This is a genomic window from Agrobacterium burrii, assembly GCF_017313405.1.
Lineage (GTDB): Bacteria > Pseudomonadota > Alphaproteobacteria > Rhizobiales > Rhizobiaceae > Agrobacterium > Agrobacterium burrii.
Map to the genome: position 1 here is coordinate 1 of NZ_JAFLNA010000008.1, position 56,992 is coordinate 56,992.

Genomic DNA, 56,992 nt, shown 5'->3' on the forward strand with positions numbered 1-56,992 from the left:
TATCAAATATCAAATATCAAATAAAAATACATGAAAATATATTTATATAAAAACTATAAAATACTCAATAAAAATCCATCATACCAATTATTAAATCCAGATTTATTGAATATACAAACCGCCATAAAAATATCCTCCGGAAATGCGGCTTCGCGTCTTAACCAACGGCTGCGGTTTGCATTGCAAGCCGCTGGTTTGGCTGTATGCATGGCCTGCCAGAACAAGGCAAAGGGGGATATCATGACATCGAAATGGGTAACGGCAGTATTTTTCGGCGCAGCGATGACGGTTGCGGCCGGTGCGGCGCAGGCGGAAGACCTGGTCTTCACGCTGAAGAACGGCACGGGCTCCGTTCTCAACGCCTTCTACACCTCACCGGTGGGCGTTAATGACTGGGAAGACGACGTGTTTGGAAAGAAGGCGCTCGGCCCCGGCGAAGAGATGGAAATCACCATCGCCGATGGCCGCAGCGTCTGCAAATATGACATGCGCTTCGAATTCCAGGGCGATGCGCTGGAGGATCTTGAGGATACGCAGAACCTCTGCGAGCTCGGTGAATATACCATCACCGAATAACACAACGGCGATGGCGGCCCTGCCCGGCAAAGGCGGGGCCGCAGCGACAGACGGTTCTGAAACCCGTCCGCCGCCCTACAGCGGCAAAGCTCCGGAAAAACTGCCACAACGGTAATTATAGGCATTACCGCGTCGCCCTTTTCCCCAAAGCTGTCTCAATCATCCTTATGATTGGCACCATGAGATTGATCATCAACATATTGCTGTTCGTCCTCGGCGCGGTCGGGAGCGGAATATGTGCGTTTTTATTGTCGGCAGCGCTTGCCGATTCCGGGCTGCTCGGCTCCTGTTTTGAGGGAAATTGCGCTTATGCGGCGCTGTTTATGGTGCTTCCGGTCGCATGGTTCATACTTTTCGCGCTTTACGTCATGGCTCTGCTCGTCTGGAGACGAAAACCGTTCCGGAATGGACGGCTCTGAAAAAGCGCGTCGCAGCGTCATCGCTACCGCGCGTTCGTTGACAGCGATCAGCACTTACCGTTAACTCCGCCTGCTGGGGGATTCGCTGCCAGTGATATGTGGACCCGACGGGTATTCCCTATATCACCGGCCTCTGAATGTGCATGTTCCGATTTGCGTTTTGCGTTTGCTGGGCATGACGGAAAACAGGGAGACCAAAGGATGCGGGCCGCAATCAATTCCCCGTCGCTTTCGATCGACACAATGGACTACCAGGCCGAGTGCCAGTTCGCGCTGGAACCCTCCATCCAGGGCCTTATTGAAAAAGCGGAAAGCGCCGGCTGGAACCGCCAGCAGGCTGCGCTTGCTATCGTAGCACTCGCCAGCGAACATCTCACCGAGCTATTGTCTGCCGGTGGCCCCGCACTGTTGGATCAACGTTCCCTCTCTTGATCTCATCTGAAGCCGGGCGGAAGCAGCGCCCGCGTCATCCAGATATCATCACGACAATCGACCCTTTACGCCCGGAGTGTCCTCACCGACGCTGCCGGAACCTTTGGTCGCATGGTGAGCGCAATCACTCAGGCGAAGCCAGTCTCGCGCACCAATATTGCCGCAAGACCGCCCGCCGCATTCCGGGTCAGCCAATTCCGCAGAGCGCATCGATTGCCGGCCAGCGAGCGCGCCATAGTGTTGACACAAGCGACCAATAATGAGAACATAAAGTGAACATTATGGAGGTCAGCGATGAACACTGCAGACGCAACCATAGAGAATGCCCTCTCCGTCGTCGCCCGCTCCCGCGATATGCGCGAGCGTGCGCTGGAACGGCGTCGCGAGTTGCAGCGGCGAACGGAAGTCATCATCACCCGGCCGCTTTACGTGCTGAAAAAGAACGAGGGACCGAAGCAGCTCTCGCTGAAACTCGACAGCTGATCAAGTCTGCGAACGTTAACGGCACTGCTCACAGGCAAAGACATGGTCCGGGACGTACCGAAGCGGCGGCAAACGGCTTACTTGCATGGAGCCGCAACCGAGTGGCTCGCCTGTTCCAAAAGCAAATCCCGTGCGGATTACCTCACGCACGGGATTTCCAGAATGAAGAGGTTATCGTTTTGTCTTATTGCATGCGCTGCATTGCGGCTTCGGGCTCGCCGGTCGTCGCAACCGTTGCCGCTGGAAGGCGGTCGGTCTTTTTCAGGATGACAACGGGCTTGTCCACCGGTTCCGTCGGCGGAACGATGCTTGCGGTTTTAAATTCACGGTCGACGGCAGGAACGGAAGCGTTGATCTTTTCATGACCTGCGCATTCCGCAAGCGCTGCACTGGCGGAAAAACCAAAGACAGCGGCGATAATGAGAACTGATTTCATGTCATTCTCCCTTCGCTTTCGTGGCGATCTCCAGTCTAGGTGGAGACGACCCGGATTGAAAATCACACTTTAGAGACATCTAAAGCACTAGATCATTTCGGCAGTCGTCATCATTGATGTGCATGGGAGCGATGGTGATTGTATCGCCCTTATTTTTTCCGCACATCCAGCGGACTTCGGCAAAGCGGCCGGCGAAATATCATCGCCACATAACTTCCCTTGAGGGAAATGAGACTGGGCGTGTAAGTCGAAACCTTTGCCGTGTTGGCGGCCTTGATCGTTCTTCCATCAGAGGAATTCTGCTGCATGGCGCGCCTCCTTCCATGAGCGATAACGAAAAAACACAGTTCTTGTTCCGCATCGCAATTTCTTTGCCGCCGAGAGAGGGCAAGACGCCGCCACGTGTTTCTTCTCCCCGCCGGGGAGAAGGTGGCCAGAAGGGTCGGATGAGGGGGCAAGCTCTCCGTATATCTCTACCCTCGTCCCCTCATCCCGCTGCCGCGACCTTCTCCCCGGCGGGGAGAAGAAACAAGCGGCGCACTCCCGATCCCATCCATCCCCCCATCGCTTGAAAATTTCGCCCAAAACCTCTATATGCCTCACCGCGAGGACGACCTCGGCCATCATGGCGACAGCATGCGGGACGGCCCGGTCACATACCGGAGAATAAATTGCGCTCCCTGCAAGATCGTATTCGCCACGCGCTCAGCTTCGAAATCATCGGCCTTTTGCTCGTCGTGCCACTTGGCGCACTCGTCTTTGGCATGCCCATGGAAGATATCGGCATTGTCGGTCTCGTCAGCGCCACACTCGCCACCGTCTGGAACTACGTCTACAATCTCGGCTTCGACCATGCCATGCAGCGGCTGAAAGGCACGACGCTGAAGACGCCCGCCATCCGCGTCGCACACGCCCTGCTGTTCGAACTCGGCCTGCTGATTGTGTTGATGCCCTTCATCGCCTGGTATCTCGGCATCAGCCTTGCCCATGCGCTGGTGATGGATATTTCGTTTGCGCTGTTTTACGTGGTCTATGCTTTTGTCTTCAACTGGAGCTATGACCGGATTTTCCCACTGCCGGAATGGCAATCGCAGGACGCCGTCTGATCGACGGCGCCCCGGCGCGGAAGGGTAAGATTTCAGCGCAGCGATGCCTTGAAAAAGCTAACGACATCGGCGTTGAAACTGCGATGAAACTCTGCCCGGTCAAAACCGGGCGCATCGCTGCAAATCTGCGGCAGGGCTTTTGCCATTTCGGCGGGACAAGGCGCGATGAACGAAAAATGCCCCGCATCCTTCACCGTCCGATAGTCCGGTTTGCCCGGCAGTTCGTCGCGCAATCTCGCTATATCCTGCGGCACAATGCCATCACCGCCCTCTTCCGAGCTCCACAGCTGGACAGGAATACCGATATTCTTCAGATTTTCAGCGTCGGGAAAGGCATTGAGCGGGTCCGCAACAACCGCGGCCCTCACCCGCTTATCGTGAACCCGGTCTTTCGCAACAGCGCTTTTGTCCCGCATCTGCGCGCATATCGCCGCCTGCTCGTCCGGGCATGGCAATCTGCTGTTTAAAAAATCCGGTACACCGCCGGCAAGCACCAGCGCCGTATAACCACCGCGCGAAAATCCGAAGACACCGATCCGCCCGGCATCGATAAAGCCGGCCTCTTTCCAGTTTGTCAGCATATGATCAAGCAGGCGGACAATATCCGCCGGCCGGTCAGTCAGCGCGGAAAGCTCGCCTGCCCGCTTCATATCGAGCGCATTATCGCCGGGATGATTGAGCGCCGCGACGATGAAACCGGCATCCGCCAGCGCCGCCGCCATATCGCGGTGGCTGAAATAGGTACCTGCGAAACCATGGGAAATGACGATAAGCGGATATTGCCCTTCAACGATCGGGCAATCGCGCACCGCAGGCAGTACGAAGGGACCGATACGTGTTTCCACCGGCGTTGCCGACAGGGCGACCAGACAGCCGCCCTGATGGGAGCTTTGCCGTCAACCGATGCAACCTCGATCAACCGCAGGCCAGCGGCCATGGCAATGCTTGTCCCGGAAAGAACGGAAAGCAGAAGAAGGCATAAAACCACCAAAAATCGCATCAAAAACTCGCGGATCAGAAACATTAAGCGCAAGGCCGGTCATCAACCGGCCCGCCCCGACCATAGAGCAATTTCTTATAGCACTGATGACCGCCGCGAAGGCTTAGAGCGACTTCAGCGTCCAGGCCACGATCTCCCGCGTGGCTGAGGCAAACGCCTGATCCAGCGCCTTCACGAAATTGGCGTTGCCGGAACCACTGACACGGGCGCTGGCACGGAACACTTCCTGCGCCTTCACCGTGCCGTTACGGTCGTTCAAAAGCTTCACCGACATTTCGATATTGGCAATGTTTCTCGCCGTATCCACCTCGAAGGCGCGGATATCGGTCACGACCTGATAGTCGATCGCCAGCCCCTGCCCCGGACGGCCGACGCCGCCGAGCTTGCCGGTGTCTTCGAAAGCTTCCACGAGCTTGGATTGCACCATGCGCGGCAGGCGGTCGCTCCATTGCGAATTGCCGAGATATTGCACTTCCGAACCGGAGAGACGCACCACGATGTTTTCGCTGTCCAGCGCCTTGAGCGCGGTCGGGTCGGCAATCAGCAATTGCCGGCCTTTCAGCGAAGGCCCCTGCGTTACCGTCGCCGAAGACACGGAAAGATCGAACGTGTCGTTCTTTGGCGCACCGGCACAGCCGGCCAAGAGTGCGGCAAGCAGCGGAGCCAGAATAAGGGCGCGGCGTTTATGGCCGGTCATCGATCGTGTCATTGGCCCATACCCCTCTTAGCGCCTTGTTCTGCCGTCATATTGTTTCACGGTTTCGCCGCCGAAAATCAACCGCTGCGGATCGCGGTCGATATTGGTGATGGCATTGTTGAGATTGTCGACGGTCACCCGCGTGCTGCCAATCAGCGCCTGGAAATCCTTGAGGCCGGAGCTGGAGAAGCGGGTCAGATTGTCGGCAATCGGCCCGATGCGGGCATTGAGATTGTCGGCCACGGCCTTGAACGAAGTAAGTGTCTCGCGCGCCTTGGCAAACAGCGAATTGGCGTCATCGGTGCCCAGCATGCCGTCCACCTTGGCGAGAATGCCATCGACGCGGTTGGAGGCAAGGTTCAGCTTTCGCCCCATGTCGGTGAAGTCGGAAACCGCCTGGTCGATATCGGCGCGGCGGGCACCGACATCATCGGCAATCCGCTTGAAATTCGCCACCGCATCACGCGCATCGGCGGTCGCCGCCGAAACATCGCCAACCACGGTGCTGACCTTGGCCGGATCAACGGACGCCAAGAGCTCATCCGCGCGCTTCACCACGGTCTGCACTTCCGTGCTCGCCGCCTCGAAATTACGCGCCGTACTCTGCACCGTCTCCATGATGCCCTGAATATCGCTGGAAGCCGAAGCCACATCCTTCGTCACCTTGTCGACATTCGACAGGATGGAATCGATCTTGCCGGCATCCACCGCCTTCACCAGATCCTCAACAGCGGTCAGCGTGCCGTCGAGGCGCACCGAGACAGACTGCACGGTGGTGGAAAGCGAGCTGAGGCTCGAAATGAAATTCTTGATGCCGTCGGAATTGGCCGCCAGCGCATCGGAGAACTTCTCGGCGTTGCGCACCGTCTGCGTCAGTGGACCACGGGCATCCTGCACGAAACCCTGCAATTCGCCGATAGCGCCATCGGCGCGTTTCAGGATCTTATCGGCGGTGGCGAGCAGGTTGGTGACGCTGGAAAGATCGGCCGTCAATTCGGCGGGCACGCCGCTTTCGACGGCTTTCTGCAGAATGCGTTCGTCAGCCTTGTTGCCGCCGGAAAGCTCGATATAGGCAGCCCCCGTCAGGCCCTGGATTTCAAGCACGGCGCGTGTGGAAGGGAACACCGGCGCATCCGCCTGTACCTCGGTAAAGGCGATGGAATAAGCAGGGTCGTCGCGGTCGATGGCAAGCCCGCGCACCGTACCGACAGGAATGCCGTTGAAACGCACTGGCGAGCCGACCGAAAGACCGTTGGCGGAGCCGGGAATGCGCACGACAAGCTGCGCCGTCGGGCCGCCACGGCCGAATTCCGCCATCCAGTAAACGAAGCCGAATGCGGCGGCGATCACGATCAGCGTGAAAATTCCGACTATGGTGTAGTTCGCCTTGGTTTCCATGCTTCTGTTACTCCACCGGATTTTCGTGTTTGCCGTCCGGAAGAACGACAGAGCGCGCCCGTTTGCCGCGGAAATAGGACTGCACCCACGGGTCGTCGCAGGCAAACATGTCCTGCAATGTCCCTTCCACCAGAACCCGCTTGTCGCCCAGAACCGCAATGCGGTCACAGACGGAGAACAGGCTGTCGAGGTCGTGCGTCACCATATAAACGGTCAGGCCGAGCGAATCACGCAGGCGCGCGATCAGCATATCAAATTCCGCCGCCCCGATGGGATCGAGGCCGGAGGTCGGTTCATCGAGGAAAACGAGGTCGGGATCGAGCGACAGCGCCCGGGCAAGGGCTGCGCGCTTGATCATTCCGCCTGACAGCTCCGACGGGTACTTGTCGCCAGCATCTGGCTTCAGGCCCACCATCTCGATCTTCAGATAGGCAAGTTCATCCATCAGCTTTTTCGGCAGGTCCAGATATTCCCGCATCGGCAGCTGGATGTTTTCCTTCACCGTCAGGCCGGAAAACAATGCGCCTTGCTGGAACAGCACGCCAAGCCGCTGGTCGAGCATCATCCGCTCGTCCTCGCTTGCCTTGTCGTAATCGGTGCCGAGAATGCGGATCGCGCCCGCCTGTCGTGGCAGCAGCCGCAAAATCGCCCGCATCAACACGGATTTACCCGCACCTGACGGGCCGATGAAGCCCAGAATTTCGCCGCGATAAACATCGAGATTGAGGTTTTCCAGCACGTTCCGGCCGTTGAAACCGACAGTCACGCCCTCGACGGAAAGCACCGCTTCGCGGCCGTCTTTTGCGGTTTTGATGTCTTGTGGTTTCTGGTCCAGAGTTTCCAACGCGCCCTCCCTAAAAATCGATGGCTGCGTAGAAGATGGCGAAAACACCATCCACCAGAATGACGACGAAGATGGACTTCACCACCGACGAGGTAACGTGCTTGCCGAGCGATTCCGCCGAACCGCCCACCTTCATGCCCTCCACCGCCGCAACGATGCCGATGATCAGTGCCATGAACGGCGCCTTGATCATGCCGGCGGCAATGGTCGATTCCTCCACCGCGCCATGCAGGCGCGAAAGGAACACCTCGAAAGTGATGCCGGAATAAAGCAGCGTGACGATGGCCGCGCCGAAAAGGGCGGCAAAATTGGCAAGGATGGTCAGAAGCGGCAGCGCGATGGTCAGCGCCACGAGACGCGGAAACACCAGCACGCCAACGGGGTTGAGGCCGATCACTTTCAGCGCGTCGATCTCCTCGCGCATCTTCATCGAGCCGATTTCCGCCGTGATCGCGCTGCCGGAACGGCCGGCGATCATGATCGCGGTCAGCAGAACGCCGATTTCACGCAATTGCAGAATACCGACCAGATCGACGACGAAGACCTCAGCGCCGAAATAACGCAGCTGGAACGCGCCCTGCTGGGCGATGATCGCGCCAATCAGGAACGACATCAGCATGATGATCGGCACGGCGCGTACGCCCATATGGTCGATCTGGTTAACGATCGCCGCCGGCGATACACCACGCCCGCGCCCAAGCTTCATCTGCGCCCCGCGCACGGCGGAACCGAGAATATACATGCCCGCCAGGAAATCCGCGCCGTTCTGAACCACGGCCTGACCGATCGGCGCGAAGATGCGCTCCACCCATCCTGTCTTGGCGACGGGCTCGCCCTGCATCTCCGCCTTATCGGGCAATTGACCGATGACGTCCTCGATCCGGTCGTTGCCGGTGAGCGTGACAGTCGCGCCGTTCGCCTCGAGATCCTTGCGCAGGCGCTGGATGATCCACGCACCCGTCGTGTCGATGGCTTCGACAGCGGAAAGATCGATCTCGACGGAGCCGCCGGATTTGCTCTTTTCGATCCTGTCGAGGCTTTCGAAAATTCCAGAGAGATTGCTGTTGCGCCAGGAACCGCTCATGACATAACGCAAGCCGCCGCCGGAGACGGAACCGTCTTCGGAGATTGCGGCCGGGTTCGCCTGTTGCCGTGTGTCCTGTTCTTGCATAATGCTCCGAGCGAGTGCAGCCGTCACGAGATTCTTAAAGGTTTCATAACGTTTCGGTCTCCGGCAAGCCACAGTGGCAGCCGACAATTCGTGATAAATTTGGCGTCATGTGTCTTTTGCCGCCCAATCGGAAGTGAAAAAACATGCCCCGTTACCTGCAAGCCACAACAGAACGCTTCCCCGTCGCCGGCAGCTTCACGATCTCACGCGGCACCCGCACGCATGCGGATGTCGTAACGTGCATCATCCGCGATGGTTCCTTCGCCGGCAGAGGCGAATGTGTGCCATACCCGCGTTACGGCGAAAGCATCGAGGGTGTCGTTGCCGATATCGAGGCGATGGCGGAGCAGATCGCCGCCGGCCTGACACGACAGGAATTGCAGCAGGTGATGAAACCGGGTGCGGCCCGCAATGCGGTCGATTGCGCGCTCTGGGACCTTGAGGCCAAGATCAGCGGCAAAAGCGCCGCCGAACAGGTTCTTGGACAGGCGGCAAAGCCGCTCGTCACCGCTTATACGATTTCGCTTTCCGACCCGGAAACAATGGCCGCGAAGACCGCGGAGAATGCAGGCCGTCCGCTGCTGAAGATCAAGACCGGCACCACTGACGACGAAGCCCGCCTGCGCGCCGTGCGCGCCGCAGCGCCCGAAGCGCGCATCATCATCGACGCCAATGAGGGCTGGAACGATGATAATATCGAATATTATCTGCGGCTTGCAGCGGAACTGAAGATATCGCTGATCGAGCAGCCCCTGCCCGCCGGCAAGGACGCCATCCTGTCCCGTATCGACCACCCGGTGCTGATCTGCGCCGATGAAAGCGTGCATTCCACCAAAGACCTCGCCGGCCTGCGCGACCGTTACGACGCGATCAACATCAAGCTCGACAAGACCGGCGGACTGACGGAAGCGCTCGTCATGAAGGCGGAGGCCGAACGGCTCGGCTTCACCATCATGGTCGGCTGCATGCTCGGCACCTCGCTCGGCATGGCCCCTGCCGTGCTGGCCGCCCAGGGCACGGCCTTTGCCGATCTCGATGGGCCGCTGTTGCTGGCGCTGGATCGTGATCCGGGGCTGGTTTATGAAGGTTCGCTGGTTTATCCGGCGCAGCCGGAATTGTGGGGGTAAGCCGCTAATATTGAAGGCAGTGAGCCGAAACGTCACCCCTTGCTTCTTCCCGCCGGGGAGAAGGTGGCCCGAAGGGTCGGATGAGGGGGAAAGGTTGCCGGATTTCGGAGAACCCCCTCATCCCGCTGCCGCGACCTTCTCCCCGCCGGGGAGAAGAAGCACGCGGCGACCGCTCGTTCCCTATGAGACCGCCGATCTCAAGTGTCCGACGATAATTTGCGTTAAAGCCAAACGCCCAATCAGGCCGCGTGCTTGCCGATGAGCCCCGGAATATTCACCGGTTCCATTTCATCCGATGCATGTTCAGCGGTGACATCGCTTGTCTGCATCCAGGTGATCAACTCGAAAGTACCATCGGCATTTTCGGCGATCGCCGTGCAGCTTTCTACCCAGTCGCCGGTATTGATGTAGCGAATGCCGTCCATGTCTTCCATGACAGCATGGTGAATGTGCCCACAGATGACGCCGTCGACATTGTTGCGCCGTGCCTCTTCAGCCACCACGCGCTGGAACTCGCCAATGAAGTTGACGGCGTGTTTGACCTGCTGCTTGGCCCAGGCCGAGAACGACCAGTAAGGCAGGCCGATGCGGCGGCGCACGGCGGCGATGGCGATGTTGAGCGCGATCGCCGCGTCATAGGCCCAGTCGCCGAGATAGGCGAGCAGGCGGGCATTGCGCACCACCACGTCGAACTCGTCGCCATGGATGACCAGATATTTCTTGCCGTCGGCCGCCTCGTGGATCATGCGCTCGGCCACTTCGATGCCGCCGAAATGCATGCCCGGGAATTCCCGCAGGAATTCATCGTGATTGCCGGGAATATAGATGATACGGGTGCCCTTGCGGGCCTTGCGCAAAAGCTTCTGCACCACGTCGTTGCAGCCCTGCGGCCAGTACCAGCTGCGGCGCAGCCGCCAGCCGTCGACGATGTCGCCGACCATGATGATCGTCTCGGCTTCGTGATGTCTAAGGAAGTCGAGCAGATAATCCGTCTTGGCCGCCTTGGAGCCAAGATGAACGTCCGAAATGAAAAGCGTTCTGAACTGTCTGGTTTCAATTTGACCGGCCACGGATTTCATCCCCCTGTTCGGTTGCGTCCCTGCGGCTTTCTTCCCTCTCAGAACCAGACTCGTGTTGCAGCAACATGACAGAGGCCGGTTTTTGTATGGAATATGACGGATGGCTTCACGAAAACGCGAATAGACCATGCGCGCATTTGCATAAGTGCGGGGCAAATAACGGCTGTACCGCGGGGAAGTTTGTTGTATTCAGGGCCACCAGACGAAATTAAATATGACGGTGGAAGACATGACCTCTCACGATAAGAACAACACGCCCGCCAACACGGCAAAGGCCGACATCGAGGAACAGGCGCTCTTTTTCCACCGCTATCCGCGCCCCGGCAAGCTGGAGATCCAGGCAACCAAGCCGCTCGGCAACCAGCGCGATCTGGCGCTCGCCTATTCGCCGGGTGTTGCCGCCCCCTGCCTCGCCATCCATGAAAATCCGGAGATGGCAGCGGAATACACCGCCCGCGCCAATCTCGTTGCCGTCATCTCCAACGGCACGGCGGTGCTGGGGCTTGGCAATATCGGCCCGCTCGCTTCCAAACCCGTCATGGAAGGCAAGGCCGTCCTTTTCAAGAAATTCGCCGGCATCGACGTCTTCGACATCGAGATCGACGCGCCCGGCATCAATGACATGGTCTCGACCATCGCGGCACTTGAACCCACCTTCGGCGGCATCAACCTTGAGGATATCAAGGCGCCGGAATGTTTCGAGGTGGAGCGCCAGCTGCGCGAGAAGATGAACATTCCCGTTTTCCACGACGACCAGCACGGCACCGCGATCATCGTCGCCGCCGCCGTCACCAATGCGCTGGAACTGGCTGGAAAGTCTCTGTCGAGCGTCAAGATCGTCGCTTCCGGCGCAGGGGCTGCTGCCCTTGCCTGCCTCAACCTGCTGGTCGCCATGGGCGCCAACAAGGAAAACATCTGGGTCCACGATATCGAGGGTCTCGTCTATGACGGCCGTAACACGCTGATGGACGAGTGGAAGGAAGTTTACGCCCAGAAAACCGACAAGCGTGTGCTGGCCGACTCGATCGACGGTGCGGATGTCTTCCTCGGTCTTTCGGCGGCAGGCGTGCTGAAGCCGGAACTTCTGGAGCGCATGGCGGAAAACCCGCTGATCCTGGCGCTTGCCAACCCCAATCCGGAAATCATGCCGGAGGCCGCCCGTGCCGCCCGCCCGGATGCGATGATCTGCACCGGCCGTTCGGATTTCCCGAACCAGGTCAACAACGTGCTGTGTTTCCCCTATATCTTCCGCGGCGCGCTGGATTGCGGCGCAACGACCATCAACGAAGAAATGAAGATGGCCGCCGTGCAGGCCATCGCCGAGCTTGCCCGTGAGGAAGTTTCCGAAGTGGCCGCAAGGGCCTATAGCGGCGAAACGCCGATCTTTGGGCCGAACTATCTCATCCCCTCGCCGTTCGATCCGCGCCTCATCCTGCGCATCGCACCCGCCGTTGCCCGCGCCGCCGCCGCAAGCGGTGTCGCCGCCCGGCCGATCACCGATTTCGAAGCCTATTTCGACCAGTTGAACCGTTTCGTCTGGCGCTCCGGCTTTATCATGAAGCCGGTCTTCAACGCCGCGAAAGCCGCCGAAAAGAAGCGCATCATCTTTGCCGAAGGCGAAGACGAGCGCGTGCTGCGCGCCGCCCAGGTTCTGCTGGAGGAAGGCACCGGCATCCCGATCCTCATTGGCCGTCCGCAGATCATCGAAACGCGCCTGAAGCGTTTCGGCCTGCGCATCCGCCCGAATACGGATTTCGCCGTGGTCAATCCGGAAGACGATCCGCGTTACCGTGATTACGTCGATGACTATTTCGCGCTGGTCGGCCGCGCCGGCATCAACCCGGAAGCCGCCCGCACCATCGTTCGCACCAACTCCACGGTCATCGGCGCGCTGTCGGTCAAGCGCGGCGAAGCGGATGCGCTGATCTGCGGTCTGGAAGGCCGTTATGACCGGCATCTGCGTGACGTGAACCAGATCATCGGCAAGCAGGAGAACGTGCGCTCCTTTGCGGGCCTCAGCCTGCTCATCACCCAGCAGGGCGCGCTGTTCCTCACCGATACCTTTGTGAACAACGATCCGACGTCAGAGGAAGTGGCGGAAATGGCCATTCTCGCGGCCAGGGAAATTCGTCGTTTCGGCATCACGCCGAAGATCGCGCTTGCCAGCCACTCCAATTTCGGCTCGCGTGACTCGGAAAGCGCCCGCAAGATGCGCCGCGCGCTGAAGATCATCCAGCAGGCCGCACCCGAACTGGAAGTGGACGGCGAAATGCAGGGCGGCTCCGCACTGTCGGAAACGCTGCGCAAGCGCGCCATGCCCAACAGCGTTTTGACCGGCGAGGCGAACCTTCTGGTTTTCCCCAACCTCGATGCCGCCAACATCACGCTCGGCGTCACCCGCACCCTGACGGAAGGCCTGCATGTCGGCCCGATCCTGCTCGGCACGGCGCTTCCCGCCCATATCCTGTCGCCCAGCGTCACCTCGCGTGGCGTCGTCAACATGGCGGCCTTTGCCGTGGTGCAGGCGTCGCACCCTTCGGTGTGAGGGCGCATTAACGCAATTTTGAACAAGCTGTTGCCGCATTGCGGCGACAGCTTATGTTATCTTCCTGAAACACGGATTTCGTGAAGTATAACGCCCCTGCCACCGGCCGGGGACATCGAACGGATCTAACAATTGACCCGGCGCAGCCGCATCATCGGCCTCCTGCTTCCCCTTGTTTTCCTCGCCCCGGCCGCCGCTGTCGCGGATCAGGTCTGCGATACGCTTTATGCGCAATTGCGCGAGCCACCCCGCATCATCGGCAACACGGCAGAGGTGCGGCGTTACGCCAACGCGCTCGCCCGCCAGAACATCGTCGTGCGCAAAATCAGGAACGATCTGCGCAGCTATGGCTGTTCGTCGGGCAGCGTCATTGTCTACGGCAACCCCAATGCCGGCCTCTGCGCCGAGATCGGTGATGCACTGGTGGATGCCGAAGCCGAACGTGACGCCATCATTCGTGACCGTGACGATGCGATGGCGGCTCAGCGCAGCGATGATGGCGGCATCAGGCGCCAGCGCATTCTCGCCGCACTCGACGCCAATGGCTGCAGCGCAATGCCGGAAACGGACACGCAATCGCCGCAAGTGCCCGATGTGACCCGTTACCCCGATGCGTTCCGCCAGCAGGATAATCAGCCGGGACAGGCAGGCCTGTCGCCTTACCCCAATACCACCGCCGAGGGCGGACTTCGCACCCTTTGCGTGCGTACCTGCGACGGCTCGTTTTTCCCGATCGCCTCCAATGCCTCGCCGCTTGATTTCCGCGCCCAGGCCGAGCAGTGCCAGAAAATGTGCCCGGGCACGCAGACGGAACTCTATTTCCACTCCATGACGGATCAGGAGACCTCCGACATGGTCTCGGCCGAAACCGGCAAACCCTACAGGGACCTGCCGACCGCCTTCGCCTATCGCAACGCGTCTACGAAAGCGCCCGGCTGCGCCTGTAACATGGCCGCTTATCACGAAGACATGCAAAAACAGGAAGAGGCCGCCCGGCCGCAGCCCGAAAAGCCCTATTCCGGCATCACCACCATTCCATCACCACAGGGTGACAAGCCTCAGAAACCCACAGAACAGCAACAGGCCGCAAAGCCGCCGGAGCAACCGGTTCCCGAACGCGACTACGATCCGAACGACGCAAAAGTGCGCGTCATCGGCCCGAAATTCCTGCCGGACCAGACAGGCCGCATCGACCTGAAAAACCCGGCGCTGAAGGGCATCCAGCCGCAGCAATGACCCCTGTTATTTGCCCGTAATAGAGCAAGCGGATGCCACTTGTTTCTTCTCCCCGCCGGGGAGAAGTCCGCGGCAGCGGGATGAGGGGGCAAGCGTAGAGATATCCGGAGAGCTAGCCCCCTCATCCGACCCTTCGGGCCACCTTCTCCCCGTCGGGGAGAAGAAACGAGAGGCGACGCTATGCGCATCTCATCCCTTACCGCCCACCCCAGCGGTTGCGAAACACCAGCTCTTCCAGCGGCACGCGCTGCCGCCAGCCCTTCACCGCCAGTTCCGGTTCCGTGTAAAGCGCATCGACGCGGCCGAGACATAGCCAGGCGACGATTTCGATATGGTCGGGGATATCAAGAATGGTGCGAATGTCGCTGTCATGAAAGATGCTGACCCAGCCGACGCCGATGCCTTCGGCGCGGGCGGCAAGCCAGAGGTTCTGGATGGCGCAAACGGTGGAATAGACATCCGTGCGCGGATTGTGGGTCCGGCCCAGCACCACCTTGCCGCCGCGCGTAGGGTCGCAGGTGACGCAGATGCTCAGCGGTGCCTTGCGGATGCCCTCAAGCTTGAGACTGCGATAAAGCGCCTGTTGCTCGCCCGCAAACATCGCCGCCGCTTCTTCATTGGCGCGGCTGAAGGCCACAAAGGCCGCTTGCCGCACGGCACCATCAGTGACGAGCGTGAAATTCCACGGCTGCATGAAGCCCACCGAGGGCGCGGAATGCGCCGCCTTCAAGAGACGCTCCACCAGCACGTCCGGCAACGGATCAGGCAGGAACTGGTCGCGCACATCGCGGCGCGTCTCAATGGCGCGGTAGATCGCCTCGCGCTCCGCACCCGAAAACGGGCGGGCGGGCGAAAGCGCATGATCGAATGGATCGGCTTGCAATGAATTACCAGCGGACGGATCGGTCGGCATCGTTTAACCCCAACAATGCGGGCGCGCCGGTGCCGAAACCATACCGGCTCCCGCATGCACGACGCGCATCTTCAGCAACCTGCCGCCGTCCGCGCGGTTCGGTCTATCCTGCCAGGCCGGTCTTCTGACTCGGCTTCATCCGCCCTTTTCGCCTTCCCGAATAACTTCAGTGGCTTATGAAAAGGGCATCCGCCTCACAGCGCTGGGCACGTTCCGGTTTCTCACCGGATTCCCGATTCTCCCGCCGCAAGGGCGGGCACCTGACTGAGGAAGCTATGGGCAAGAATGCTTGCGAATGCAAGGGTCTTGCAAGCCCGTGCGGCAATCTGCCCATAGCGTCCCTCCCCTGCGTCATGCCGGCCGCGAGCCGGGATGACGGTAACAGGCTTCCCGATTGCATCAGGCTACGGGGAAATAACGCACATAAGCGAACTCGTCCCCGTCAGGTGACCAGTTGGGAGAATTCATCGTGCCCTGCCCGCCGAAAAGCTCGAACAGCGTTTCGACATTGCCGCCATCCATATCCATCAACCGCACCCGCACATCGAGATCGCGCGGATGGTCGAAGACATCGGCGTCGTAAGAAACGAACACCACCTTGTCACCCCCAGGAGACGGATGCGGGAACCAGTCGCCATAGGAACTGTCGGTGATGCGCTCCACAGTGGAGCCATCCACCCGCACCCGCCAGATCTGCATCTGCCCGGTACGGCTGGAATTGAAATAGATCCACGCACCATCCGGCGAATAATCCGGCCCGTCATTGCGGCCTTCGCCATGCGTCAGCCGCGTTTCGACGCCGTTCTCAATATCCATGGAATAGATGTCGAAGACCTGATCGCGAATACCGCAATAGGCGAAACCTTTGCCGTCCGGCGACCAGCCGTGCCAGTAGGAGGGGAGGTTTTTCGTCATCAGCTTTGGCGCACCGCCCGCCGATGGCAGAAGATAGATCGCACTCTTGTCGAACTCGACCTTGTCGGAAATGGCATAAAGCGATCCATCCGGCGAAATGCCGTGGTCGCTATTGCACTGCGTGGCAAAACCGGTATCGACCTTCTCCGGCGAAGCATCACCGGATGGGGACAGGCGGTAGAGCAACCCTTCGCTGTTCAGCAACAGATATTTGCCATCCGGCGACCAGTTCGGCGCTTCGAACAGTTCCGGCGTCTGCCACACCACCCGCATCTGCCGGGTGCGTATATTAAAGATTTCGATCGAACTGCGCATGCTGCCTCCCTGGGCTGTCGATAGTCTGGATCAGACCTTTGGCGGACGCAGACATTCCGTTTGCTTTCGCCACCATGGTGATTATGATCCTATGGCCGCAGGCACCGTCCTGCAAATTCAAATCGGAAAAAACGCCAGCGTTCCGGCACCGCCCGTAACCCTCCCCGTTTCTCCCAGATCCGAGGTTCCGCGATGAATACCATCGCCGATCACGGCATCCGCTTCGGGCGGATCGCCGCAATGCTTCCTGTCAGGAATATCGAAAAGGCCCATGATTTTTATGTCGGCGTGCTGGGCTTCACAAAAACCTTCGAAAACGGCAATCCCGTCGGCTTCATGATCCTCAAACAGGGCAATGCCGAACTGCACCTGACGTTGCAGCCCACCCATAAGGCAGCGCCCTTCAATGTGGCGCATATGATGGTAAGCGATGTCGATGCGTTGCATGCGGTTTGCAAGAACCATGGGTTGCGCATCATCAAGGCCCTGCAGGACAAGGATTATGGCCTGCGGGCCTTTGTCTTTGAAGACCCTGATGGCAACCGCATCGATGTGGGGCAGGTTATTTGAGGTGAGTGAAGAGTGGCGCGGGGTTTCTCCGCGCCGTTCGTGCATCCCTCACTTTGGATCGAGCGCATGCCACTTGTTTCTTCTCCCCGCCGGGGAGAAGTCCGCGGCAGCGGGATGAGGGGGCAAGCTTCGCGATATACGGAGAGGTTGCCCCCTCATCCGACCCTTCGGGCCACCTTCTCCCCGGCGGGGAGAAGAAACCAGCCGCAGCGCCGGGCGAAACAATCAGCCTCGCAAGGGAAGGGATCGCCGCCTCACCTGAGAGCGCAGCCCCTACCCGCTTCATCCATCACCGATCCCGGAACCGGTTGGTGATCGGATAACGCCGGTCACGCCCAAAATTCTTCTTGGTGATCTTCACACCCGGAGCCGATTGCCGGCGTTTGTATTCGGCGAGATAGAGCAGATGCTCAACCCGGTGCACCGTTGCCGCGTCATGACCTCGCGCCAGAATTTCCTCGACCGACATTTCCTTCTCGACAAGGCACTCCAGAATATCGTCCAGCACCGGATAGGGCGGCAGCGAATCCTGGTCGGTCTGGTTGGGGCGTAATTCGGCGGACGGCGCTTTGGCGATGATATTGGCGGGAATGACCTCGCCGGAAGGGCCAAGCGCACCCGGCGGCACATGGGTGTTGCGCCAGGCGGAAATGGCGTAGACCTGCATCTTGTAGAGGTCCTTGATGGGGTTGAAACCGCCATTCATGTCGCCGTAGAGGGTGGCATAACCCACCGACATTTCCGACTTGTTGCCTGTTGTCACCACCATCGAGCCGAACTTGTTGGACACGGCCATCAAAATGGTGCCGCGCGTGCGGCTCTGCAGGTTTTCTTCGGTAATGCCCTCTTCCGTACCTTCGAAGAGATCTGACAGTGCCGAGAGGAAACCTTCCACCGGCTCAACGATCGGCACGATGTCGTAACGGCAGCCCAGCGCTTTCGCGCAATCGGCGGCGTCCTTCAGCGATTCTTCCGATGTATAACGGTAGGGCAGCATGATGCAGCGCACCCGCTCCTCGCCCAGCGCATCGACGGCAAGGGCGGCGCAAATCGCCGAATCGATGCCGCCGGAAAGGCCGAGAACCACGCTCTTGAAACCGTTCTTGTTCACGTAGTCGCGAAAGCCCAGCATGCAGGCGCGGTAATCCGCCTCCTCGCCCTCTGGTATTTTCGAGAATGGTCCGCTTTCGCAATGCCAGCCTTCCGCCGTGCGTTTCCAGTCGGTGACGGCAAGTGTGGCCTCGAACTGGCTCATCTGGAAAGCAAGCGTCTTGTCGGCATTGAAGCCGAAACTTGCGCCATCGAATACCAGCTCGTCCTGCCCACCCAGCTGGTTGGCGAAAACCAGCGGCAGACCGCTCTCGATCACCTGTTTCAGTGCCACCTGATGGCGCACATCCAGCTTGCCGCGATAATAGGGCGAACCGTTCGGCACCAGCAGGATTTCCGCCCCGCTTTCGGCCAGCGTCTCGCACACGCCCATCTCGTTCCAGATTTCCTCGCAGATCGGAATGCCGATCCGGACCCCGCGGAAATTATACGGACCGGAAATCGAACCCTCGGCGAAAACACGCTTCTCGTCGAACTCGCCGTAATTCGGCAGGTCGATCTTGTCGCGCAGCGCAACGATCTTGCCGCCATCCAGCAGCGCCACCGAATTGTGCCGACCTGTCTCGCCCTGGCGCGGGAAACCGATAACGACACCCGGTCCGCCATCGGCGGTTTCGGCCGCCAGTTCTTCCACCGCCCTCAGGCAGGCCTTCAGGAAAGCCGGCTTCAGCACCAGATCCTCAGGCGGATAGCCTGAAATGAACAGCTCGGTCAAAAGCAGGAGATCGGCGCCCTGCGTTGCCGCATCGGCCCTTGCCTCACGCGCCCTGGCGAGATTGCCCGCCACGTCGCCAACGATCGGATTGAACTGCCCGACGGCAATCCGGAGATGGTTCTGGATATCGTGTCTGTCGCTCATGCCATTTCAATACCGCGCCCGTGTCCGCTCCGCAACGCGGCAATTGCATGCGGCAGCACCCTGCCCTTACCTAACGGAATAACGCTCACGCTAAGGTTATCGCCCTGCCCGCCAGTTTCGCCAAAGTTCATGTCGCGTTCATCGCGCTTATGTGACAGTTACATGACACTTTTGCGACGCCCGATTCACCTCCCCGGATTGGGCGGCTGCCTGAAATACCGGAGTATGAGTTTGAGAGATTCGGCGCCAAAAACAACGGCTTCCGAAAAGGCTGGTTTCGTCTTTTCGCCTGCATGGACAAGGAGCCTTTCGAAGCTTTCTGGCACGGCCTATACGCTTGCCAATCTGACGGTCGCATCCATCGTGCTGGTCGTTGCGCTGGAGTGGATCGCCCGCGGTTCGCTCCATGATGTCGGTGCTTTCCTCACCTCGTCGGCCCGTCCGGGCATGACCACCATCGCCGCTGTGCTCACCGTGCTCGTAGCGCTGGATGCGATCCTTGGCCGGCGTTACCTGTCCCTCATCGCCGTTGCGCCGCTCTGCGCTCTCACGGGCCTGATTTCGGCGCAGAAACAGACCTATCTCTCCGATCCGCTTTATCCCTCCGACCTGCTGTTCGGCCGCCAGATTTTCGAGCTTCTGCCAACCATGCTGAAGGCGCAACCGCTGACGGCAGTGCTGGTCGGCCTCGGCATCTGCGCAGCCATTACGGCTCTCGTGACGCTCTGGCTGCTGGCGCGCCGCCATTCCCCGTCACTGAGCTGGCGTGAACGCGCTGGGGGGCTCACACTGGCGCTGCCGCTTCTTGCCGGCCTTGCCTCGCTGATGGACTATTCGCATTATTCATGGCTGCGTGATCGCCTCAACATCATACCCATGATGTGGGATCAGCAGGAAAACTACCGCCATAACGGCTTCCTGATGGCCTTCGCCTTCAACATTCCCATGGCCAATGTCTCGGCACCGCAGGGATATAGTGAAAACAGCATCGCCGATCTAACCTCGGAGCCAGCCGCCTTCGCCGCCAACAAGGGCGATTACCCTGATGTCATCATGCTGATGAGCGAATCGCTGTGGGATCCGACCCGCCTTGAAAACGTGAAGCTCTCGGCCGATCCGATGCCGATCATCCGCGCCAAACAATCCGGCAACGTCTTTTCACCTGAGTTCGGCGGCATGACGGCGAATGTGGAATTCGAGGCGCTGACCGGCTTTTCCAACGCCTTCCTCCCCTATGGCAGCATTCCGTACCAGCAATATATCCGCCGCCCGGTGCCTTCGCTCGCCAGCTTCTTCCGCGGCGAAGGTTATTCCGCCATCGCCATGCACCCGTTTCAGGAATGGTTCTGGAACCGCAAGGAGGTCTACAAAAATTTCGGCTTCGAGGAATTCCGCTCGGAAGAAACTTTGCCGCCCATGGAAAAGCGCGGCAACTTCGCCTCCGACGATGCATTGATGGACGAAATCATGGCGGCGGCCGACGGCGCGCGCAACCCGCTGTTCCTCTTCGCCGTCACCCTGCAGGGACACGGCCCCTACGAGGCGGGCCGTTACGCTGTCGATACCATCGGCGTCGAGGGCGATCTTTCGCCTTCCGCATCGCAGGCGCTGGCTACCTATTCGCAGGGCGTGGCCGAGGCTGACGATGCGCTTCTGAAACTGATGCGCTGGGCCAAGAAGCGCGACCGCGAAACCATCATCGTCCTCTTCGGCGATCACCTGCCGCCGCTCGGCCAGACCTATGTGGAAAGCGGCTATATGCCGGGCATGGTGGCCAGCCGCCGCGCACCGCTGGAAGTGATGAAAAAGGAGCATGAAACGCCGCTCGTCGTCTGGTCCTCCAAGAAGGGGGTGCGCAAGAATATCGGCACCATCAGCCCGGCGCTTCTGCCCTATCATGTGGTGAAAGCCGCCGGTTTCTCCGACCCGTTCTACACGGGAACGCTCGGCGAGGTTCAGCAGGCCTTTTCCGTCATCGACCGGCATATGCTGGTGGCAACCGACGGCAAGGCCCTGCCCGACTGGTCGATCGCCCCGAATTCCATTCCCGACGTGGTGCGCGATTATCGCCTGCTGCAATTCGACATGATGTTCGGCGAGCAATATGGCCGCGAGCGCTTCTTCCCCGGCTTCAACTGGCTACACCAGGGCACGCCGGCCGTCTGATGGTTTTTAGCGGGAACGGCTGAACCGCATGGCGGTGGAAATCGTTTGAATTCCGCCGCCATGCGGGTTTATCTCGCACAGAGCGCAAGCACCTCATCAGCAACCGGAGACACACCGTGTCAGACATCTCCGACTACATCACTTCGCATTTCAAACGCTCCTCCCGCGAGATCGGCGACGTGGAGCGACGCATTCTGGAACTGTCGCACCAGAAAAAACTGATCTCGCGCGACACCAATGCGGAATTTTCCGCCGGCGCAAGCCTTGGCGACAGGTTCGCCGACAACATCGCCAAGATCGGCGGCTCCTGGGGTTTCATCCTCAGTTTCTGCTTTTTCCTGGTGGTCTGGGCCATCATCAACACCATTGTGCTGACGACAGGCGCCTTTGATCCCTACCCCTTCATCTTCCTCAACCTGCTGCTCTCCATGCTGGCCGCCATTCAGGCGCCGATCATCATGATGTCACAGAACCGCCAGGCCGCCCGCGACCGTTTCGAGGCCGCCAAGGATTACGAGGTGAACCTGAAGTCGGAACTGGAAGTGCTGTCGCTGCATGAAAAGATCGACGTGAAGGTGCTGGCCGAACTGGCGGCGCTGCGACAGGACCTCGCCGCGCTCCACCACCACGTCACCCGCAAGGGCGACTGACGTCAGGCAAATTCATCCCCGCTTTTCCCCGCCCTGCCATGCACTGTTATCGTGTGGCCAGTCCTGCCGGGTGGATGCCAGACGTGGCAAAAACCGAGGGACGGTTCTGATGGGGACGGTGGCGCGTTCGTGACGACAGGACCATTTCGCAGGGAGCGGTGCACGGCCCTTTGCGAGATACGGCAGACTGGCAAGAGGCCCGGTTGCGCAACGCATCCGATCCACACCAACCTCAATGAAAGCGCAGCCGGGCAATTGCCCATGTCTATCTATCCCCGCTCGGCAGCGCCGTGCGGGATGAAGCTGTTGGGTTTTTGGAGCATTTCCATTGACAGCGGGCAGAAGAGCGTGGGGCTCACCCCCCTCTGCCCTGCCGGGCATCTCCCCCACAAGGGGGGAGATCGATCAGCGGCGAGGTTTCGCCCATCTCGACGAAGAGTATAAATGGTGAGAGAACGTCTTGCCGATCTCCCTCCTTGTGGGGGAGATGCCCGGCAGGGCAGAGGGGGGAAAGCCCCAACCACCTTGGTTCCGCTTAAAATTCCCCACAGTTACGAATCCGTCAGATTATTACGCTACAGATTGACGCAGGCGTTTGTTGCATTGCACTCTTGGCGGGGTAAGGCTGACGGGGGAATCACTCCTCCTCGTCAAAATGGCATCACAACCATTTCGCGACGACGCCACGCCGGATGCGACATCCGGTTATCGCAATGCATTCTATTCCGGGGTTTTTCATGCACCAGTTCGATCTGATTGTTGTCGGCAGCGGTCCGGCGGGAAGACGGGCCGCCATTCAGGCCGCCAAGCTCGAAAAGAAGGTTCTGGTCATCGAGAAAGGCAGCCGCGTCGGCGGCGTTTCCGTGCACACCGGCACCATTCCTTCCAAAACCCTGCGCGAAACCGCGCTCAACCTGACCGGTTGGCGCGAGCGCGGCTTTTACGGCCGCTCCTACCGCGTCAAGCAGGAGATCGACGCCGACGACCTGCGCCGCCGCCTGCTGATCACGCTGGACCACGAGGTCGAGGTGCTGGAGCACCAGTTTGCCCGCAACCGCGTGCAGCACATTCGCGGCACGGCAAGCTTCGTCGACGCCAACACCATGAAAGTGGTGAAGAACGACGGCGAGATCATGAATGTCACCGGCACTTCCATCCTGCTGACCATCGGCACCCGCCCCTACCGGCCGCCGCATATCCCCTTCGATGGCCAGGCGGTGCTCGATTCGGATGAGATTCTCGAAATCAAGGAACTGCCGCGCTCCATGGTCGTGGTCGGCGCGGGCGTCATCGGCATCGAATATGCGACGATCTTCAGCGCACTCGACACGCAGGTGACGGTGATAGAGCCGCGCGAGACCATGCTGGAATTCATCGACAAGGAAATCGTCGAGGATTTCACCTACCAGCTGCGCGACCGCAACATGAAGCTGATCTTCGGCCAGAAGGCGGAAAAGGTGGAGCGCGATGAGAACGGCAAATGCCTCGTTTCGCTCGGCAATGGCCGCGTTCTCAAAACGGAGACGGTGCTGTTTGCCGCCGGCCGTGTCGGCGCCACCGATACGCTCAACCTGTCCGCCTGCGGGCTGGAAGCCGACAGCCGCGGCCGCCTGAAGGTCGATCCGGAAACCTTCCAGACCTCGGTGCCGAACATCTATGCCGCCGGCGACATCATCGGTTTCCCGAGCCTTGCCTCCACCTCCATGGAACAGGGCCGCATCGCCGCCCGCCATGCCGTCGGCGCACCCGCCGGCGAACCGCCGCAATTCTTCCCCTATGGCATCTATGCCGTGCCGGAAATCTCCACCTGCGGCCTGACGGAAGAAGAAGTCATCGAACGCAACATTCCCTATGAATGCGGCATCGCCCATTTCCGCGAGACCTCCCGCGGCCACATCATGGGTCTCGACAGCGGCTTATTGAAAATGATCTTCTCGCTGAAAACCCGCCGCCTGCTCGGCGTCCACATCGTCGGCGAAGGCGCAACCGAACTGGTGCATATCGGCCAGGCGGTGCTGAACCTCAAAGGCACGGTGGAATATTTCGTCGAGAATACGTTCAACTATCCGACGCTGGCTGAGGCCTACAAGATCGCCGGTCTGGATGCATGGAACCGCATGGGTGAGATGAAGAAGGATTGAGCGGCGCTGACAGGCACTTCGACGTTATCCTCGGGCCTGTCCCGAGGGTCTTCTAACGTATTGATTTTATTCGACGTGGTTAGATCCTCGGCACAAGGCCGAGAATGACGTTGAGTGAATGCTCACCCTTCACCACCGACTTCAAGGGGAATGCAGCCTGCACGGAAATTCAAACCGGACTTCAATGGGACAAGCCCAAGGATGAAGTCGCGTGCGGAAGTGCTTGTCATCACGTTGAGAATATTCATGCGACGGGACCGGTGACGCACACCCTCACCACCGAATACTATACCGCGCACTAAACCCCGGCCGAAAATGATCGGCATAGCCCTGATCCAGCGTGCCGCGCACCGTCAGATTATCGCCGATCTTCTGCTCCACCGCCACGCCGCTGCTGAATTCGTTGAAACTGTTGCGGCTCGCCCCCGTCAGCACGAAAGCAGTGCCGGTCTCGGAGCGGGAGAGCCGCAGCGATTGCGACACATCCAGGCCGTTCCACTGCTGCGCCGTGCCGTCATAACGAACGGTGAAATTGCGGTTGGCCTCGATATCCAGTTCCGGCGTGACGATGCGCTTCTGCTGCGAGGTCATGGAAACGCTGCTCGACCCCGTCAGCGCGTTAAAGAGGACGCCGACATCCCGGGCAAGCGAAACGCCGGGCAACTGTTCGGCAAGCAAGGTGACATTGCCCCACACCCGCACCGGCGTATCCACCACCTGCCCGGTCTTCGAGGCATTCATGCCCATTTCCAACCCCGCACGGATGGGCGTATCGACCGGCAGCTTCGCGCCGATGCGCGCCGTATAGGACTGATCGGAATTTTTCACCGGCTTCCAGATCAACCCGGCATCATCGGCATGGGCGGCGCTTGCAAGCACGGTGAACAGCAAAAGGGCAAAGCCCGTTCGTGGCGACATATTTTGTCCCCTGGCAAATTAAGGGCGTGCCGGAAGAACCCGGCAGGCACGGTAAAAGCTTAAGGCCAATGGTTTTGGCAGCGATGATGACCGCACACTGGCGGCACATGATGCTCGGACGACCACCGGAGGCGATCGAGGCAAATCATGCTTCGCAGGGTGCCAGATGAATGGGAGATGAACAAGAGCAGATGCAGCAAAAAATCATGCTGCACTGCATTGTGATCGCGAAGCTTCACCTGACCGGTACCACAGCCGCTTGACGAATCGGCGTTTCCCCATCGATATTTGTCACGGCGTAGCCTGCGCCTAACCTCCCCGACCTTCCCCAGCATGGTCTTCAACGGAGGCAAAGGGACTGTTGTCTCAGGCCACTATCTTGGTCCGATCGTTTCGGACGGGTTGCTGGGGAACTGCGTCCGGGATGTGAAAGGCCTGACAATGACGCAAAATAGCAATCTGAAACGTCGTGTAAGAGCTCGCGCAGCCAAAACCGGCGAATCTTATACAGCTGCTCTTCAGCATATTCGAAAAATGCCGGATGCCCCTGTAAGCAGCTCAATCCGAATGGCTGTCGCGCAGACATCGCTGTTCAACGATCCTCGTGACGTTTCCGCATTGAAGACAGGCGGACAGGAAATGCGCCGCCTCATGATTGATGCCCATAAAGCAGGCGCTCGTCTCATCCATTTTCCTGAAGGGGCAACATGCTGGCCAGGTAAACGGATCATGTCGGCGATCGGTCCAAGGGAAATCGGCCCTTCCGACTGGACACGCTTTGCATGGGAAACTCTGCGCGAAGAACTGGAGGCGACCAGAAAGCTGGCGCAGAAGCTAAAACTTTGGGTGGTTTTTGGTGCCGTCCACCAACTGACACCGCCGCACCGGCCATATAACAGTCTGTATGTCGTCTCCGATCGTGGGAAGCTTGTAACACGCTACGATGAGCGTCTGCTATCGAACACCAAAATCTCTTTCATGTACTCGCCGGGAAGTGTCCCGGTGACGTTTGAAGTCGATGGCTTCCGCTTCGGTTGCGCACTTGGCATGGAAGTGCACTATCCGGAAATATTCATGGAATATGAGAAGCTGAACGTCGAGTGCATGCTGTTTTCGACGGCGGGCGATGGCCCTTCCAATGCTTCGGCATCTGCCGCGGAAATATTGGGGCATGCATCGAGCAACGCCTATTGGGCGAGCTATTCAACACTTGCACCTCAAAGCCACGCCGCTCCCTCGGGTATAGTCACACCAGATGGTCAATGGGCGGTACAGTGCCCGATGAATGGTTTACCGGCTATTTCGGTCACGGACATCATCATCGATCAGGAAAATCCTGCGCGACCCTGGCGTCGAAAAGCTCGTGGCGATCTTTATATATCGCATCACGTGAACAACGATCCGAGAAGCGATAGCAGGAACAAGTTCTAACGGTGAAAGGCGGCCAGTGGCGTTGATTTGCGCCGCTGGCACACCGCGCAACCTAAGAGCAGATTGCGCTTCCAAACAAAAAAAGGCCGCAGCTTTCGCCACGGCCCTTCCATTCAATCAGCTTCAATCGAAAAAGATTATTCAGCGTCGGCCTCAGTGGCCTTCTTCTTGGCCGGAGCCTTCTTCTTCGGAGCGGCTTCTTCGCCTTCAGCGGCGTCGTCAGCCTTGGCAGCAGCCTTTTTCTTGGCCGGAGCCTTCTTCTTGGTTTCCGTTTCTTCTTCGCCGTCGTCAGCCAGCAGCTCTTCCTTGGAAACGGTCTTGTCCGTTACCGAGATTTCGGTGAGCAGCTTGTCGATGACCTTCTCTTCGAAGATCGGAGCGCGCAGCGAAGCGGAAGCGCCGGGCGTGTTGCGGAAGAAATCGAGGATTTCCTTCTGCTGGCCGGGGAACTGCTGCAGCTGCTGGAACAGCGCGCGCTGCATTTCTTCTTCGGTCACTTCGACGCCGGCCTTTTCGCCGATTTCAGAGAGAACGAGGCCGAGGCGGACGCGGCGCTCAGCAAGCTTGCGATATTCTTCGCGGGCTTCTTCTTCGGTCGTGTCTTCGTCAGCAAAGGTCTTGCCGGACTGGGCGAGATCGGTGTTGATCTGGCGCCAGATGTTGTCGAACTCGGCATCGACGAGGCCAGCCGGGGTGTCGAACTTGTACATCTCGTCCAGCTGGTCAAGAATCTGACGCTTGACCTTCTGGCGGGTAATGTTGCCGTACTGGCTTTCGATCTGACCCTTGACGATTTCCTTCAGCTTTTCAGCCGATTCGAGACCGAGCTTTTCAGCCAGTTCGTCGTTGATTTCAACGGCGGCAGCGGCAGCAACTTCCTTGACGGTAACGTCGAAGGTGGCGTCCTTGCCGGCCAGGTTCGCAGCCGGGTAATCGGCCGGGAACGTCACGGTGATGGTCTTTTCGTCGCCAGCCTTGACGCCGACGAGCTGGTCTTCGAAGCCGGGGATGAAGCGGCCGGAACCGAGAACCAGTTCGGCATCTTCAGCAGCGCCGCCGTCGAAGGCAACGCCATCAACCTTGCCGAGGTAGTTCATGGTGACGCGGTCGCCATCGGCGGCCTTGCCCTTCTTGGCTTCAAAGGTGCGGGCGCTTTCGGCGATCTTGAGGATCTGCTCGTTGATTTCGTCTTCGGAGACTTCAACAACTTCGCGGGTAACCTTGATGCCGTCATTGGCCTTCAGTTCGATGGCAGGAATGATTTCGTAAGCAACGGTGAATTCGAAATCCGATTCGGCGGACAGGATCTTTTCAGCTTCCTGCTCGTCTTCGGTCATGGAGATCGCCGGCTGCGTTGCAGACTTCTCGCCGCGGCTGGAGAGGATTTCGGTCGGCTTTTCACGAACCAGCTCGTTGACGAGGTCGGCCATGATGGACTTGCCGTACATCTTCTTCAGATGACCCATCGGCACCTTGCCGGGGCGGAAACCGTTGATGCGAACCTTGTCCTTGGCGTCAACCAGGCGCTCGTCCAGACGGGCCTTCATGTCGGCAGCCGGGATAACGATCTTGAGTTCGCGCTTCAGCCCTTCAGCGAGCGTTTCGATAACCTGCATTTTTCAAACCTTCACATCATGGCGGCGGTGCTCAGACAGCCGTTGGTTTACTTTCGAGCACTGCGCCGGAAACATCGCTGCCCGGCCGTGGCTTCCATTATTTCTTCACACAAAGCGCCTGCCCGGACGAAATACGCCCGCACCGGAGACGAAGAGCAACCAGGGGCAAATAGCCCCTAAGCCCCCTGCACCATTGAAGGTGCACTCTGGCGCAAGCGTGGCACAGCCATGCTTTGCTTGTGGTGCGGGTAGAGAGACTCGAACTCCCACGCCGAAGCGTTGGTACCTAAAACCAATGCGTCTACCAATTCCGCCATACCCGCACGTTGGGCGGCGGTATGTCACAATGTTCAGAAAGGGTCAAGCACGCCGTTCCCCTGCCTTTGGTTTCGCCCGGACTTTTCTTGGCCCCGATCCGATAGTGAGGGAGACCGCGCCTCTTTGGCTGTTTGCCACCCACAACAGGGGATGATGCTATGGCAGCCAAGACAGAGGCGATCCTCAACCGAAAACGGCTGGCCCGCGCTTATGTCTCCCGCCTCAGCCAACCCGCCCAGCCCTGCGCATCCGCACGGAACACTGCCGGCAAAAGCGCACGTCATTTATGCGGCTACATTGACATTATATATAGCACGACCCGCAAGCTACATAGCCGGATTGCCATCGACCGATCAGGTTCACCGTTCGGGCTTTCACCCCTGCCCGCCGCCGCACCCGGCCGAGCCGCACGGCTGCCCAACCTTCAACCATCTGGCGTCACCAAAAGCACATAAATTGGTCACAAATTATGCACGAACCGCCGCAATCAGGCTCATTTACCGGATTGCCGTGCATTGTATGCATAGGTGACATCTTGCTTTGTCTGTTTTTGTTTTGATTAAACCGATTATATTCATGGTCATACAGAGATCAGTTCAGCCCCGGACCCAAAGCCTCCCAAGACTGGCCGCGTGGACTGAACAGCACGAAGAGGAAAATGACCATGAACATCACCCGCTCGCTGACCAACTGGCGCAAGTATCGTCAGACCGTAACCGAACTCGGCCGTATGACCGACCGCGAACTGAGCGACCTCGGCATTGGCCGTCAGGACATCCGTCGCGTCGCCCGCACCGCCGTCGGCATCTAATACGCTTCGCCGCTTCATTGCGGCGGATGCGAGACGACCTACCCAAAAAGGCCTGAGGCTCCCGCCTCTGGCCTTTTTTTCGTTTGGGGGTTCTGACGGCGTCACCATCGGTTCCCGCACATCCGCAGGCCGCAAGAGATGAAAAAAGCATCTCTCTTCCGCCCGCCCGCGCGACGTTTGAGCAAGGCCAACGCCCTTCCCACCCTTCAACACCCCAAAAAGTCGCTCCAATCGTCACCAAAGACCATGAAAGCCGTCAGGAACGCCCGAAAGGCAGGCATTTCCGCTCATATTTTGCTCATGCAGTACTCAAAGCCGTAAAATTAGCCGACATAGTGCACAAATGCATGGCAGTAGCCTAAATTCTGCACTGCACAACATGGCTTAATGTCTATATATAAACCTCAACAGCCGAGAGCACAGAGAAACGCTGAGCCGGCAGACGAATTCACAAAGAAAGATTGAGGAAACGACCATGAACCCTATCCGTATCGCAAAGAACTGGATCTCCTACCGCCGCACGATCAACGAACTTGGCAGCCTGTCCAACCAGGCCCTGAGCGACATCGGCCTGACACGTTACGACATCCGTAACGTTGCTTCCCGTTCGTTCCGCTAAGGCGTAAACGATCGTCCCGCTGCCCGACCTCCAGGGCGCGACGATCGAGCGACGGTTCTTAAAAAAAACGGCGCCTTGTGCGCCGTTTTTGATTCTGGCAGTCGGCTGAGCGCTCGGCACCTCTGCGAACATATCAGCGGTTCGTCCCCTGCCCTGCGTGCCGCCTGCAAAAGCGTGTCCAGCAACGTGCGGTGCAATCTGACAGGCAATGCGGTGCCGCTCGTTTCTTCTCCCCGAGGGGGAGAAGGTGGCCCGAAGGGTCGGATGAGGGGGCAAGCTCTCCGAATATCTCCACCCTCGCCCACTCATCCCGCTGCCGCGACCTTCTCCCCGGCGGGGAGAGGAAACAATCGGCACCCGCTCGTTTCACCATGCCCCGCGTCTCTTCCTCGCCCGGCCCATCCCAAAAACATTTGGCTGCCCCCGCCATGCATGGTAGTGCATCCGCAAACAATGCCGCGTCCTTTTAGGACCCGCGCGGAACACTCACTCGAAAGACAGCCGCCAGACGGAAGCCTTTGGCAGCCGCGCGGCTCATGGATGCCAGCATGCAAGATAAGACCATTTCTCCCATTCACGTCGTGGGCGGCGGACTGGCCGGTTCGGAAGCCGCCTGGCAGATCGCACAGAGCGGCGTTCCCGTCATTCTGCATGAAATGCGCGGCGTGCGCGGCACGGATGCCCATAAGGGCGATACGCTGGCCGAACTGGTCTGTTCCAACTCATTTCGCTCCGACGATGCGACCGCCAATGCGGTCGGCGTCATCCATGCCGAAATGCGGCTTGCCGGCTCGCTGATCATCGCCTGCGCCGACAAACATCAGGTGCCGGCCGGCGGAGCGCTTGCCGTCGATCGCGACGGGTTTTCGCTCGCCGTCACCGAAATGCTGGAAAGTCACCCACTGGTGACGATCGTGCGTGAAGAGGTTTCCGGCCTGCCGCCGAAGGAGTGGGGCAGTACCATCATCGCCACCGGCCCGCTCACCTCGCCGGATCTGGCGGCGGCGGTTCAGGCAGAGACGGGTGAGGATGCCCTGGCCTTTTTCGACGCCATCGCCCCCATCCTGCACCGCGACAGCATCAATATGGATATCTGCTGGTATCAGTCGCGTTACGACAAGGTCGGCCCCGGCGGCACGGGCAAGGATTACATCAACTGCCCGATGGACGAGGAACAATATAACGCCTTCATCGACGCGCTGATCGCCGGCGACACGGTGGGTTTCAAGGAATGGGAAGGCACGCCCTATTTCGACGGCTGCCTGCCGATCGAGATCATGGCCGAGCGCGGCCGCCAGACGCTGCGCCACGGCCCGATGAAGCCGATGGGGCTAACCAATGCCCACAATCCCACCGTCAAGGCCTATGCCGTGGTCCAGCTGCGCCAAGACAATGCGCTCGGCACGCTTTACAACATGGTCGGTTTCCAGACCAAACTGAAATACGGCGTGCAGGCGGATGTGTTCCGCATGATTCCCGGCCTTGAAAATGCGGAATTCGCCCGCCTCGGCGGCCTGCACCGCAACACCTATATCGATTCCCCCATCCTGCTCGATCCGACGCTAAGGCTGAAATCGCGGCCCGACCTGCGTTTTGCCGGCCAGATCACCGGTTGCGAAGGTTATGTGGAAAGCGCCTCCGTCGGGCTTCTGGCCGGCCGCTTCGCCGCAGCAGAACGGAAAGGCGAGAGCCCTAGCCTGCCGCCGGCCACCACGGCGCTCGGTTCGCTGCTCAACCACATCACCGGCGGCCACCTTTCCTCAAACGATGAGCCGGGCAAACGTTCCTTCCAGCCGATGAACATCAATTTCGGCCTGTTCCCTGAACTTGAGCCGGGTTCCATCGTCAAGCCGGAAGGTGTGAAGCGCTTTCGCGGCAAGGACAAGACGGTCATGAAGCGCCAGCTGGTTGCAGCGCGGGCGCTGAAGGATTGTGCGGCGTGGCTGGAGATGGATGAAACGAAGACAGAAGCCGGCGTCGTGCAGGATCATTGATGCCGAAATATTGGCTACGGAGCTTCCGTAGCCAAGCCGTCAACGAACATTCCAGAAGGACCAGTCCGACTTGCCCTTCTGATATTTGTAGTGCCGCGAGAAATACGGATTGACCGTCGCGACATATTCGAACTCGATGGTGGTGGGGCGCAGGAACGAGAATAACGGACTATATTTATAGCGCCCCGAAATCACGATGACAGCCTCTTCGTCCTTGAAGTTTCCCGCCTTCAGCATCTTGTCCCAGGTAACGGCTTCTGCGGATCCGAAGAAGTTGTAAGGCGCAAATTCGACAGTTGCGACGCCGCCCACCAGCTTGGCGCTCCGCAAGGTCAGATCGAGTTCCTCCGGGTTGAGAGGCTGCCCGGCTTCGATGACAAAGGTTTTCACCCCTGTCCTCACCCGTTCTTCGAATTCCGGGAAGCGGGCGGACCAGCGGGCTGTATTGTCGACGACCGTGACGAAACGGTCGTAACTCAGCCAGCCACGACCGGTCTCGATCATCACCGCCAGAAAGATGATGAGCATTGGCAATAGCAGGGAGAATTCCACCGCGGCCACGCCGGAGCGCGACCGCACCATGGCGGCAAGGACGGGTTTCAGCCGAAACACCATCATTCCGTCACCCGAACGGCGGTGATCGCCAGAGACACATTCTGTAATTGCGGCTGCGTGCCGCCGCCACTCGGGATCAGCAAACGCGTCGTGGGCATAATGAATTGCCAATTGTAACCAAGCGCCAGAAGATATTGCCCGGCTTTTTTATCCGGCGCCTGAAACTTGTTCTCGACCGGAAATGTCAGCGGCACGGCGGTGAAATCCGCATCCGGGATCGGGACGAGCGTTATCTTCATGTCGCTTTCGGTCGTACCGAGCACGAAATTCGAGTCGATGACACGTCTGAATTCGATTTCGGTAACCACCGTCTGACTTGCCGCCGCCTTGCGCAGCAATTCCGCGCCGGCATTGGCCGCGGTTGCCAGATTGAGAGTGAGCAGCAGCGCCAGACCGACTTCAAAAATACCGAAGACCAGCAGAAAATAGACCGGCATGAGCAGGCCGAATTCGACGGCGGTGGCTGCCCGGATGTCGAGCGTATAAAAGCTGAAACGACCGCAGCAACGGCGAAAGAGCCCATTATTTAGGTGAGTCGACATACTTCACCTCAAAAGCCGTGATGATGCCGCCAAGACTGTCGCTTTTCCCGCCTGCGGCAATCGTCAGCTTGTAGACGGAATAGGTATCGACCGTGATCGAGTAACTGCGGCGCTCCCAGAAGACCTTGCCCTTCTGCGCCATTTCGATGATCTTCTTTTCGGGACCTAATTGCGGACGCTGGAGCTGCAGGAAGATGTCGATGTCGTTGGTGCCGCCATAGGCGTCGTTGCGGCCATTATACCAGACCGAAACCTCATATTTTCCGGGGTGCATTTCCACAATCTTGAAAATCGAACTGTTGGCATCTTTTCTATTCTGCCCATCCCAATGGCTGTCCAGTTCCACCACATATTTGGTCGGCGGTATCCCGCCATTTTCGGCTTTCAACAGGGAAGGTTTTTCCAATTCGTCCGATTCGGGTGGACATGGCTTGGCTGCTGAGGATTGCGACGCGTCCTTATCGAGCTCTTTCAGTTTGTTGTTGTTTTTCGGATCTTTTTCGTCAGTCGGTGCGACGTCCTGTTGCGAGACGCTGGCGCAAACAGGTCCGGCATCCTTCTTCGGCTCCTCATAACCCTGCCAGCCGAATTTCTTACGGCACTCCGCATTGCTCCAGTCCTGAAGCTCGATGCCCGGACCTGTGCCACCGTTCCATCCAAGCTCCTCATAGCTGACGACACCCCAGCAACCATTCATGGTGTTGGGGCCTTTACCGTTTTTGAGAATGCGGTCTTTACCGTTCAGCCGGTCGAATGTGTTGTTGACGATCACCTCGCCGTCATACGGATAGGGAGGAATACCGTCGCAACGGTAAGTCAGCGCGTAATCCATTTTTTCGACATTGAACATGCCGCCCAACACCGTCTTATAGGTGAATTTCGCGTCTATATCGGTGGTCAGCCAGTCGATTTTCACATCCCGGCTCACCACCTCCTGTTTGGTGGAAGTGATGAGCGCGTCGAAGGTATCAAGCACATTTTTGCGTCGCACTTCATCGATAGGCACATTCGTCCGGGTCGGTTTCGTCGAGCGCTCGCAGGCCTGCGCGATCACCCGCTTTGACTGGCTGTAATAGGCCAGCGCGCGGCCGCCTTCGAACAGCAGTCCGAAAGTGAAAAGAAAAACCGGCATCAGCAATGCCGTGATAATCGCAAAATTTGCCCGCCGATCCCTGAGAAGCAGGTGGAAATGACGCGCCAACGCGTTCAACATTCTTTCAATATGAAACATCTGCAATAATCGCTTTTCGTCCAACCGCCACGGATCGTCCCGGCTCTCCTCCCCAGCCGGACACACAAAGACTGCAGCCGGGCGAAAGCCCCGGGCCACAGGATACAAACTCAGCAAAACCGCTGATGCTCGCCGCGATCATGGCGGCGCGACACAATTGGCGAGGGCCAGTTGCACTCGCGAGATAAAGGTATTTTCCGGAACCACCGATTGATGACAGCCCAATTTCATTCGTCATTCTATATGGCGGATTAAACACCAGATTCGTAAATTAAAGATCACCCGAATATCAAAAATAGTATGTAAAATCATATATTTAAATCAGATATTCATAATTTATTATAGTCGAAATATTAAATTGAATACGCCAATTGGATACTCGATTGCGGATACAATTTTCCCGATGCTCGCTCTTCCTGTCCAACACGGAGACGGCTTCATTTTTTGGTCGCAACTGAGACGCCAAGGTCGCTTTTGCCCCTTGTCCCTGCCGCCAAGCTCGGGCAAAACAGCCCTATCCAATCATGAGACAACGCCAGGAGATCGAAAATGGACGTACGCGCCGCTGTTGCCATTCAGGCAGGAAAACCGCTTGAGGTCATGACCGTCCAGCTTGAAGGTCCCCGCGCCGGCGAAGTGCTTGTTGAGGTCAAGGCGACCGGCATCTGCCATACCGACGATTTCACCCTGTCAGGTGCCGATCCGGAAGGCCTGTTTCCGGCCATTCTCGGCCATGAGGGTGCTGGCATCGTCGTTGATGTCGGCCCCGGTGTCACCTCTGTCAAGAAAGGCGATCATGTCATTCCGCTCTACACGCCGGAATGCCGCGAATGTTATTCCTGCACCTCGCGCAAGACCAATCTGTGCACCTCCATCCGCGCCACCCAGGGACAGGGCGTGATGCCGGACGGCACCTCGCGCTTCTCGATCGGCAAGGACAAGATCCATCATTATATGGGCTGCTCGACCTTCTCGAACTTCACCGTCCTGCCGGAAATCGCGCTGGCCAAGATCAATCCCGACGCTCCCTTCGACAAGGTCTGCTACATCGGCTGCGGCGTGACGACCGGCATCGGCGCGGTCATCAACACCGCCAAGGTCGAGATTGGCGCCACCGCCATCGTCTTCGGTCTCGGCGGCATCGGTTTGAACGTGCTGCAGGGCCTGCGCCTTGCAGGGGCCGACATGATCATCGGTGTGGACATCAACAACGACCGCAAGGCCTGGGGCGAAAAATTCGGCATGACCCACTTCGTCAACCCGAAAGAAGTCGGCGACGACATCGTGCCTTATCTCGTCAACATGACGAAGCGTAACGGCGACCTGATCGGCGGCGCGGATTATACCTTTGACTGCACGGGCAACACCAAGGTCATGCGTCAGGCGCTGGAAGCCTCGCATCGCGGCTGGGGCAAGTCGGTCATCATCGGCGTTGCCGGCGCCGGTCAGGAAATCTCGACACGTCCGTTCCAGCTGGTCACCGGCCGCAACTGGATGGGTACCGCTTTTGGCGGCGCGCGCGGCCGCACCGATGTGCCGAAGATCGTCGACTGGTACATGGAGGGCAAGATCCAGATCGATCCGATGATCACCCATACGATGCCGCTGGAAGACATCAACAAGGGCTTCGAGTTGATGCACAGGGGCGAGAGCATTCGCGGCGTCGTGGTCTATTGATCGGCCGATGACAGGAGGCGGGCGCGTTCGGCGCGCCTGCCTTTCATGCAAACGTGATCGGCTCCGCCGCCTTGCAGCCCTGGCGATTAACGGGACAGTAAATCTATCATCGTAAGCCAATACTACGCGGCGAAGTTGAAAAATCTCTTTCCCCGGCCAGTTAACGCCAGACAGCGGAGAGCGCCCGTGAAAATCGTACCGATCGACAACGGAAACCGCGCCGCCGCCGTTGCCCTTTTGGCGAAAGGTTTCCCCGAAAAAAGCAAGGCCTTCTGGTCCCGCGGGCTGTCGCTCATCAGCGATCATCATGAGCGGCGGGAGCTTGGTCCGATCGGGCAATTGCTGATGAAGGGTGAGAACGCGGCGGGCGTTCTGTTGACGATCAAAAGCCGTCTGCCTGAAACCGGCAGGATCGTTGTCAACCTGTCCAGCTGGTATGTCGAGCCTTCGTGCCGGTGGTTTGCACCACGTATGCTGCAAATCGCCTCCTCATCCGAGGAAGAACTGTTCACCGACCTTACCCCGTCTCCCGAAGCCTGCAGGCTGAATGAGAGGCTGGGTTTTCAGATGGTGACGGATCGCACGCTTTTCTATCCCCTGCCGCTCAAGGCGCTGCGTCCTTCCGGCACGCGGCTCAATCCGCTTGCCGCCGTGCCGCCGGATACCCTGTCGGCCGCCATGCGCGAGATGCTGGAAGATCACCTGCGGCTCGGTTGCATCGTCGCCATAATGCAGGCGGATGGCCGTCACTATCCGCTGGTGTTCTTGAAAACCACGACCAAGAAGCTGCCGTCCGCCCGCTTGATCTATTGCGAAGACAGAGAACTCGCGCAAAGGCATATTTCTGCAATCGCCCGCCATCTTCTAGGCCGGGGCAGGCTTGCCCTGACCATGGCGGCACTTGACGGTGAGCACAATGGCGGTGGGTTTGCGGCACATAAATTCGCGCCTATACAAGTAAAAGGCGCATGGAACCCACATTTTATTAACGAAACATACTCAGAGTTGGTGTTATTGCCACCCTACGTATTTTAGTGAATCCTGGTGGACCTGACAGAATCTCGACCTTTACAGATAAAGTGTCATTCCGGGGCGGGTTTTACGGGAAACAGACGGGACATCGGAGAACAAGCATGCTTGCGGCGAAGAAAAGCGAAACCAACGTTGCTGATACTATCTACGCCTATCTCTCGGACCGCTTTCCCGCCTACGCGCCTTTTACCAACGATACATTGCTTCTAGAAGGCGGCGCGATCGATTCGCTCGGCTTCCTGGAATTGATGGTCTTCCTCAGCGAGAGTTTTGGCATCGTGCTTGATGACGAACATTTCACGCCGGAAAATCTCGGCACGCCCGCCGATCTCATCGCCTTCGTCCTCAGGGAACGGAAATGACACCCCATTTCCTGCTGCATCACCTGCTCACTGCTCGCGCGGCAAGCGACGATCAGGCGCTTGTCCACAAAGATATAGCTTTGAGCTACCGGGAATTCGCGCAAGCGGCGAACCGTTGCGCAGCGGCCCTGCAGCAGGCCGGCGCAGAACGCGGCGACCGCGTCGTCATTTTCCTGCCGCGCGGCATCGAGGAATGCTGGTCAATCTTCGGGGTGAGCATGGCCGGCGGCGTTTTCGTGCCGGTCAATGCGCTGCTGAAATCACAGCAGATCCGCCATATCATCAGGGATTGCGGCGCGAAAATCGTCATCAGCAGCGCGGTGATGATGGATGAGCTGAAGGCGGCGCTGGAAGACCTTCCCCATGTCACGGTGATGCTGGCGGAAGAAATCGCGACACGCGTAGCGCCTGCCCGCCCTTCGGCGGCAATCGGCGAGGACCTCGCGGCGATCCTCTATACATCGGGCTCCACCGGCTCACCCAAGGGCGTCATGCTGTCGCACCGCAATCTTCTGGCCGGCGCGCGCATCGTGCGCACCTATCTGGAGATTACGGCGAGCGACCGCATTCTTTCCCTCCTGCCCTTCAGCTTCGATTACGGCCTGAACCAACTGCTGACGGCGGTGGAACAGGGCGCGACCACAATCATCTCCACCTTCAGGCTGGGCGACGATATCGTCCGCGATTTGCGCAATCATGCCGTAACCGGTCTCGCCGGCGTGCCGACCGTCTGGGCGATCCTGACGAGAGCGGCCCCGTCGCTCGCAAAGACGTCGCTGCCGCATCTGCGCTACATCACCAATTCCGGCGGGCGCGTGCCGCAGGAAACCGTAAAAGCGCTGCGCGAAAAACTGCCGGACACCAAGATTTACCTGATGTATGGCCTGACCGAGGCCTTCCGCTCCACCTTCCTGCCACCGGAAGAGATCGACCACCGCCCGACTTCCATCGGCAAGGCCATTCCGGAATGCGAAATCTTCATCGTCACCGATAAGGGACAGCGGGCAAAACCGGGCGAGCCAGGCATTCTCGTCCACCGCGGCCCGACGGTATCGCTCGGTTACTGGAACCGGCCGGACGACACGGCAAAAGTTCTGCGGCCTCATCCCTTCATTCCGGCGGCACTGGGCGGAGAAACCGTCTGTTATTCCGGTGACTTGGCCGTGGAAGACGAAGACGGTTTCTTCAGCTTCGTTGCCCGCAACGATGCGATGATCAAATCGTCAGGCTATCGCATCAGCCCGACAGAGGTGGAGGAAAGCCTGATGTCGACGGGTCTGTTCCAGCAGGTTGCCGTCATCGGCTTGCCGGACGCCTTCGCCGGTGAAAAGGTGCATGCGGTGGCAACCGCCGCCAACGAAAATATCGACATTTCGGCAGCACTCAGGAAAGCCGCCGAAATGCTCGCTCCCTTCATGATCCCGCGCGCCATCGAACTGGTCGACCGGCTTCCGGTCACCGCCAATGGCAAGGTGGATTACCGCGCGCTGGTGCGCGAACGGACGGACAATGTCGCCCACGGATAAAACCCAGAGCCACGGCCCAGCGCTTGCGGCTGCGCAATTTACGGTCACTGACAATGATCTTGTCATCGGCGGACTTGCGGTGGGCGATATCGTCGCCCAAACCGGAACGCCGTGCTTCCTCTATGATGCAAGCGCCATGCGCCGCGCCTATCAGAACCTTGAAACGGCGCTATCGGGCTTTGCCAATATCTATTATTCGGTGAAGGCCAATCCCCTGCCCGCCAGTATCGCGCTTTTCCGGCAGCAAGGTGCCGGCGCTGAAATCGCCTCCGTCGGCGAATATCGCGCCGCCATCAAGGCGGGTGTCGCACCTGAGAACATCATCTTCGCCGGCCCCGGCAAGGGCATGGTCGAATTGCGTGAGGTGATCGACAGCGGAATCGGCGAAATCCACATCGAAAGCGCTGAGGAAATCGCCCGTATCGAAGAGATCGGCAGGCCGGTCAAAGCCTCCATCCGCATCAACCCGGTGCCGGATGCGCAGGCGGGCGCCATGCGCATGGGCGGCAAGGCCACCGCCTTCGGTTTTGATGAAGAGGAACTGGAAAACGTCCTGCCGCTCTTCAAGGACGCCAGACATATCGATCTCGTCGGCGTGCACATCTATGGCGGCACGCAGATTCTCGACGCCGATATGCTTGTCTCCCAATGGCGACACGCCATTTCCCTTGCGGCGCGCATGGCGGAAATGCTGGGCAGGCCGCTCGAGACCATCGATCTCGGCGGCGGCCTCGGCATTCCCTATTTCGCCGGGGAAACGCCGCTCGACCTTGCAACGGTCAGCGCCGCCATTCCCGACCTCAAGGCGCTTGTGAAAGCGCATCCCTTGATAACCGACGCCCATATCATCGTCGAACCCGGCCGCTTCCTCGCCGGCCCTGGCGGCATCTATGTGGCGGAAGTCAATTCGGTAAAAACCTCGCGCGGCACCACTTTCGTGGTGACGGATGGCGGCATGCACCACCACCTTGCCGCCTCAGGCAATCTCGGCCAGATCGTCAAACGCAATTACCCCATCGTCGCGCCGGCCCTGATGCAGGCGGACCATGACGAGACCGCCACCATCGTCGGCCCGCTCTGCACCCCGCTAGACACGCTTGCCCGCAATGCCGTGCTGCCGAAACTGAAGGCCGGCGATCTCGTCGCCATCCTGCAATCGGGCGCTTATGGCGCAAGCGCCAGTCCTTCGGGTTTTCTCAGCCACACGGCGGCGAAAGAAGTGCTGGTGGAGGATGGAACGTTCGAGGTGATCGGGCGGTGATCACCGCCGCAACAACCTGTCTCCCACCGCGAATTTCGATTTCAGCAGACACTCATCATATTCGGCTTTTGCATCGGAATCGAAGACGATGCCGCCGCCAACATTGAAGACGGCGCGGCCGTCGTCAAACAGGCTGAGCGTGCGGATCGCCACTGAGAACCGCATATCACCACAGGGAGACATGAAGCCGATTGCGCCGCAATAGGCGTCGCGTGGGCCAGCTTCCAGCTCCCGCAGGATTTTCATCGCCCACATTTTTGGTGCGCCCGTCACAGAACCGCAGGGAAACAGCGCGGCGAAGATGTCTTCCACCGTCACGTCAGGCAGAAGCTTCGCCCGCACATGGCTGACCATCTGGTGCACGGTCGGATAGGTTTCGATATCGAACAGTCGCGGCACATGAAGGCTGCCGACCTCGGTGATACGGGAAATATCGTTGCGCAGCAGATCGACGATCATGCGATTTTCGGCCAGCGTCTTTTCATCCGCCAGCATCGCCGTAATGATTGCCCTGTCCTCCTCCGCATCCGCCCCGCGCGGTGTGGTGCCCTTCATTGGATGGGTTTCGATGAACCCCTCGCCATCGACCGAGAAAAACAGTTCCGGCGAGCGCGACAGGATGACCGGGCCGCCAAGATCGACCAGCGCGCCGTATTTAACCGGCTGCCGTTCGATCAGCGACCAGAAGGCGGTGAGCGGATCGCCGCTCCAGCGGGCTTGAACGGGCATGGTCAGATTGCCCTGATAACAGTCGCCACGACGCAGATGGTCGTGCAGTCGCGCAAAGCGCTGCTGGTATTCTTGGAGTGTCCATGCCGGCACGGGATCGGAAAGAAACGCATCCGCATCCGGCATATCGTCGGGACGCGCGAACCGGCCCGCATCCGGCTGCGGTCCGGAAAAGACGCCAAAGCGCAGAAACGGCACATTGCGGGGCTCTTCGGCAAATGGCGCAAGCTTCGGTTCGAACAGGAAACCCGCCTCGTAGGACATGTAGCCGGCAAGGTATTTCCCGGCGCGGCGCAACTCTTCCATGCGTTGGAGTGCCGCAAAAAAAGCTTCCGGCTCATCCGCCACGATAATCTCTTCCGGCTCGGTGAAGGCTGTCACCGTGCCGGTCGTATCATCCCGGAAAAGAACGTAAGGCGCATGTGCCACGGAAAGCGTCCGAAACAGGAGAAGGGTCGGGAAATATCAGATCGGGTCTATGTCGCCCTTTGCCCACATCTCTATGGTTTCCGCATAAAAATCGGCGAAACGGCCTTCCTCGATCGACTTGCGGATACCCTGCATCAGCTCCTGATAATAGGCAAGATTATGCCAGGAGAGCAGCATGCCGCCCAGCGCCTCGTTGGAGCGGGTGAGATGATGCAAATAGGCGCGGGAATAATCGCGCGAGGCCGGGCAGTTGGACTGCTCGTCCAGCGGGCGCATATCCTCGGCGTGGCGGGCATTGCGGATATTGACCCTGCCGCGACGGGTAAAGGCCAGCCCGTGACGGCCCGAGCGGGTCGGCATCACGCAGTCGAACATGTCGATGCCGCGCGCCACGGATTTCAGGATATCGTCAGGCGTGCCGACGCCCATCAGGTAACGCGGCTTTTCCGTGGGCAGGACCGGCAGGGTGATATCGAGCATGCCGAGCATCACATCCTGCGGCTCGCCGACGGCAAGACCGCCGACCGCATAGCCCTTCAGATCGAGCTGCTTCAGCCCTTCGGCGGAACGAATGCGCAGATCCGGCTGGTCGCCGCCCTGCACGATGCCGAACATGGCCTTGCCGGGCTGCTCGCCAAAGGCGACGCGGCAGCGCTCGGCCCAGCGCAGCGACATTTCCATGGCGCGCTCGATTTCCTTGCGCTCGGCCGGCAGCGCGATGCATTCATCGAGCTGCATCTGGATATCGGAATCGAGCATGCCCTGAATTTCAATCGAGCGTTCCGGCGACATGTGGTGCAGCGAACCGTCCACATGGCTCTTGAAGGTCACGCCCTTCTCGTCGAGCTTGCGCAGGCCGGAAAGCGACATGACCTGAAAACCGCCGCTGTCGGTGAGGATCGGATGCGGCCAGCGGATCAGCTCATGCAGACCACCGAGGCGCGCCACACGCTCCGGGCCGGGCCGCAGCATCAGGTGGTAGGTATTGCCGAGAATGATATCGGCCCCCAATTCACGCACCTGATCGAGATACATGGCCTTGACGGTGCCGACGGTGCCAACCGGCATGAAGGCAGGCGTGCGGATGACGCCGCGCGGCATGGCGACTTCGCCGAGGCGCGCGCCACCGCTCGTGGCTTTCAGGGTGAAGGTGAATGTGTCGTGCATCAGTTCTTCCGGAACAACAGGCTGGAATCGCCATAGGAATAAAAACGGTATCCGGTTTCGATAGCGTGCTTATAAGCGGCACGCATCGTTTCGAGACCGCAGAAAGCCGAAACCAGCATGAACAGCGTCGATTTCGGCAGGTGGAAATTGGTCATCAGCATATCGACCGCGCGGAAACGGTATCCGGGCGTGATGAAGATGCCGGTCGCATCTGACCATGGGTGGATGGTGCCATCTTCGGTGGCCGCACTCTCGATCAGCCGCAGCGAAGTGGTGCCGACGCAGATGATGCGCCCGCCCCGCGCCTTCACCGCATTAAGCTTTGCGGCTGTTTCCTGCGAAACATGGCCGATCTCGAAATGCATCTTGTGATCGTCGGTATCGTCGGACTTTACCGGCAGGAAAGTGCCTGCCCCAACGTGAAGCGTCACGAAATGCCGCTCGATACCGGCCTTGTCCAGCGCCGCAAACAGGTCAGGCGTGAAATGCAGCCCGGCGGTGGGGGCAGCGACAGCGCCCTTTTCGCGGGCATAAATGGTCTGATAGTCCGTCTGGTCCTGCGCATCTTCCGGCCGCTTGGCGGCGATGTAAGGCGGCAGTGGAATATGGCCAACCGACGCAATCGCCTCGTCCAGCACCGGGCCGGAAACGTCGAACAGCAGCGTTATCTCGCCATCCTCGCCCTTTTCCTCGACGGTGGCTTCCAGATGGGCAAGGCCGCAGGCATTGTCGCGTTCATAACCGAAACGGATGCGGTCGCCCTCTTTGATGCGCTTGCCGGGCCGTGCGAATGCCTTCCAGCGCGACTGGTCGGCACGCATGTGCAGCGTTGCCGAGACCGCCGTCTCCGGCGCGCCTTCGCGCAATCTCACGCCTTCAAGCTGGGCCGGAATGACGCGGGTGTCGTTGAAGACAAGCGCATCGCCGGGCCGCAGGAAAGACGGCAGGTCAAAGACGTGATGGTCTTCCATGCGGTCCGCATTCGGATCGACCACCAGCAGGCGCGCGCTGTCGCGCGGGTTCGCCGGGCGAAGCGCGATATTCTCCTCGGGCAGATCGAAATCGAACAGGTCTACACGCATTGCAAGGGCTCTCGAAAATATCAAAACCCGCCCTGCATTGCGTGGGGCGGGTGGAAGGTGGTGACAAGGCTTCCTAGTACACTCAACGTCATCCTCGGGCTTGTCCCGAGGATCTAACGATCCACAACGTCAACGTGATCAGATCCTCGGGACAAGCCCGAGGATGACGACGGAGAAACTGGCACCCTCGTCATCAATGTGAAACCGCCCCGCAGTCGCCTGCGGAGCGGGTGAACGCTTTATACGCTACCTTCAAGCTGCCGAAGCAAGCTTGATGGACACGATCGAATCGGGATCCTTCACAGGCTCGCCGCGCTTGACCTTGTCGATGGCTTCCATGCCTTCGATGACCTGGCCCCAGACGGTGTACTGCTTGTTCAGCCACGGAGAGTCCGTGAAGCAGATGAAGAACTGCGAGTTGGCGGAGTTCGGGCTCTGCGAACGGGCCATGGAGCAGGTGCCGCGCACGTGCGGAATGGCGGAGAATTCGGCCTTCAGGTCTTCCTTTTCAGAACCGCCCATGCCGGCGCGAGCCGGGTTGAAGCTTTCCGAACCCTTCTTGCCGAACTTCACGTCGCCGGTCTGGGCCATGAAGTCCTGGATGACGCGGTGGAACACGACGCCGTCATAGGCGCCTTCCGATACCAGTTCCTTGATGCGGGCAACGTGGCCCGGAGCAACTTCCGGAAGCAGCTGGATGACGACCTTGCCGGTCGTCGTTTCCATGATGATGGTGTTTTCCGGATCCTTGATCTCAGCCATGATTATTCTCCTCTGTTCGGGCTCTATTGCCCTACCTTACTTCTTGCCGACGGTGACCTTGATCATCCGGTCGGGGTTGGAAACTTCGCCATTGCCGCCGGCGCCGCGCTTGATCTTGTCCACGGCTTCCATGCCGGACACGACCTTGCCGACCACGGTATATTGGCCGTTCAGGAACGGGCCGTCGGCAAACATGATGAAGAACTGCGAATTGGCGGAATTCGGATCCTGCGAGCGGGCCATGCCGACCACGCCGCGCGTGAACGGCGTCTTGGAGAATTCAGCAGGGATATCCGGCAGGTCGGAGCCGCCCGTGCCCGCACGCTGGGCGTTGAAGCTCTTTTCCATGTTGCCATACTGCACGTCGCCGGTCTGCGCCATGAAACCGTCGATGACGCGGTGGAAGGCGACATTGTCATAAGCGCCCTTCTTGGCCAGCGCCTCGATCTGCGCCACGTGCTTGGGCGCGACTTCCGGCATCAGCTCGATGACGACAGGGCCGTCCTTCAGCTGCACGGTAAGCAGTTCGGCGGCCGAAGCAATGGTGCTGGCGGCAAGCGCGCCCGCAAACAGGGCGCCGGCAAAGGCAAATCGAACGAGTTTCATCGGATTGGCTCCAGAATGTGGGGCTGAAGTCAGCGCTTCAGCTTGGCGTTGAGGGCTTCAAGCACGGCTTTCGGCACGAAGGCGTCGACATTGCCGCCCATGGCGGCGATCTGCCGGACCAATGTGGCTGTAATGGGTCGCGACGACGTTCCGGCGGGCAGGAACACGGTCTGAATGTCCGGCGCCATCTGGCGGTTCATGCCGGCCATCTGCATTTCATAATCGAGATCGGTGCCATCACGCAGGCCCCGCAACAAAAGATGTGCGCCGTGCTGGCGGGCGGCATCCACCACCAGATTGTCGAAGGAGACAACCTCCATGCGCGCCGCCTCGGTGGGCAGCTGTTCGGCAAGCGCCTGCTTTATCAGCGCCGCCCGCTCGTCGAAGCTGAACAGCGGCGCTTTTCCGGGATGAATGCCGACGGCAACGATGACTTTCGACGCCACGTTCAGCGCCTGGATAAGCACATCCAGATGTCCGTTGGTCATCGGATCGAATGATCCTGGATAAAAGGCAATCGTCATATCGCTCTCAGATGGTGGGCGCGCTTCGATGCTTTCCGCATATGTGCCGCCTTTTGTCATGGAGAGGCGCTCGGCGCAAGACTTTTACCACCCACGCATGCGGCCCGAGCGGCCTGAACCCCGGATGAATGGGCCGTTCAGTGCGGTTTCAGGGCTATTTTCTATAAATGCACACCATCGGGAAACCGAAACGCCTTTCACCCGTTAAGCATCCGGAGAATTGAAAATGCTGGCCTTCATGATCGTCCTTTCGGTCATCGCATCATTCGCTGCCGAGTATCTTTTTCTCGAATGACGCCCTTAGCCAGTTTCCTGAACGCCAGATGAACGAGCCATTCAAGGAAGTTTCACCGGCGCGATGCTAATCGATTTTTAAGGTTGACGCGGAACATGATCAGACATGGTGCGTTATAACCAAACCAAAGGAACAGACAGATGTTTGTAAGAGAAAAACAGTCTACTTCTGCGAAAATCAGCGTCATCAGCACTGCCTGGACAGTACTGGTTATCGCAATGGTAGCAACGACGTTTAGCCTTTATGAGCAAAAGCCTGAAGCCCAGGGACCGGACTATCCGCAGCTGACCGCCCGTTATCAGTATATGAACTACTATTGATAGCGGGGAGAATTTCCTCGAAACTCCCGGAGACGACATCATGTTTACATTTCTGACAATGCTTCTTGCCCTGATCAGCGTAATGTTCGTGACATCGATGATCTCCGTCATCGCCGAGATGCGGCGTGAAGACGAGGAATTCAAGGCGACGATACGGCGCGACCGCGCCTTCTGAGCGCGACAGACCGGCCTACCGCCGCCTTAAAAACGATTCTTTGCAACCGCCTGGACGCTCCGGGCGGTTTTATTTTGCCGCCTCACAAGGGCAATGCAGCGAAGATCCGGGTGGAAAAACAGCCCCCCAATCACACAAGCGTTTTCAAAACCCCGTTTTTCCAAGGCAAATTCCCTTCAATTTCCGTTTGGATTGATTTAAGGAACGCCAATACGTTGCGGGCCGGACGGCTGGCTACCGCGATGACGTTCCTGTGAGGTTTGCATAACGATGCTCGATTCCCTGAGAAATGCTTCTCGAACCATGGCAGCCAAGCTGCTGCTTCTCCTGCTTGTTGTTTCGTTTGGCGTCTGGGGCGTCTCCGCATCGCTGGTCACCGCCAATTCGCATGCCGTCATGACGGTGGGCGATCAGACGGTCAGCCCGCAGGAATTCCGGCTCGCCTATCAGCGCCAGGTTTCCGATCTCAGCCGCCAGTTCGGCACCCGGCTGACGACCGAGCAGGCCAAGGCCTTCGGCATCGACCGCCAGGTATTCAGCCAGCTTGCGGCAGGAGCATCTCTGGACGAGCTGGCCTCGAAGATGAATCTCGGCCTTTCGGAAGATCGCCTTGCCAAGCTCATTGCCGAAGACCCGGCCTTCAAGTCGGTCAACGGGCAGTTCGACCGCAATCTGTTCAGCGAGCGTCTGCGCAATTCCGGCTTCCGCGAGGATGACTATATCAAGGAACGCAGCAAGGTCGCGGTCAGAAGCCAGATCGTCGAAGCCGTCTCGGATGGTTTTGCCGCACCGCAGGTGCTGGTGGACGCGTTGAAGCAATATCGCAACGAGCAACGCTCGGTCGATTACGTCATCCTGTCCAACGCCGTCATCCCGCCGGTCAAGGCGCCGGGCGACGACGTGCTTGCGCCGTGGTTCGAAACCAACAAGACGAAATACCGCGCCCCGGAATTCCGCAAATTCACCTATGTGAAGCTGGAACCCTCCGACATTGCCGATCAGGCTTCGGTAACGGACGCGCAGATCGCCGATTATTACAACAGCCGCAAGGACAATTTCCGCACCGCCGGCCGCCGCACGGTGGAACAGCTGACCTTCCCGGACAAGGAAATGGCCGCAGCCGCAGCCGAGCAGATCCGGCTTGGCAACACCACCTATGATCAGGTGGTGAAGGATCAGGGCAAGACCGCGTCGGACGTAACGCTCGGCGAATTCACCAAGGACACCATGCCCGACCCGTCGATTGCCGATGCGGCCTTCGGCATCCAGAAGGATGGCGGCGTGTCTGCGGTCGTCGAAGGCTCGTTCGGCCCGGTCATCCTGCGCGTCACCGGCATCAAACCGGAAACCACCCGCACGCTCGATGAAGCCAAGGAAGATATCCGCAAGGATCTCGCCACCGCTGCGGCGGCTGAAGAAGTCACCAATGTGCATGACCGTTACGAAGATCTGCGCGCCGGCGGTTCCTCGCTTGCCGATGCGGCCAAGCAGTTGAACCTCAAGCCCGTCACCATCGCCGCCATTGATGCCGCCGGCCTCGATGAAAAGGGCGACGCCATTGAGGGCCTGCCCTCCCCGCAACTGGCGCAGGAAGTCTTCAAGACCGAACCCGGCACGGAAGCCCTGCCGATCAATCTCGGCCGCGAAGGTTACATCTGGTTCGATGTCGAGCAGATCATCGCCGCCCGCGACCGCACGCTTGCCGAAGTGCGCGACGATGTCGTGGCCGACTGGACGGCCGACCAGCAGCGTACCGCACTTGCCGCCAAGGCTGACGAGTTGAAGGCCCGCGTTGAAAAGGGCGAGACGCTTGAGGCTGTTGCCGGCGAACTCAGCCTCGCCGTCGAGCAGAAATCCGGCCTGCGCCGCACCAGCGAAGACGCGATTTTCGGTCGCCAGACAATCGCGGCGGTGTTCTCCGGCGCTGAAGGCGTGGTTGGCACGGCGGCAGATGCCGAAGGTTCCAGCCGCATCCTCTTCAAGGTTACTTCGGTCGATACCAATGCGCCCGCCGACGCGCTTGCCAATGACGACCAGCAGTTCACCGCCATTGCCCGCGCGGCTGGCGACGACATGCTCGATCAGATGGTCGACCGTCTGCAGAATGATTATGGTGTGACCATCAATCAGCCCCTCGCCGATCAGGCGATGGTCGGCTTCTAACCGGGGGGCGGGAACGATGGCCGAACTGAAGCCGTTGATCGCCAAGGTCGCGAACGGAGAAAGCCTGAACCGCGAAGATGCGCGGGCGGCTTTCGACATTCTGATGTCGGGCGAAGCCACCCCGTCGCAGATCGGCGGTTTCCTGATGGCGCTGCGCGTGCGCGGGGAAACGGTGGACGAAATCGTCGGCGCCGTCTCTTCCATGCGCGCCCGCATGCTGCCCGTTTCGGCCCCCGCCAATGCCATCGACATCGTCGGAACCGGCGGTGACGGTATCGGCACCTATAATATCTCGACGCTCGCCTCGATCATCGTCGCCGGCACGGGCCTGCCGGTCGCCAAGCATGGCAACCGGGCACTGAGTTCCAAATCCGGCACGGCGGACGCCTTGTCCGCGCTGGGTGTGAAGCTCGATATCGGCCCGGACCTCATCTCCCGCTGCATCACGGAAGCCGGTCTCGGTTTCATGTTCGCGCAGCTGCACCATTCTGCCATGCGCCATGTCGGCCCCAGCCGCGTCGAACTCGGCACACGGACGATCTTCAACCTACTCGGCCCGCTCTCCAACCCGGCGGGCGCCAAGCGGCAATTGCTCGGCGTGTTTTCGCCGCGCTGGCTGGTGCCGCTCGCAGAAGTGCTGCGCGATCTCGGTTCGGAAAGCATCTGGGTCGTGCATGGCGACGGCATGGATGAAGTGACCACCACCGGCGTCACCCATGTGGCTGCGCTGGAAAATGGCAAGATCCGCACCTTCGATCTCACGCCGAAGGATTTCGGCGTCGAACCCGCCCGTATGGACGATCTCAAGGGCGGTGACGGCATTGCCAATGCGGCAGCGCTGCGCGAGGTTCTGTCCGGCAAGCGCAACGCCTATCGCGACGTGTCGCTGTGCAACGCAGCCGCAGCCCTCGTCATTGCCGGCAAGGCCGAAACATTGGGTCAGGCGATGGCGATCGTCAGCGACGCGCTCGACAGCGGCGCGGCCGCAGCGGCACTCGACCGTCTGGTCGCTGTCTCCAACGAAGCAGCCACCGAGCAGGCCGACCACAAGCAGGAATGAGAGCGGGATCATGAGCGACATTCTGAAAAAGATCGAGATCTACAAGCGCGAGGAAATCGCCGCTGCCAAGGCCACGGTCTCATTGGCCGATCTGAAAGCCATGGCCGCCGACCAGACGGCACCGCGTGGTTTCTACACGGCGCTCCGGACAAAACAGGCCGAAGGCAAATTCGGCCTGATCGCCGAGATCAAGAAGGCCAGCCCCTCCAAGGGTCTCATCCGCCCGGATTTCGATCCGCCAGCCCTGGCTGCCGCCTATGAGGGCGGCGGCGCTGCCTGTCTTTCGGTACTGACGGACAGCCCAAGCTTTCAGGGCGCGCCGGAATTCCTGACCGCCGCCCGCAATGCCTGCGCTTTGCCGGCGCTGCGCAAGGATTTCATGTTCGACACCTACCAGGTGCATGAGGCCCGCGCCTGGGGTGCGGACTGCATTCTCCTCATCATGGCATCGCTCTCCGACGATGAAGCCAAACGCCTTGAAGACGAGGCTTTCGCGCTCGGCATGGATGTCCTGGTCGAGGTACATGACGCCGAAGAGACAGAACGAGCACTGAAACTCGCCTCGCCGCTTCTCGGCATCAATAACCGCAACCTGCGCACCTTCGAAGTCGGTCTCGAAACCAGCGAGAAGCTGGCTGGCCTCGTGCCTGCCGAAAAGCTACTGGTCGGCGAAAGCGGTATCTTCACCTATGAGGATTGCCAGCGCCTGCAAAAAAGCGGAATCAGCACCTTCCTCGTCGGCGAAAGCCTGATGCGCAAGGACGATGTGACGGCGGCCACCAAAGCGCTGCTGACGGGCCAATCCGGCATTCTGGCAGCGGAGTAAATTCCCGATGAGCGATAGCCAGAAGCTCACTCATATCGATGCCAGCGGCGAGGCGCATATGGTCGATGTCGGCGATAAGACTGAGACGATCCGTGTCGCCGTTGCCGAAGGTTTCGTGAAGATGAAACCGGAAACGCTGGCGCTCATCCGCGATGGCAATGCCAAAAAGGGCGACGTCATCGGCACGGCGCGGCTGGCCGGCATCATGGCCGCCAAGCAGACGGCCAATCTCATCCCGCTCTGCCATCCGCTGATGCTGACCAAGGTGGCGGTAGACATTACCGAAGATACCACCCTGCCCGGCCTGCGCGTCGAGGCCATGGTGAAACTGTCAGGCAAGACCGGCGTGGAAATGGAAGCGCTGACCGCCGTCTCCATCGCCTGCCTGACGATCTATGACATGGCCAAGGCCGCCGACAAGGCGATGGAAATCGTCAATATCCGCCTGCTCGAAAAAAGCGGCGGCAAATCCGGTGATTTTCGCCGGCAGGAGAGCTGAATGAAACCGCTGCTGCCCGTAGATGATGCCACACGGCGCCTTCTGGAAGCGGCGGTTCCGGTAACCGATAGCGAAACCCTGCCGCTGGCTGAATGTGATGGCCGTGTCCTCTCGGCCGATCTCGCGGCGTTCCTCACCCAGCCGCCTTTTGACGCCTCAGCCATGGATGGCTACGCGCTGCGCAGCACCGATGCGCCAGAGATCGGCTCGGTCCTCACCGTCATCGGACAGGCTGCTGCCGGCCATGCTTTTACCGGCACAGTGGGTGAAGGCGAAGCAGTGCGCATCTTCACTGGCGCGCCCGTGCCTGAGGGAGCCGATACCATCCTCATTCAGGAGGATGCGGAAGTGCTGGAAGGCGGCAAGATCCGTACCATCTTCAAAGTCACCGCCGGGAGACACATTCGCCCGCGCGGGCAGGATTTTGCGCAGGGAGAAACCGTTCTCCAAGCCGGGCGCGAACTCGGCTTCACCGACCTGACACTTGCGGCGGCCATGAACCACGCAGCACTTACCGTCTACCGAAAGCCGCGCATCGCCATCCTTGCCACCGGCGACGAATTGCTGCCACCGGGCAGCACACCGAACCCGGCCCAGATCATTGCCTCCAACACCTTCGGCGTCGCAGCCCTCGCCCGTCAGGCGGGCGCAGACGTCCTCGACCTCGGCATCATTGCCGATGACGATACGCTGATCCGCGCCGCCATCGGCAAGGCTGTCGCAGCCAAGGTGGATGTGCTGGTGACGTTGGGCGGCGCATCCGTCGGCGACCACGATCTCGTGCAGGCGGCACTGAAAGCGGAAGGCATGCAGCTGGATTTCTGGCGCATCGCCATGCGTCCCGGAAAGCCGCTGATGGTGGGTGCGATCGGCACGATGCAGGTTCTCGGCCTGCCCGGAAATCCGGTCGCCAGCCTCGTCTGCAGCCTGTTGTTTCTCGAACCACTCATCCGCCGGATCGGCCGGCGCGCGCCTCTGCAACGCACAGCGACAGTCAGAACCGCAGCGCCGCTGAAGGCCAATGACCATCGGCAGGATTATCTTCGCGCCCGTTTCCGCACTGACGAAAGCGGTGAACGCGTAGCGGAAGCCTATGCCAAGCAGGATTCATCGATGATGAACATCCTTGCCCATTCCGACGTCCTGATCATACGTCCGCCGCATGCGCCGGAAGCGCCCGCAGGCACGGAATGCCCGGTTATAAAGCTCCGGACCTGACGCCGTCTCAGAGCCGCCGGATCGAAACGGCATACTGTTTCAAAAGCTTGACAAATATCATCCCTATACCGGCGCTAACCGCGCCGTTTGGCGTTGAGAGCATCAAATAAAAACTGTAAGATTCTTGCGTTTAGACATAAGCGACGAAGTTCGCCGCCTATAGGCCATGTCTTGCGGAATTGAAAAATGCACTGCCCCGACATTTCCTATCCCGGCACCCTGTATTGCTGTGCCAAAATAAATCACTCGAAAAGCGTTATCGGGATTGACAGAATAAATACGATGCTGTCACCAAGGCGAATAGTAGAGGTAAAAAACTCCGGAAATCTATAAAAATGAAAATTACTTATAATTATCAATTAAATAAGATAAAAATCAACGAAAACAGGATTTCCGGGAACAAAAATTAGTTTTCTATAAATTAAGCTTTCCAAAACAGCCTACATAATAATAATCATTGTCTATAAGCAGACTCACTGGAGTTTCTTGATGAACACGGCATCCACGCCCAAAACAACGGGACCCGACATTGCCGGACAGATTGCCTACGCCATGCGGAGCATGGGTGTTTCGCCGATCCCGCGTAATTACAGCCTTTTCTACGAAGCCTATATCGGCTCGAACCCGGCGCTGACGAAAGATCTGGCGGCGCTTGGAAGCCGGGCCACGCAGGAAGATCTGGACGAACTGTCCACGCGCCACGGCGAAAGCAATCCGGTCAGGGCCATCGACGACGCGCATGAAAAGCTCAGGCGCGAACTGGAAGCGTTGCTGGGCACATTGCGGCGGGAACAATCCTCCATCGAGAACTACAACAGGATCCTTGGCGAAACGCGCCAGCGCATCGATGACAAGAACGCCTCCAGCACCAATATTCTGAAGAATGCGATCCTGTTGCTGGCCGAAGCCACGGGCACGAAGATCATCGATGGCGAGAAGGCGTTTAACGACGTCAATCGCCATGCCGAGGAAATGCATCAGGTCCGTCTGGAACTGGATGAATATAAGCGCATCGCCAATACCGACTCGCTGACGCGCCTTTCCAACCGCCGGGCTTTCGACGACCGGCTGGCCTGCGTCTATGACAGCTCCATCGGCCTGCAATATACGTCGCTGGTGCTGCTCGATATCGACCATTTCAAGCGGATCAATGACACGTTCGGCCATCCGGTCGGCGACAAGATTTTGGCAACCGTCGCCTCGGTCATCCGCGCCAATGTCCGCAAGGACGGCTTCGTCGCCAGAAGCGGCGGCGAGGAATTCGCCATCATTCTCGACGGCAATACGCCGGAGGAAGTCATGGTGATGTGCGAGCGCATCCGCCTGTCGCTGGAAAGCACACCGTTCCGCAATTCAAGATCGGGCGCCGACTATGGCACGGTGACGATCTCCATCGGTTTCGCTTCCGCTTCGCAGGCCAACAATCCGGGCGAGCTTTATGGCCATGCCGATACGGCGCTCTACCACGCCAAGGAAACCGGCAGAAACCGCTCCATCTTTTACGAGGATGGCATGCAGAAGAACTATACCGGCAAGAACTGGCTCATTTACCGGACGTGACGCGTATCGCGCCAGTTTGGGTGCACTAAAACCACGCTACTTCCCCTACCCTCATTCCTGTGCCTGTCACAGAAATCTGGCCAGCCCAGGTCCTTGGGCTGTAAAACTCTCTCCGCCGCGCAGACGCGCGTCGACTGGGCTCCTGTGACGAGCACAGGAATGAGGAAAGAGGAAAGACGTCGGCCTATCGTTGCATCGCTATGAGGTACTCTTCGCGATAAGCCCCTCACCACATCGTAGCCGCTGCCCGCGCCGCCCATTCGCGGTCATAGGTTTCCTGATCGAACTCCGCTTTCGCGGCTTTCAGCAGCACACCCGGCGTGGGTAGCGACGCCGGTTCGACGAAGTGTTCCGGGTTCCACAGTTCCGAGCGCATCAGCGCCCTGGCACACTGGAAATAGACCTCATCAATCGTCATCACGATAACGGTGCGCGGATGTTTGCCATCCATCTCGAAGCTTTGCAGCAGCTCCGGGTCGACGGAGACCACGGCCCGGCCGTTGATGCGCATCGTGGTATTCGAACCGGGGATCAGGAACATCAGCGCCACCCGCGGGTCACGCACGATGTTCAAAAGGGAGTCGACACGGTTGTTGCCGCGCCAGTCCGGCAGCAGCACTGTCTTGTCATCCGCTACCCGCACGACTCCGCCCCTGTCACCACGCGGCGAACAGTCCATGCCTTCCGGCCCCACAGTCGCCAGCGCCAGAAAGGGTGATGCCTCGATCATCAGCCGGTATTCGGCCGTCAGCGTGGCCGTTACCTTGGCGATCGACGCTTCGCTGGCTCCGTCATAGATGGCCTTCAATTCCTCAACCGTGTGAATGATCGTCATGTCAATTCCAACCCTGTTAAAACCGGTATATCGGGACTACGCCTATTCTTCCGCCGCTTCCGCCTTTTCCCGCTCCGCCCGCTCGCGTGCAGTGCGTGCGGCGACGAGGTCGGCCGGCTGAGCATTGCCGCGGATCAGCGAACGGCCGGCATAGATGCCGCCGACGACCTCCATGGCGAAACGTTCCTCGTCACGGTCGCGGAATTCCTCCACCAGACGGGCGGCGTCCTCACGCTCCTCGCCCATGGCGCCCAGCACTTCCTCACTGAAATTCAGCGCCGATTCCAGCGTCTCACGGATCTGGTAATCGACGCCCGCCTTCAGAAGATCGATGGCGTGGCCACGGTCATAGGCGCGGGCAAGAACCGGAACAAGCGGGAACTCATGCTTGACGATCTCCGCGATCCGCACCGCCGCATCCTTGTCATCGACGCAGATGAGCACCGCGCGCGCCGTGCTGGCGCCGGCCGCATGCAGGATTTCCGCCCGCGATCCGTCGCCATAATAGACCTTGAAACCGAACTCCGCCGCGTCACGCACGAAGTCGGCATCCTTGTCGATGAGAGACAGGGTGTAGCCACGCGCCAGAAGCGGCTGGCTGACGATCTGCCCGAAACGCCCGAAGCCGATCAGCAAAATGCTGCCTTCGACATTCTCAGGCACGTCGAGATCATCGGTATTGGGAACTGCCGCCGGCACCAGCCGGTCATGCAGAATGACCATCAGCGGCGTCAACACCATCGAGATGATGATGGTCGCGGTCAGGATGGCGTTCGCCTCCCGGTCGAGAATGCCGGCGCTAACGGCGGCGGAATAAAGCACGAAGGCGAATTCGCCGCCCTGCGCCATCAGCACCGCCCGCTCCAGGCTCTCACGGCGCGTGGTGCCGAGCGCCCGCGCAACACCATAGATCAGAAAACCCTTGAGCAACATGTAGCCCGCCACACTGACGACCACGAGCTGCCAGTTGGAGCCGATGACGGCAAGGTCGATCGCCATGCCGACGCCTAGGAAGAACAGGCCGAGCAAAATGCCGCGAAACGGCTCGATATCCGCTTCCAGCTGATGCCGGAAGGAAGATTCCGACAAAAGCACGCCGGCGAGAAACGCGCCCATGGCCATGGAAAGTCCGCTGACCTGCATCAGCAGCGCAGACCCCAGCACCACCAGCAGGGCCGCGGCCGTCATCACCTCCCGCGCACCGGAGGCGGCGAGCAGCCGGAAGAACGGGTTAAGCAGATAACGTCCGGCAAGGATGAGCGCGCCGACGGCGGCAAGCGCGATGCCCACGGAAATCCAGCGCTCCGAGGGCGTCACATGTTCGCCGCCCGAACCGAGAAAGGCGACAAGCGCCAGAAGCGGCACGATGGCCAGATCCTCAAACAGCAGGATGGCGATGATGCGCTGGCCCTTGAGGCTGGACATGCTGTTGCGTTCCTGCAGCATCTGCATGACGATCGCCGTCGAGGTCAGCACGAAACCCGTGCCGGCGACGAAGGACATGATGACCGGAAAGCCAAGACCGACACCGATCAACGTCAGGCCCGCCATGCACACCAGCACCTGCAGCGCGCCCAGCCCGAAAATATCCTGCCGCATCGACCACAGCCGCGACGGCTGCATTTCAAGGCCGATGATGAACAGGAACATCACTACGCCCAGTTCGGCAATATGGAGAATGGCCTGCGAATCTGAGAAAAACCCAAACCCGTAAGGACCGATCACCAGGCCGGCAGCCAGATAACCCAGCACCGAACCGAGGCCGATACGCTTGAAAATCGGCGCGGCGACGACACCTGCCGCCAAAAGCACGACCACCTGGGCCAGATCATTTCCGTTCGCTTCGACAGCCACACGTCACCCCGTTGCAATTGATAGGACGAGGGCTTCGTCCCCCGTCTTTTTCTACCGGGATAGCGGCTCCCTGCTCAAGCCCTTTTCAGCAAGCTGCCGTTGATAATCGTCAAACAGTGCGTCGCCGGTTTCGCCGAGTTCCCTCAGATATTTCCAGGTGTAGATACCACTGTCATGGCCATCGTCGAAAACGATGCGAACCGCATAATTGCCGGTCGCGACCATCGAGCGGATGGCGACATTGCGTTTGCCGGGTACCGTGACCTTTTGTCCCGGCCCGTGACCCTGCACTTCCGCCGAGGGTGAAAGCACCCGCAACATCTCGGCGGGAAGCCGGTAAACGCTTCCATCGTCAAAGGAAACCGTCAATTCCCGCCGGTCTTTCGACACCAGCAGCTCGGTCGGCCAGACATCACTCATTTTTCACTTCCGTAAGCTCATCATATGCGTCAAAATTACGGACTTGCCTCACGATAGGCAAGCCACTACATCATTTGAAAGGCGCATCGCGCAATGAGGATGGAGACGTGAACAGTTTCCCCGGATCGCTTGAAAAAGCGCAATTCCTGACGGAAAACAACGCACCGATGGTGGATCCCTTCGGCCGCGCCATTACCTATCTGCGCGTTTCAGTCACCGACCGCTGCGATTTCCGCTGCACCTATTGCATGTCCGAGCACATGACCTTCCTGCCGAAGAAGGACCTTCTGACGCTGGAAGAACTCGACCGGCTCTGTTCCGTCTTCA

54 protein-coding genes, 1 tRNA gene, 1 pseudogene and 1 riboswitch (1 of these 57 cut by a window edge) are annotated in these 56,992 nt (G+C 59.3%); of the genes and pseudogenes, 30 read left to right on the top strand and 26 right to left on the bottom strand.

All coding sequences use genetic code 11. From position 1 onward, the window contains the following. Positions 1-240 precede the first annotated feature (240 nt). From JZX89_RS15390 to JZX89_RS15405, 4 genes are all read left to right on the top strand, one after another. Entirely contained in the window at positions 241-576 is a 336-nt protein-coding gene (locus tag JZX89_RS15390) for a hypothetical protein (RefSeq protein ID WP_149897514.1), read from the top strand. A 167-nt stretch (positions 577-743) separates the two neighbouring features. After that, positions 744-995 carry a hypothetical protein gene (locus tag JZX89_RS15395; RefSeq protein WP_046798389.1) on the top strand — a complete coding sequence of 84 codons (252 nt, stop codon included), beginning with the start codon at positions 744-746 and terminating at the stop codon, positions 993-995. A 201-nt stretch (positions 996-1,196) separates the two neighbouring features. After that, positions 1,197-1,427, top strand: a complete 231-nt coding sequence (locus JZX89_RS15400) for a hypothetical protein (protein WP_149897513.1) — start codon at positions 1,197-1,199, stop codon at positions 1,425-1,427. 294 nt (positions 1,428-1,721) lie between these two features. Beyond that, positions 1,722-1,910, top strand: coding sequence for a hypothetical protein (locus JZX89_RS15405; RefSeq protein ID WP_020012681.1), 189 nt, complete (start codon positions 1,722-1,724; stop codon positions 1,908-1,910). A 184-nt stretch (positions 1,911-2,094) separates the two neighbouring features. Here the strand turns inward: JZX89_RS15405 and JZX89_RS15410 are convergent, their stop codons facing one another. Beyond that, positions 2,095-2,346, bottom strand: a complete 252-nt coding sequence (locus JZX89_RS15410) for a hypothetical protein (protein ID WP_046798386.1) — start codon at positions 2,344-2,346, stop codon at positions 2,095-2,097. A 671-nt stretch (positions 2,347-3,017) separates the two neighbouring features. Between JZX89_RS15410 and JZX89_RS15415 the strand changes: the two genes are divergently transcribed. After that, positions 3,018-3,452: a PACE efflux transporter gene (locus JZX89_RS15415; RefSeq protein WP_207134610.1), complete on the top strand. Its 435-nt coding sequence runs from the start codon at positions 3,018-3,020 to the stop codon at positions 3,450-3,452. Between the two features lie 32 nt (positions 3,453-3,484). Here the strand turns inward: JZX89_RS15415 and JZX89_RS15420 are convergent. From JZX89_RS15420 to JZX89_RS15440, 6 genes and pseudogenes are all read right to left on the bottom strand, one after another. Continuing rightward, a pseudogene (locus JZX89_RS15420) lies at positions 3,485-4,395 on the bottom strand (alpha/beta hydrolase family protein). Next, complete coding sequence (locus tag JZX89_RS28630; RefSeq protein WP_246746754.1) at positions 4,349-4,495, bottom strand: hypothetical protein; 147 nt, start codon at positions 4,493-4,495, stop codon at positions 4,349-4,351. Before JZX89_RS28630 ends, JZX89_RS15420 begins: the two are co-directional and overlap by 47 nt. A 60-nt stretch (positions 4,496-4,555) precedes the next feature. Then, complete coding sequence (locus JZX89_RS15425; protein WP_149897511.1) at positions 4,556-5,161, bottom strand: ABC-type transport auxiliary lipoprotein family protein; 606 nt, start codon at positions 5,159-5,161, stop codon at positions 4,556-4,558. A 15-nt stretch (positions 5,162-5,176) separates the two neighbouring features. Next, the gene (locus tag JZX89_RS15430; protein ID WP_207134611.1) at positions 5,177-6,547 is read right to left on the bottom strand and encodes an MlaD family protein; all 1,371 of its coding nucleotides are present in this window, start codon (positions 6,545-6,547) and stop codon (positions 5,177-5,179) included. A gap of 7 nt (positions 6,548-6,554) precedes the next feature. Then, the gene (locus tag JZX89_RS15435) at positions 6,555-7,391 is read right to left on the bottom strand and encodes an ABC transporter ATP-binding protein (RefSeq protein ID WP_174372515.1); all 837 of its coding nucleotides are present in this window, start codon (positions 7,389-7,391) and stop codon (positions 6,555-6,557) included. A gap of 10 nt (positions 7,392-7,401) precedes the next feature. Next, complete coding sequence (locus tag JZX89_RS15440) at positions 7,402-8,562, bottom strand: ABC transporter permease (protein WP_153513822.1); 1,161 nt, start codon at positions 8,560-8,562, stop codon at positions 7,402-7,404. A gap of 143 nt (positions 8,563-8,705) precedes the next feature. On the opposite strand from JZX89_RS15440, the gene dgcA reads away from it, so the two are divergent. After that, positions 8,706-9,689 carry an N-acetyl-D-Glu racemase DgcA gene (dgcA, locus tag JZX89_RS15445; protein ID WP_207134612.1) on the top strand — a complete coding sequence of 328 codons (984 nt, stop codon included), beginning with the start codon at positions 8,706-8,708 and terminating at the stop codon, positions 9,687-9,689. A gap of 239 nt (positions 9,690-9,928) precedes the next feature. On the opposite strand, the gene JZX89_RS15450 is transcribed toward dgcA, so the two are convergent. Further along, positions 9,929-10,768, bottom strand: coding sequence for a UDP-2,3-diacylglucosamine diphosphatase (locus JZX89_RS15450; protein ID WP_188355875.1), 840 nt, complete (start codon positions 10,766-10,768; stop codon positions 9,929-9,931). Positions 10,769-10,997: 229 nt separating this feature from the next. Between JZX89_RS15450 and JZX89_RS15455 the strand changes: the two genes are divergently transcribed. After that, complete coding sequence (locus JZX89_RS15455) at positions 10,998-13,313, top strand: NADP-dependent malic enzyme (RefSeq protein WP_153513825.1); 2,316 nt, start codon at positions 10,998-11,000, stop codon at positions 13,311-13,313. 132 nt (positions 13,314-13,445) lie between these two features. Further along, entirely contained in the window at positions 13,446-14,549 is a 1,104-nt protein-coding gene (locus JZX89_RS15460) for a DUF2865 domain-containing protein (protein ID WP_207134613.1), read from the top strand. 196 nt (positions 14,550-14,745) lie between these two features. Here JZX89_RS15460 and bluB read toward each other — a convergent pair whose 3' ends face one another. Continuing rightward, the gene (gene bluB, locus JZX89_RS15465) at positions 14,746-15,462 is read right to left on the bottom strand and encodes a 5,6-dimethylbenzimidazole synthase (protein ID WP_207134614.1); all 717 of its coding nucleotides are present in this window, start codon (positions 15,460-15,462) and stop codon (positions 14,746-14,748) included. A 97-nt stretch (positions 15,463-15,559) separates the two neighbouring features. Then, positions 15,560-15,741, bottom strand: a riboswitch (cobalamin riboswitch). Positions 15,742-15,861: 120 nt separating this feature from the next. Then, a complete protein-coding gene (locus JZX89_RS15470) occupies positions 15,862-16,692 on the bottom strand; it encodes a TolB family protein (protein ID WP_207134615.1) in 831 nt (276 codons plus the stop codon). Positions 16,693-16,884: 192 nt separating this feature from the next. Here JZX89_RS15470 and JZX89_RS15475 point away from each other — a divergent pair, with 192 nt between their 5' ends. Next, complete coding sequence (locus tag JZX89_RS15475) at positions 16,885-17,262, top strand: bleomycin resistance protein (protein WP_149897503.1); 378 nt, start codon at positions 16,885-16,887, stop codon at positions 17,260-17,262. Between the two features lie 289 nt (positions 17,263-17,551). Here JZX89_RS15475 and JZX89_RS15480 read toward each other — a convergent pair whose 3' ends face one another. Continuing rightward, positions 17,552-19,231 carry an NAD+ synthase gene (locus tag JZX89_RS15480; protein ID WP_207134616.1) on the bottom strand — a complete coding sequence of 560 codons (1,680 nt, stop codon included), beginning with the start codon at positions 19,229-19,231 and terminating at the stop codon, positions 17,552-17,554. 225 nt (positions 19,232-19,456) lie between these two features. Between JZX89_RS15480 and JZX89_RS15485 the strand changes: the two genes are divergently transcribed. The 3 genes from JZX89_RS15485 (at position 19,457) to sthA (ending at position 24,188) form a co-directional block, all read left to right on the top strand. Next, positions 19,457-21,397 (top strand): LTA synthase family protein, encoded by a 1,941-nt coding sequence (locus JZX89_RS15485; protein ID WP_207134617.1) that lies wholly within the window; start codon positions 19,457-19,459, stop codon positions 21,395-21,397. 116 nt (positions 21,398-21,513) lie between these two features. Then, a complete protein-coding gene (locus JZX89_RS15490; protein WP_174372506.1) occupies positions 21,514-22,047 on the top strand; it encodes a DUF1003 domain-containing protein in 534 nt (177 codons plus the stop codon). A 737-nt stretch (positions 22,048-22,784) separates the two neighbouring features. Next, positions 22,785-24,188, top strand: coding sequence for a Si-specific NAD(P)(+) transhydrogenase (gene sthA / locus JZX89_RS15495; RefSeq protein WP_207134618.1), 1,404 nt, complete (start codon positions 22,785-22,787; stop codon positions 24,186-24,188). A gap of 273 nt (positions 24,189-24,461) precedes the next feature. Here sthA and JZX89_RS15500 read toward each other — a convergent pair whose 3' ends face one another. Further along, positions 24,462-25,106, bottom strand: a complete 645-nt coding sequence (locus JZX89_RS15500; RefSeq protein WP_207134619.1) for a hypothetical protein — start codon at positions 25,104-25,106, stop codon at positions 24,462-24,464. 441 nt (positions 25,107-25,547) lie between these two features. On the opposite strand from JZX89_RS15500, the gene JZX89_RS15505 reads away from it, so the two are divergent. After that, complete coding sequence (locus JZX89_RS15505) at positions 25,548-26,537, top strand: carbon-nitrogen hydrolase family protein (RefSeq protein WP_246746741.1); 990 nt, start codon at positions 25,548-25,550, stop codon at positions 26,535-26,537. Positions 26,538-26,674: 137 nt separating this feature from the next. Here the strand turns inward: JZX89_RS15505 and tig are convergent, their stop codons facing one another. Continuing rightward, the gene (tig, locus tag JZX89_RS15510) at positions 26,675-28,153 is read right to left on the bottom strand and encodes a trigger factor (RefSeq protein WP_207134621.1); all 1,479 of its coding nucleotides are present in this window, start codon (positions 28,151-28,153) and stop codon (positions 26,675-26,677) included. 240 nt (positions 28,154-28,393) lie between these two features. Further along, positions 28,394-28,476 (bottom strand) — tRNA-Leu (locus tag JZX89_RS15515). Positions 28,477-29,135: 659 nt separating this feature from the next. Between JZX89_RS15515 and JZX89_RS15520 the strand changes: the two genes are divergently transcribed. The 3 genes from JZX89_RS15520 (at position 29,136) to trmFO (ending at position 31,895) form a co-directional block, all read left to right on the top strand. Then, on the top strand, positions 29,136-29,282 hold the full coding sequence (locus tag JZX89_RS15520) for a DUF1127 domain-containing protein (RefSeq protein ID WP_013636249.1): 147 nt from the start codon (positions 29,136-29,138) through the stop codon (positions 29,280-29,282). Between the two features lie 475 nt (positions 29,283-29,757). Continuing rightward, on the top strand, positions 29,758-29,901 hold the full coding sequence (locus JZX89_RS15525; protein ID WP_003515516.1) for a DUF1127 domain-containing protein: 144 nt from the start codon (positions 29,758-29,760) through the stop codon (positions 29,899-29,901). A gap of 536 nt (positions 29,902-30,437) precedes the next feature. Next, complete coding sequence (gene trmFO, locus JZX89_RS15530; protein WP_174372503.1) at positions 30,438-31,895, top strand: methylenetetrahydrofolate--tRNA-(uracil(54)-C(5))-methyltransferase (FADH(2)-oxidizing) TrmFO; 1,458 nt, start codon at positions 30,438-30,440, stop codon at positions 31,893-31,895. A gap of 39 nt (positions 31,896-31,934) precedes the next feature. Here trmFO and JZX89_RS15535 read toward each other — a convergent pair whose 3' ends face one another. From JZX89_RS15535 to JZX89_RS15545, 3 genes are read right to left on the bottom strand one after another with little or no spacing between them, the layout of a single operon-like run. Next, positions 31,935-32,513 carry a TadE/TadG family type IV pilus assembly protein gene (locus tag JZX89_RS15535; protein WP_149897495.1) on the bottom strand — a complete coding sequence of 193 codons (579 nt, stop codon included), beginning with the start codon at positions 32,511-32,513 and terminating at the stop codon, positions 31,935-31,937. Further along, positions 32,510-33,052 (bottom strand): TadE family protein, encoded by a 543-nt coding sequence (locus JZX89_RS15540; protein WP_174372502.1) that lies wholly within the window; start codon positions 33,050-33,052, stop codon positions 32,510-32,512. The genes JZX89_RS15535 and JZX89_RS15540 overlap by 4 nt, the downstream gene beginning before the upstream one ends. Beyond that, positions 33,033-34,400, bottom strand: a complete 1,368-nt coding sequence (locus JZX89_RS15545) for a TadE/TadG family type IV pilus assembly protein (protein WP_336510783.1) — start codon at positions 34,398-34,400, stop codon at positions 33,033-33,035. The genes JZX89_RS15540 and JZX89_RS15545 overlap by 20 nt, the downstream gene beginning before the upstream one ends. Positions 34,401-34,832: 432 nt before the next feature. On the opposite strand from JZX89_RS15545, the gene JZX89_RS15550 reads away from it, so the two are divergent. From JZX89_RS15550 to JZX89_RS15570, 5 genes are all read left to right on the top strand, one after another. After that, positions 34,833-35,960, top strand: a complete 1,128-nt coding sequence (locus JZX89_RS15550; RefSeq protein ID WP_174372501.1) for an S-(hydroxymethyl)glutathione dehydrogenase/class III alcohol dehydrogenase — start codon at positions 34,833-34,835, stop codon at positions 35,958-35,960. Between the two features lie 285 nt (positions 35,961-36,245). Then, positions 36,246-36,995 carry a hypothetical protein gene (locus tag JZX89_RS15555; protein ID WP_207134796.1) on the top strand — a complete coding sequence of 250 codons (750 nt, stop codon included), beginning with the start codon at positions 36,246-36,248 and terminating at the stop codon, positions 36,993-36,995. 98 nt (positions 36,996-37,093) lie between these two features. After that, positions 37,094-37,354: an acyl carrier protein gene (locus JZX89_RS15560; protein ID WP_149897491.1), complete on the top strand. Its 261-nt coding sequence runs from the start codon at positions 37,094-37,096 to the stop codon at positions 37,352-37,354. Further along, positions 37,351-38,880: an AMP-binding protein gene (locus tag JZX89_RS15565; protein WP_207134622.1), complete on the top strand. Its 1,530-nt coding sequence runs from the start codon at positions 37,351-37,353 to the stop codon at positions 38,878-38,880. The genes JZX89_RS15560 and JZX89_RS15565 overlap by 4 nt, the downstream gene beginning before the upstream one ends. Then, a complete protein-coding gene (locus JZX89_RS15570; protein WP_207134623.1) occupies positions 38,864-40,141 on the top strand; it encodes a type III PLP-dependent enzyme in 1,278 nt (425 codons plus the stop codon). The genes JZX89_RS15565 and JZX89_RS15570 overlap by 17 nt, the downstream gene beginning before the upstream one ends. Here the strand turns inward: JZX89_RS15570 and JZX89_RS15575 are convergent, their stop codons facing one another. From JZX89_RS15575 to coaD, 6 genes are all read right to left on the bottom strand, one after another. Next, positions 40,142-41,299 carry an aminodeoxychorismate synthase component I gene (locus tag JZX89_RS15575; RefSeq protein WP_207134624.1) on the bottom strand — a complete coding sequence of 386 codons (1,158 nt, stop codon included), beginning with the start codon at positions 41,297-41,299 and terminating at the stop codon, positions 40,142-40,144. It abuts the gene before it with no gap. 36 nt (positions 41,300-41,335) lie between these two features. After that, complete coding sequence (gene tgt / locus JZX89_RS15580) at positions 41,336-42,466, bottom strand: tRNA guanosine(34) transglycosylase Tgt (RefSeq protein ID WP_153513838.1); 1,131 nt, start codon at positions 42,464-42,466, stop codon at positions 41,336-41,338. Continuing rightward, positions 42,466-43,548 carry a tRNA preQ1(34) S-adenosylmethionine ribosyltransferase-isomerase QueA gene (queA, locus tag JZX89_RS15585; protein WP_207134625.1) on the bottom strand — a complete coding sequence of 361 codons (1,083 nt, stop codon included), beginning with the start codon at positions 43,546-43,548 and terminating at the stop codon, positions 42,466-42,468. Before queA ends, tgt begins: the two co-directional genes overlap by 1 nt. A gap of 252 nt (positions 43,549-43,800) precedes the next feature. Further along, positions 43,801-44,310, bottom strand: a complete 510-nt coding sequence (locus JZX89_RS15590; RefSeq protein WP_149897486.1) for a peptidylprolyl isomerase — start codon at positions 44,308-44,310, stop codon at positions 43,801-43,803. 36 nt (positions 44,311-44,346) lie between these two features. Continuing rightward, the gene (locus JZX89_RS15595) at positions 44,347-44,916 is read right to left on the bottom strand and encodes a peptidylprolyl isomerase (RefSeq protein WP_149897485.1); all 570 of its coding nucleotides are present in this window, start codon (positions 44,914-44,916) and stop codon (positions 44,347-44,349) included. A gap of 29 nt (positions 44,917-44,945) precedes the next feature. Then, complete coding sequence (coaD, locus tag JZX89_RS15600) at positions 44,946-45,440, bottom strand: pantetheine-phosphate adenylyltransferase (protein ID WP_207134626.1); 495 nt, start codon at positions 45,438-45,440, stop codon at positions 44,946-44,948. 435 nt (positions 45,441-45,875) lie between these two features. Here coaD and JZX89_RS15605 point away from each other — a divergent pair, with 435 nt between their 5' ends. The 8 genes from JZX89_RS15605 (at position 45,876) to JZX89_RS15635 (ending at position 53,556) form a co-directional block, all read left to right on the top strand. Next, entirely contained in the window at positions 45,876-46,055 is a 180-nt protein-coding gene (locus tag JZX89_RS15605) for a hypothetical protein (protein ID WP_046798466.1), read from the top strand. Positions 46,056-46,095: 40 nt separating this feature from the next. Further along, positions 46,096-46,230 (top strand): hypothetical protein, encoded by a 135-nt coding sequence (locus tag JZX89_RS28780; protein WP_256367998.1) that lies wholly within the window; start codon positions 46,096-46,098, stop codon positions 46,228-46,230. Between the two features lie 270 nt (positions 46,231-46,500). After that, positions 46,501-48,393: a SurA N-terminal domain-containing protein gene (locus JZX89_RS15610; RefSeq protein ID WP_207134627.1), complete on the top strand. Its 1,893-nt coding sequence runs from the start codon at positions 46,501-46,503 to the stop codon at positions 48,391-48,393. A 16-nt stretch (positions 48,394-48,409) separates the two neighbouring features. After that, a complete protein-coding gene (gene trpD, locus JZX89_RS15615; protein WP_207134628.1) occupies positions 48,410-49,453 on the top strand; it encodes an anthranilate phosphoribosyltransferase in 1,044 nt (347 codons plus the stop codon). Between the two features lie 10 nt (positions 49,454-49,463). Then, entirely contained in the window at positions 49,464-50,279 is an 816-nt protein-coding gene (gene trpC, locus JZX89_RS15620) for an indole-3-glycerol phosphate synthase TrpC (RefSeq protein WP_207134629.1), read from the top strand. Positions 50,280-50,286: 7 nt separating this feature from the next. Beyond that, positions 50,287-50,778 (top strand): cyclic pyranopterin monophosphate synthase MoaC, encoded by a 492-nt coding sequence (moaC, locus tag JZX89_RS15625; protein ID WP_153513845.1) that lies wholly within the window; start codon positions 50,287-50,289, stop codon positions 50,776-50,778. After that, positions 50,779-51,996 carry a molybdopterin molybdotransferase MoeA gene (locus tag JZX89_RS15630; protein ID WP_207134630.1) on the top strand — a complete coding sequence of 406 codons (1,218 nt, stop codon included), beginning with the start codon at positions 50,779-50,781 and terminating at the stop codon, positions 51,994-51,996. A 489-nt stretch (positions 51,997-52,485) separates the two neighbouring features. Next, positions 52,486-53,556, top strand: a complete 1,071-nt coding sequence (locus tag JZX89_RS15635) for a GGDEF domain-containing protein (RefSeq protein WP_149897478.1) — start codon at positions 52,486-52,488, stop codon at positions 53,554-53,556. A gap of 226 nt (positions 53,557-53,782) precedes the next feature. On the opposite strand, the gene JZX89_RS15640 is transcribed toward JZX89_RS15635, so the two are convergent. The 3 genes from JZX89_RS15640 to JZX89_RS15650 are packed head-to-tail and all read right to left on the bottom strand — an operon-like array spanning position 53,783 to position 56,665. After that, a complete protein-coding gene (locus JZX89_RS15640; RefSeq protein WP_153513847.1) occupies positions 53,783-54,391 on the bottom strand; it encodes a pyridoxamine 5'-phosphate oxidase family protein in 609 nt (202 codons plus the stop codon). A 42-nt stretch (positions 54,392-54,433) separates the two neighbouring features. Next, complete coding sequence (locus JZX89_RS15645; RefSeq protein WP_174372492.1) at positions 54,434-56,245, bottom strand: monovalent cation:proton antiporter-2 (CPA2) family protein; 1,812 nt, start codon at positions 56,243-56,245, stop codon at positions 54,434-54,436. Positions 56,246-56,296: 51 nt separating this feature from the next. Continuing rightward, positions 56,297-56,665, bottom strand: a complete 369-nt coding sequence (locus tag JZX89_RS15650) for a gamma-butyrobetaine hydroxylase family protein (RefSeq protein WP_046798342.1) — start codon at positions 56,663-56,665, stop codon at positions 56,297-56,299. A gap of 107 nt (positions 56,666-56,772) precedes the next feature. Between JZX89_RS15650 and moaA the strand changes: the two genes are divergently transcribed. Continuing rightward, on the top strand, positions 56,773-56,992 hold the start of the coding sequence (moaA, locus tag JZX89_RS15655) for a GTP 3',8-cyclase MoaA (protein ID WP_207134631.1). 830 nt of this gene lie beyond the right edge of the window; the window shows 220 of its 1,050 coding nt (coding positions 1-220); its start codon is at positions 56,773-56,775; the stop codon falls past the right edge of the window.

Bases quoted from the DNA above. Each gene is read 5' to 3' on its own strand.
- JZX89_RS15390 (WP_149897514.1), top strand. From the start codon at position 241: ATGACATCGAAATGGGTAACGGCAGTATTTTTCGGCGCAGCGATGACG.
- JZX89_RS15395 (WP_046798389.1), top strand. From the start codon at position 744: ATGATTGGCACCATGAGATTGATCATCAACATATTGCTGTTCGTCCTC.
- JZX89_RS15400 (WP_149897513.1), top strand. From the start codon at position 1,197: ATGCGGGCCGCAATCAATTCCCCGTCGCTTTCGATCGACACAATGGAC.
- JZX89_RS15405 (WP_020012681.1), top strand. From the start codon at position 1,722: ATGAACACTGCAGACGCAACCATAGAGAATGCCCTCTCCGTCGTCGCC.
- JZX89_RS15410 (WP_046798386.1), bottom strand. From the start codon at position 2,346: ATGAAATCAGTTCTCATTATCGCCGCTGTCTTTGGTTTTTCCGCCAGT.
- JZX89_RS28630 (WP_246746754.1), bottom strand. From the start codon at position 4,495: ATGACCGGCCTTGCGCTTAATGTTTCTGATCCGCGAGTTTTTGATGCG.
- JZX89_RS15425 (WP_149897511.1), bottom strand. From the start codon at position 5,161: ATGACACGATCGATGACCGGCCATAAACGCCGCGCCCTTATTCTGGCT.
- JZX89_RS15430 (WP_207134611.1), bottom strand. From the start codon at position 6,547: ATGGAAACCAAGGCGAACTACACCATAGTCGGAATTTTCACGCTGATC.
- JZX89_RS15440 (WP_153513822.1), bottom strand. From the start codon at position 8,562: ATGCAAGAACAGGACACACGGCAACAGGCGAACCCGGCCGCAATCTCC.
- dgcA (WP_207134612.1), top strand. From the start codon at position 8,706: ATGCCCCGTTACCTGCAAGCCACAACAGAACGCTTCCCCGTCGCCGGC.
- JZX89_RS15450 (WP_188355875.1), bottom strand. From the start codon at position 10,768: ATGAAATCCGTGGCCGGTCAAATTGAAACCAGACAGTTCAGAACGCTT.
- JZX89_RS15455 (WP_153513825.1), top strand. From the start codon at position 10,998: ATGACCTCTCACGATAAGAACAACACGCCCGCCAACACGGCAAAGGCC.
- bluB (WP_207134614.1), bottom strand. From the start codon at position 15,462: ATGCCGACCGATCCGTCCGCTGGTAATTCATTGCAAGCCGATCCATTC.
- JZX89_RS15470 (WP_207134615.1), bottom strand. From the start codon at position 16,692: ATGCGCAGTTCGATCGAAATCTTTAATATACGCACCCGGCAGATGCGG.
- JZX89_RS15475 (WP_149897503.1), top strand. From the start codon at position 16,885: ATGAATACCATCGCCGATCACGGCATCCGCTTCGGGCGGATCGCCGCA.
- JZX89_RS15480 (WP_207134616.1), bottom strand. From the start codon at position 19,231: ATGAGCGACAGACACGATATCCAGAACCATCTCCGGATTGCCGTCGGG.
- JZX89_RS15485 (WP_207134617.1), top strand. From the start codon at position 19,457: ATGAGTTTGAGAGATTCGGCGCCAAAAACAACGGCTTCCGAAAAGGCT.
- sthA (WP_207134618.1), top strand. From the start codon at position 22,785: ATGCACCAGTTCGATCTGATTGTTGTCGGCAGCGGTCCGGCGGGAAGA.
- JZX89_RS15500 (WP_207134619.1), bottom strand. From the start codon at position 25,106: ATGTCGCCACGAACGGGCTTTGCCCTTTTGCTGTTCACCGTGCTTGCA.
- JZX89_RS15505 (WP_246746741.1), top strand. From the start codon at position 25,548: ATGACGCAAAATAGCAATCTGAAACGTCGTGTAAGAGCTCGCGCAGCC.
- tig (WP_207134621.1), bottom strand. From the start codon at position 28,153: ATGCAGGTTATCGAAACGCTCGCTGAAGGGCTGAAGCGCGAACTCAAG.
- JZX89_RS15520 (WP_013636249.1), top strand. From the start codon at position 29,136: ATGAACATCACCCGCTCGCTGACCAACTGGCGCAAGTATCGTCAGACC.
- JZX89_RS15525 (WP_003515516.1), top strand. From the start codon at position 29,758: ATGAACCCTATCCGTATCGCAAAGAACTGGATCTCCTACCGCCGCACG.
- trmFO (WP_174372503.1), top strand. From the start codon at position 30,438: ATGGATGCCAGCATGCAAGATAAGACCATTTCTCCCATTCACGTCGTG.
- JZX89_RS15535 (WP_149897495.1), bottom strand. From the start codon at position 32,513: ATGATGGTGTTTCGGCTGAAACCCGTCCTTGCCGCCATGGTGCGGTCG.
- JZX89_RS15540 (WP_174372502.1), bottom strand. From the start codon at position 33,052: ATGTCGACTCACCTAAATAATGGGCTCTTTCGCCGTTGCTGCGGTCGT.
- JZX89_RS15550 (WP_174372501.1), top strand. From the start codon at position 34,833: ATGGACGTACGCGCCGCTGTTGCCATTCAGGCAGGAAAACCGCTTGAG.
- JZX89_RS15560 (WP_149897491.1), top strand. From the start codon at position 37,094: ATGCTTGCGGCGAAGAAAAGCGAAACCAACGTTGCTGATACTATCTAC.
- JZX89_RS15565 (WP_207134622.1), top strand. From the start codon at position 37,351: ATGACACCCCATTTCCTGCTGCATCACCTGCTCACTGCTCGCGCGGCA.
- JZX89_RS15570 (WP_207134623.1), top strand. From the start codon at position 38,864: ATGTCGCCCACGGATAAAACCCAGAGCCACGGCCCAGCGCTTGCGGCT.
- tgt (WP_153513838.1), bottom strand. From the start codon at position 42,466: ATGCACGACACATTCACCTTCACCCTGAAAGCCACGAGCGGTGGCGCG.
- queA (WP_207134625.1), bottom strand. From the start codon at position 43,548: ATGCGTGTAGACCTGTTCGATTTCGATCTGCCCGAGGAGAATATCGCG.
- JZX89_RS15590 (WP_149897486.1), bottom strand. From the start codon at position 44,310: ATGGCTGAGATCAAGGATCCGGAAAACACCATCATCATGGAAACGACG.
- JZX89_RS15595 (WP_149897485.1), bottom strand. From the start codon at position 44,916: ATGAAACTCGTTCGATTTGCCTTTGCCGGCGCCCTGTTTGCGGGCGCG.
- coaD (WP_207134626.1), bottom strand. From the start codon at position 45,440: ATGACGATTGCCTTTTATCCAGGATCATTCGATCCGATGACCAACGGA.
- JZX89_RS15605 (WP_046798466.1), top strand. From the start codon at position 45,876: ATGTTTGTAAGAGAAAAACAGTCTACTTCTGCGAAAATCAGCGTCATC.
- JZX89_RS28780 (WP_256367998.1), top strand. From the start codon at position 46,096: ATGTTTACATTTCTGACAATGCTTCTTGCCCTGATCAGCGTAATGTTC.
- JZX89_RS15610 (WP_207134627.1), top strand. From the start codon at position 46,501: ATGCTCGATTCCCTGAGAAATGCTTCTCGAACCATGGCAGCCAAGCTG.
- trpD (WP_207134628.1), top strand. From the start codon at position 48,410: ATGGCCGAACTGAAGCCGTTGATCGCCAAGGTCGCGAACGGAGAAAGC.
- trpC (WP_207134629.1), top strand. From the start codon at position 49,464: ATGAGCGACATTCTGAAAAAGATCGAGATCTACAAGCGCGAGGAAATC.
- moaC (WP_153513845.1), top strand. From the start codon at position 50,287: ATGAGCGATAGCCAGAAGCTCACTCATATCGATGCCAGCGGCGAGGCG.
- JZX89_RS15630 (WP_207134630.1), top strand. From the start codon at position 50,779: ATGAAACCGCTGCTGCCCGTAGATGATGCCACACGGCGCCTTCTGGAA.
- JZX89_RS15635 (WP_149897478.1), top strand. From the start codon at position 52,486: ATGAACACGGCATCCACGCCCAAAACAACGGGACCCGACATTGCCGGA.
- JZX89_RS15640 (WP_153513847.1), bottom strand. From the start codon at position 54,391: ATGACGATCATTCACACGGTTGAGGAATTGAAGGCCATCTATGACGGA.
- JZX89_RS15650 (WP_046798342.1), bottom strand. From the start codon at position 56,665: ATGAGTGATGTCTGGCCGACCGAGCTGCTGGTGTCGAAAGACCGGCGG.